Below are 57,406 nucleotides of genomic sequence, written 5' to 3'. Positions count from 1 at the left end.
CCTTCTTCTTGGCCGCTGCCTGGGTTGCGGCGTCGGCGTCGCGCGACATCGTGATCAGGATGTGGCTCGCGCTGCGCTGCTCGGGCGTGGTGTAGTTCTTGAGGTTCTTGTTGTAGTAGTCGGTGACTTCGGCATCGGTCACCTGCACTAGGCTCTCGACGGTCGACGCATCGAACACGACGTACTCGGCCTTCACCTGCTCGGGGATCTGGAACAGCTGGGCGTTCTTGTCGTAATAAGCCTTGACCATCTCGTCGGTGACTTTCACCTGCGGCAAATAGGTCGCGATCGGGAACACGATCTCTTGCACTTCGCGTTCCTGGTCGTTGATGTCCGACAGGCGGCCCGCCACGGTGCGCGGGGCGAAGGCGGTCGCCTGGATCGCGCCGGAGAGCTGCTGCACGGCGAGATCGCGGCGCAGGCGCTGGTCGAACATCTCGGGCGTCATGCCCTGTGCCGCCAGCGCGGCCTTGTAGCCTTCCATGTCGAAGCCACCGTCCGGCAGGCGGAACTGCTGGATGTCCATGATGGTCTTCTGCAGGGTCGCGTCGCTCACGGTCATGTGGGCGCGGCTGATCTCGGCGTTGATGGCGCGTTCAGCCACCAGGTTGTTCAGGACCGCCTGCTTGGCTTCCGAGGTTTCGAACAGCTTCTGGTCGAACTGCGCGCCCATCATCTGGCGCGCCTGGTCGATCTGGCGGCGCTGCGCGTCTTCCCATTCCTGCTGGGTGATCTTCTGGCCGTCGACGGTAGCGACACCGGCGCCGCCGTCATTGCCCTGGTAACTCTCCATCCCCACGAACACGAACGAGGGAACGATCAAGAGCAGCAGGATCCCGTACATCCAGCGCTTGTGGGTCCGAATAAATTCAAACATGGTCAGCCATTCAAGGTTGAGAATGCATTAACAGCACAAGTTAAAAAAAAAGGCGAACTTGCGTTCGCCCCTTCTGGCGGAGCTACCCGAAAAGGGCACTCCATACTACTCGAATTCTGGCGGAGCGGACGGGGCTCGAACCCGCGACCCCCGGCGTGACAGGCCGGTATTCTAACCAACTGAACTACCGCTCCAGACTTTCGTCATCGCGTTTATTTGGTGGCGGAGCGGACGGGGCTCGAACCCGCGACCCCCGGCGTGACAGGCCGGTATTCTAACCAACTGAACTACCGCTCCAACAAATAAACCGTACAACAAGCATCAGGATTCAACTACCTTTCCTGCTGCTTTCTCTGTTTGTCGTCTCAGAGAAGGCATTAGTTTACTGCATCTTTCAGCGCTTTACCAGCCTTAAATTTCGGAACCTTCGCAGCCTTGATTTTGATTGGCTCCTTGGTGCGTGGATCGCGGCCGGTACGTGCTGCACGCTCGCCCACGGTGAAGGTGCCGAAGCCCACCAGCGTCACGCTGTCGTTCTTCTTGAGGCTCTCGGTCACCGCGTCGATCATGGCATCGAGTGCACGCGTCGCCGAGGCCTTCGTAATGTCCGCGGACTTCGCGATTTCTTCGATCAGTTCTGTCTTGTTCACTCGTTTCCTCGTTTTCCGTTCGTGACGCACAGCGCGCCATTGCTGCAAAAGTGCAAGCGTATATTAAACAAGGGCAACATAGGGATGTCAAGCGAGCATGGTCGAGGAACACCTCGGTCGATATTCAACAACGCCCGTCAATACAGGCAACACGGACAAAAAAACAGGCGCCGCTCGGGCGCCTGCTTCATGGACTACGGGTGCGACTCAATGCGAACGTCTAGTGCTTGACCACTTCGCTCTGCCCCTCGCTCGGGGTTGGCGCCACGGCCACCGCAGGCACATCGGACAGCGCCTCAGGCTGGCGTTCCAGCGCGACTTCAAGCACCTTCTCGATCCAGCGCACCGGCACGATCTCGAGCTTGTTCTTGACGTTGTCCGGGATCTCGGCCAGGTCCTTCACGTTCTGCTCGGGGATCAGGACCGTCTTGATGCCGCCGCGATGCGCCGCCAACAGCTTCTCTTTCAGGCCGCCGATCGGCAGCACTTCGCCACGCAGCGTGATCTCGCCCGTCATCGCCACGTCGGCGCGCACCGGGATGCCGGTGAAGGCCGAGACCAGCGCCGTCGTCATGCCGATGCCGGCGGACGGACCGTCCTTCGGCGTCGCGCCTTCTGGCACGTGGATGTGGATGTCGGTCTTCTCGAACACTTCGCTCTTGATGCCGAAGCGCTGCGCACGGCTACGCACCACGGTGCGGGCAGCCTCGATCGATTCCTTCATCACATCGCCCAGGGTACCGGTGCGGATGATGCCGCCCTTGCCAGGCACATTCACGGCCTCGATCGTCAGCAGGTCGCCGCCGACTTCGGTCCAGGCGAGGCCGACCACCTGGCCGATCTGGTTGTCCTTCTCGGCCACGCCGAAATCGTAGCGCCGCACGCCCAGGAATTTATCCAGGTTCTTGGCATTGACGATGACGCGCTTCTCGGTCGCACTCGCGCCCTTTTTGAGCAGCAGCATCTTGACCACCTTGCGGCAGATCTTCGACACTTCGCGCTCAAGCGAACGCACGCCGGCTTCGCGGGTGTAGTAGCGGATGATGTCGCGCACCGCCGACTCTTCGACCTTGATCTCTTCTTCGCGCAGGCCGTTGTTCTTCAGCTGCTTCGGCAGCAGGTAGCGCTGCGCGATGCTGGTCTTTTCGTCTTCGGTATAACCCGACAGGCGGATGACTTCCATCCGGTCCAGCAGCGCCGGCGGGATGTTGAAGGAGTTCGAGGTCGCCACGAACATCACGTCCGACAGGTCGAAGTCGACCTCCAGGTAGTGGTCCGAGAAGGTGTGGTTCTGCTCGGGATCGAGCACCTCGAGCAGGGCCGACGACGGATCGCCCCGGAAGTCGGCGCCCATCTTGTCGATTTCGTCGAGCAGGAACAGCGGATTGCGCACGCCGACCTTGGCCAGCGACTGCAGCACCTTGCCCGGCATCGAGCCGATATAGGTACGGCGGTGGCCGCGGATCTCGGCTTCGTCACGCACGCCACCGAGCGCCATGCGCACGAACTTGCGGTTCGTGGCGCGTGCGATCGACTGGCCGAGCGAGGTCTTACCCACGCCAGGAGGACCGACGAAGCACAGGATCGGGGCTTTCAGCTTGTCGACGCGCTGCTGCACCGCGAGGTATTCCAGGATGCGTTCCTTGATCTTGTCGAGGCCGTAGTGATCCTGCTCGAGCACGGCTTCGGCGTTCTGCAGGTCGATGGTGACCTTCGACTTCTTCTTCCATGGCAGCGACACCAGGGTGTCGATGTAGTTGCGCACCACGGTCGCCTCGGCCGACATCGGCGACATCAGCTTGAGCTTGCGGATCTCGGCCTGGGCTTTATCCATGGCCTCTTTCGGCATCTTGGCCGCAATGACTTTCTTTTCGAGCTCTTCGATGTCGGCGCCCTCTTCGCCTTCGCCGAGTTCCTTCTGGATCGCCTTGACTTGCTCGTTGAGGTAGTACTCGCGCTGCGATTTCTCCATCTGGCGCTTCACGCGGCCGCGGATGCGCTTCTCGACCTGCAGGATGTCGAGTTCGCCTTCCAGCTGGCCGAGCAGGTGCTCGAGGCGCTTGGCGACGTTGAAGATCTCGAGGATCACCTGCTTTTGCTCGAGCTTGAGCGGCAGGTGGGCGGCGACGGTATCTGCCAGGCGGCCGGCGTCGTCGATGCCGGCCAGCGAAGCCAGGATCTCGGGTGGAATCTTCTTATTGAGTTTGACGTACTGGTCGAACTGCTGGACGATCGCACGGCGCATCGCTTCGACTTCGGAATCGTCGCCGATTTCCGAATTGAGCGGCGTCAGGTCGGCCACGAAGTGGGTAGCGCCATCGGTAATCGTATCGATGCGCGCACGCTGCGAACCTTCGACCAGCACCTTCACGGTACCGTCCGGCAGTTTCAGCATTTGCAGAATATTGGCCACGCAGCCGATCTCATAGATGTCTGCGGCAGAAGGTTCGTCCTTGGCGGCGGCCTTCTGGGCAGCCAGCATGATGCTCTTGCCCTGCTCCATCGCCGCTTCGAGCGCCTTGATGGATTTTGGACGGCCAACGAACAGAGGTATAACCATATGCGGGAACACAACCACATCGCGCAGCGGCAAAAGCGGCAGCGTTGTTTGCTCGGTCAATTTCGGAGTTGTCATGGCATACCTTATAAAAAGCGTGTAGCTGAAGTTGGGCGCTGGACAGTCGAAACTCAAGACCGCTCGCTAAAATATTTTCTGCAAGTAAAAGAACTTCAACTTGTCGAAGAATATAGCCCTTCCAATAAAAGCCGCATTCAAAACGAAAAAAGCCACCGCGCGGCGCACCGCGAGTGGCTTTTCGAATGAAGCCTGCGTCTTTTATTGAGATTGATTGTACCGAGTTAAGTCCGCACGGCAAGCCTTTTTGTGGCGTACGTGCGGCGTTTTTCAGTTCTCTCCGGACGCCTTCGCGGTTTCGCTATAAATCAGCAAAGGTTTCGCGCCATTCGTGATCGTATTTTCATCGATCACGACTTTCACGACGTTTTGCTGGCTTGGCAATTCATACATCACGTCCAGCAGCGCGTGTTCGAGAATCGAACGCAGGCCGCGGGCGCCGGTCTTGCGCGCCAGCGCCTTCTTGGCGATCGCATGCAGGGCCGCAGGACGAATTTCCAGTTCGGCGCCTTCCATCTCGAGCAGCTTCGAATACTGCTTGATCAGCGCGTTCTTCGGCTCGATCAGGATCTGGATCAGCGCTTCCTCGGTCAGCTCGGAGAGGGCAGCCACGACCGGCAGGCGACCGACCAGCTCGGGGATCAGGCCGAACTTGATCAGGTCTTCTGGCTCGGCTTCGAGCAGGATCTCGGCATTATAGCCGTCGTCCAGGCTCTTGACCGTGGCGCCGAAACCGATGCCGCTCTTGACCGAACGGCTCTGGATCACCTTGGCCAGGCCGTCGAAGGCGCCGCCGCAGATGAACATGATGTTGGTCGTGTCGATCTGCACGAAGTCCTGGTTCGGATGCTTGCGGCCACCTTGTGGCGGCACCGAGGCCATCGTGCCTTCGATCAGTTTCAGCAGCGCCTGCTGCACGCCCTCGCCCGATACATCGCGGGTGATCGACGGATTGTCGGACTTGCGCGAAATCTTGTCGATCTCGTCGATGTAAACGATGCCGCGCTGGGCTTTTTCGACCTCATAGTTGCAACTTTGCAGCAGCTTCTGGATGATGTTCTCGACGTCTTCGCCGACATAACCGGCTTCGGTCAGCGTGGTCGCATCGGCGATCACGAACGGCACGTTGAGCATGCGCGCCAGGGTCTGGGCCAGCAGGGTCTTGCCCGAACCGGTTGGGCCGACCAGCAAGATATTGCTCTTGGCCAGTTCGACTTCGTCTTTCTTGCCCAGGTGCTTGAGGCGTTTGTAATGGTTGTACACCGCCACCGACAGGATGCGCTTGGCCGTTTGCTGGCCAATCACGTACTGGTCGAGCAGTTCGGTGATTTCGTGGGGCGTCGGCAGGTCGGACTTGGCGCCCGCCACCGTTTCGACGTTCGACGTTTCATCGCGGATGATGTCGTTGCACAGGTCGATGCATTCATCGCAGATGAACACCGACGGTCCCGCGATCAGCTTCTTGACTTCGTGCTGGCTCTTTCCGCAGAACGAGCAGTACAGAAGTTTTTCGCCGCTGGAGGATTTTTTGTCTGACATGGGGGCAGGACTCTATTGAATTGCTGTGAATATAACGCTTATACGGGCATGTAACAAGTCCGTGCAACAAGTATGAATATGACACGCCGCCTTGGCAACGCAACTCGTGCACGTACGACCATGCTACCCGAAATAAAAAACAAACGCCCGAACGTGATCGCGTCCGGGCGTTTTTTTCCAACACCTATTGCGGGGTCAGGCTTGGCCGCGGCTGGTCAGGACCTTGTCGATCATGCCATATTCGACGGATTCTTCAGCGGACATGAAGCGATCGCGGTCGGTGTCCTTGTGGATCTGCTCGATGCTCTGGCCGGTGTTATCGGCCATGATGCGCGCCAGGCGCTCGCGCAGGTACAGGATTTCCTTGGCCTGGATTTCGATATCCGAAGCCATACCCTGCGATCCACCCGATGGCTGGTGAATCATCACGCGCGAGTTCGGCAGCGAGAAACGCTTGCCCTTGGCGCCTGCTGCCAGCAGGAAGGCGCCCATCGAGGCGGCCAGGCCGGTGCACAGGGTCGATACGTCGGGCTTGATGAAGTTCATCGTGTCGAAGATCGCCAGGCCCGCCGAGACCGAACCGCCCGGGGAGTTAATGTAGAGCGAAATATCCTTGTCAGGATTTTCACTTTCCAGGAACAGCATCTGGGCGACGATCAGGTTCGCCATCTGGTCGTTGACAGGACCGACCAGGAAAATCACGCGCTCTTTCAAGAGGCGCGAATAGATGTCATAGGCGCGCTCGCCGCGGCCACTCTGTTCGATCACCATCGGCACCATGCCGAGTGCTTGTGTATCCAATGCCGGATTACGAATCATACCTGTCTCGTTCCTTATAAAAAGGCCATGGAAAAAAATGCCGGCCCTGGAGGCCGGCAAGTTCGATTCCTCAGGCCTGCGGGACGCTGCCCATCAGTTCATCGAAAGCGATGGTCTTGGTCGACACTTTCGCCTTGCCGAGTACATAGTTGACGACGTTTTCTTCCAATACAAGAGCTTCGACTTCACCCAGGCGGCGACGGTCGCTGAAGTAGTACTTGAGCACTTCTTTCGGGTCTTCGTAGCTTTGCGAGAAGTCTTCGATCTGCGCTTTCACCTGGTCTTGGGTCGCTTGCAGGTTGTTGTCGGCGACCAGTTGCGACAGGATCAGGCCCAGGCGAACGCGGCGCTCTGCCTTGTCCTTGAACATCTCGGCCGGGAATGGCAGCTTGGACACGTCCATGCCGCGCTGGGCCATGTCCTGGCGGGTCATGTCGGCCAGGCGCTCGGAATCCTGCTCGATCATGACTTGCGGCACGTCCAGTTCGGTCGACTTGACCAGGGCGTCCATCACGGCTTCCTTGTTACGTGCTTTGACACGGGCGCGCACTTCGCGTTCCAGGTTGACCTTGATGTCTTCGCGCATTTTTTCGATCGAGCCGTCTTCGATGCCCAGCGATTGGGCGAATTCAGCATCGACTTCTGGCATGTGCGCCCATTCCAGACCCTTCAGGGTGATGGTGAACTCGGCGGTTTTACCGGCCACGTCCTTGCCATGGTAGTCCTCTGGGAAGGCCAGCGGGAAGGTCTTGCTTTCGCCGACTTTCAGGCCCACGGTCGCTGCTTCGAATTCTGGCAGCATGCGGCCTTCGCCCAGCACGAAGGCGTAGTCTTCAGCCTTGCCGCCGGCGAATTCGACGCCGTCCAGGGTGCCGACGAAGTCGACGGTCACGCGGTCGCCATTGGCAGCCACGGCGTCGCCGCCGGTGCCGTGTTCGCCCGCTTCACCCTTGGTGTGGTAGTGCACGCGCTGCTTGCGCAGGATGTCGATGGTCTTGTCGATCTCGACGTCGCTGACGTCGGTGCCGACGGTCTCGACTTCGACGGCGGCCAGGTCGCCGATCACGACTTCAGGGTAGACTTCGAAGGTGGCGTCGAACGACAGCGTGCCTTCTTCAGCGTCTTGCTTCGGTTCGATTTTCGGGAAACCGGCAACGCGCAGTTCGTTCTCGACGGCGGCTTCGTTGAAAGCGCGGCCGACCTTGTCGTTCAGCACATCGGTTTCGATCTGGTAGCCGTACTGGGCAGCGACCATCTTGAGGGGCACTTTGCCTGGACGGAAACCCGGCGCGCGGGCCGTCTTGGCCTGCTGTTTCAGGCGCTTTTCGACTTCGGTACGGACGTCAGCGACCGGAAAAGAGATCGTCAAGCGACGCTCGAGTTTACCCAGGGTTTCGACTGCAGTTGCCATTGTAAAAATCGTCCAAAAAAATAATTATTCGTGGTGCGAGGAGGGGGACTCGAACCCCCACACCATTGCTGGCGTCAGGACCTAAACCTGGTGCGTCTACCAATTTCGCCATCCTCGCTCAGGATTGCATAATTGCCACAAAAACAAAGGACGACCGACAGTGAAACCGGCCGCCCTGCACTCCAATGTTTAGGGGCTACAACTTCAAACGATTATTTTACTGGAATTTCTGACACTATTGGGCATCATTTTTAGTGTGCGAGGTATGGCGCAATGAATATGTCAGCTCATCCATAAAGAAGGCGGCGCGGCCGCCTTCCTTACGCCTCCGGTTTCTTGACGCGGAACCACAAGGCATACAGCGCCGGCAAGAACAGCAAGGTCAACGCCGTCGCCACGATCAAGCCACCCATGATCGCCACCGCCATCGGCCCCCAGAATGTCGAGCGCGATAACGGAATCATGGCCAGCGCCGCCGCGGCCGCCGTCAGCAGGATCGGCCGGCAACGCCGCACGGCCGATTCCACGATCGCATCCCACGGATGGCTGCCGCTGGCGATGTCATGCTCGATCTGGTCCACCAGGATCACCGAGTTACGGATGATCATGCCGAACAAGGCGATCACGCCCAGGTTGGCAACGAAGCCGAACGGCCGGTCCAGGATCAGCAGCGCCATCGCCGCCCCGGCCACGCCCAGTGGCCCCGTGAGGAATACCAGCAGCGAACGCGAGAAGCTGTGCAGCTGGAGCATCAGCAAGGTGAATGTGATGAACAGCACCAGCGGCACATTGGCCATGATCGAGGCTTCGGCGTCGGCGCTGTCGGCCGCGGCGCCCTCCACCATTACACGGTAGCCGGCCGGCAGCCTTGCGCGGATCCCGGCCAGCTTCGCATCGACCTGGTCGGTCACGGTCGGCCCCTGGATACCCTCCATCACATCGGATTGCACCATGATCGCCCACTCGCGGCCCTCGCGCCAGACGACGCCCGGTTCCCATACGAACTGCACCCGCGCGACCTGGCCGATGGTGACGGCCCGTCCGCCGGCGGTCGGCACGAGGGCCTCCGACAGGCGCGTGATGGTCGAACGTTCTTCGATCGGCTGGCGCACCACCATGTCGATCAGGCGGTTCGATTCGCGGAACTGGCCGATCGGGGTGCCGGTCAGCGTGGTCTGGACGACCTGCCGCACCGATTGCGAAGTCACGCCCAGCGCGCGCAGCTTGTCCTGGTCGAGGTCCAGGCGCAGCACCTTGACCGATTCATTCCAGTTGTCGTTCAACCCGACCGTATTCGGGTTGGCGGCCATGATTTCCTTGACCTGGTCGGCGATGGTGCGCACCACGCCGATGTCCGGGCCCAGCACCTGGAACTGCACCGGATACGGCACCGGCGGCCCGTTCGGGAGAAGTTTTACGCGGCCGCGCACCTCGGGGAAGTCGGTCTTGAAGACCTCGATGATCTTCATGCGCAGGCGCTCGCGCGCGGCCGTATCGACCGGCAGCACCACCAGCTGCGAGACGTTCGACTGCGGGAAGATCTGGTCCAGCGGCAGGTAGAAGCGCGGGCTGCCGGTGCCGACGTAACTCGTCACGCTCTGCACGCCCTCCTGCCGGGCGAGAAACGCTTCGAAGCGCTTCACGACCGCCTCGTTGGCGACGAAACTCGTGCCCTCGGGCGACCACATCTCGACCATCAATTCGGGGCGGCTCGAATCCGGGAAGAACTGCTTCTCGATGAAATTGAAGCCGAACACACCCAGCGCGAACACGCCCAGGCTCAGGGCAATCGTGGTCTTGCGCCACTCGACGCAGCGGCTCACCAGGCGCCGGAAACGCTGGTAGCCGGGCGAATCGAAGACGTCGTGGTGACCGCCCTCTTGTTCACCCTTCGCCGCATGCGGCTTGACTTTCAGGAGCAGGAAGCCGATATAAGGTGTAAACGTGACAGCCACCACCCACGAGATCAGGAGCGCCAACCCGTTCACCGAGAACATCGTGAACGTGTATTCGCCGGCCGCCGATTCGGCCAGGCCGATCGGCAGGAAGCCGGCCGCCGTGATCAGGGTCCCGGTCAGCATCGGCATCGCGGTCGAGGTGTAGGCGAAGGTGGCCGCCTCGAAGCGCGACAGGCCTTCTTCCATCTTACGTACCATCATTTCGACCGCGATGATGGCATCGTCCACCAACAGGCCCAGGGCGATGATCAGGGCGCCGAGCGAGATCTTGTGCAGCGAGATGTCGAGCATGCGCATGAACAGGAAGGTGATCGCCAGCACCAGCGGGATCGACAGCGCCACCACCAGGCCAGGATAGACGTCGACCCGCCATTTCGGCTTGGTGTGCAGGCCCAGGGCCAGGAAGGACACCGCCAGCACGATCACCACCGCCTCGATCAGCACCTTGACGAACTCGCCGACCGAGGCCGTCACGGCCTGCGGCTGGTCCGCCACCCGTTCGAGCTCGATGCCGACCGGGAGCTGGGCGCGGATGCGGTCGACCGTGGCCGTCAGGCCCTCGCCCATGGTGATGATATTACCGCCCTTCTCCATCGACACGCCCAGGCCGATCACTTCCTTGCCATTGAAGCGCATCTTCTCTGCCGGCGGATCCTGGTAGCCGCGTTTCACGGTGGCGAAATCGCCCAGGCGGAAGGTGGTGCCGCCGGCGCGCAGCTGCAGGTCTTCGATCTGGCCCAGGGTGCGCAGCGCGCCCGTGACGCGCACCTGGAGATTATCGGTCGGCGTCACCAGCACGCCGCTGGCCTCGACCCCGTTCTGGGTCGCGATCTGGTTGACGATCTGCTCGAACGGCACGCCCAGCTGGGCGAATTTCTTGCTCGAGAACTCGATATAGACTTTCTCGTTCTGCACCCCGAACTGCTCGACCTTGGCCACCAGCGGCACCCGCAGCAGTTGCTGGCGCACGAAGTCGGCGTAGTCGCGCATCTCGGCATAGGTGAAGCCGTCGCCGGACAGCGCGAAGATCGACCCGTAGGTGTCGCCGAATTCGTCGTTGAAGAAGGGCCCGATCACGCCCTGCGGCAGGGTGCCGGCGATGTCGCCGATCTTCTTGCGCACCTGGTACCAGGCCGCCGGCGTCTCGGAGGGCGGCGTCGATTCGCGCAGCTCGAGGATGATGGTGGTCTCGCCCGGCTTGGAAAAACTGCGGATGGTGTGGATATACGGCGTCTCTTGCAGTTTGCGCTCGAGCGGGTCGGTCACCTGCTCGGCCATCTGCAGGGCGGTGGCGCCCGGCCACACGGCGCGCACCACCATCGCGCGGAAGGTGAACGGCGGATCCTCGTCCTGGCCCAGCTCGAAGTAACTCAGGATCCCGAACAGCATGCAGGCGGCGATCAGGAAGCGCGTGAGCGGGATGTGCTCCAGCGCCCAGCGCGACAGGTTGAAGCCTTTCATCGCTTGTCCTCGCCCGACACGAGGGCCTCGGTGTCGGCGCGGCGCGAGATGTCGGCGGTCAGGATGCGCACCTTCTGGCCGTTCCTCAGCAGGTTGACGCCGGCGGTGACGACATTCTGGCCGGCGCTAATTTGCCCACTGAGCTGCCCCGTGACCAGCACGTCATTACGTACCTGGCCCACCACCTGCACCGGCACCAGCTTGACCGCGCCGTTCTGGACGATCCAGACGCTGCTGCCGCCCTTGTGCTGCACCAGGGCAGTCAGGGGCAGGCGCAGGCCCGCCGCCCCATCGCCGCCGGTTGCCAGTTCGACGGTCGCGGTCATGCCCAGGCGCGCCTCGGCATTCTCGGGCAGCGCCACCTTGACGGTATAGGTGCGGGTGGCCGGATCGGCCATCGGCGAGACTTCGCGGATCTTGCCGGGGATGGCCTGGGCCTCGTTGGCCCACAGGCGCACGCTCACCTCGTCCCCCGCGCGCAATCGACCGACCTTGTCTTCCGGGATGCCGATCACCACTTCCTTCTCGACGGTGCGCGCCACCCGCACCACTGGAGTGCCGGGTTGCACCACCTGCCCGACTTCGGCCTCGATGGCGGTGACCACCCCATCGGCGTCGGCCGCCAGGCTCGTGTAATTGGACTGGTTCGACTGGCCGCGCAGGCCCGCGCGGGCCGCGTCGACATTGGCTTGCGCCGCCTTCAGGGCGCTCTGCTTCGTATCGAGCACCGCCTGGCTCACGAAATTCTGCTTGCGCAGGTCGACATGGCGCTTGTAGTCGGCCTGGGCCAGGTCGCGTTCGGTCTCGGCGGCGCGCAGGGTGGCGCGGGCCTGGCTTTCGGCCAGCCGCAAGTCTTGCGGATCGAGCCGCATCAGCACGTCGCCGCGCTTGACGGTGGCGCCGACGTCGACCTTGCGCTCGACGATCTTGCCGCCGACCCGGAACCCCAGCTGCGACTCGTAGCGCGGGCGCACGTCGCCCGAGAACTCAAGGCGCTCGCCGGCCGTGTCCGCGGCCAGGGTCAGCACGCGCACCGGACGGACATCCTCGGTGGGCGGAGCGGGTTTGGAACAGGCGACGAGCGCCGCGGCTGCGAGCGGCGCCAGCACGGCCAGTTTCAGGGTGCTGGAAGAAATTCGGGCAAACACGATGGCAGTCCTTTGACTAATCTGGCGGCGTCTCGAGCCGGAGCTGGCCGATGGATAGCGCCAGTTTGTAATCCAGCAATTATAATCATGCAAACACACAAATCAGACGACTTTAGAGTCATCCGTCCAAAATGGCCGTAGACCACTACGAAAACTTCCCTGTCGCCTCGATCCTGCTGCCGCGCCGCCTGGTGCCGGCGGTCGAAGCGATCTATGCCTTCGCGCGCAGCGCCGACGACCTGGCCGACGAGGGCAATGCCACACCCGAGGAAAGGCTGGCGGCGCTGGCCGCCTACGAACGCGAATTGGACCAGATCGCTGTCGGCGCCACGTCGTTAGACCCGATATTCGCCCGCCTGGCGGGCGTGGTTGCCCAGTACAAGCTGCGCTTGGACCCGATGCGCGACTTGCTGTCGGCCTTCAAGCAGGACGTCGTCACCCAGCGCTACGCCGATTATGCGAGCCTGCTCGATTATTGCCGTCGCTCGGCCGATCCGGTCGGGCGCCTGATGCTGGCGCTATACCGGGCCGACGACGAGACCAATTTGCGCGAGTCCGACGCCATCTGCAGCGCACTCCAGCTGACGAATTTTTTGCAGGACGTGGCGATCGACCTCGAAAAGGGGCGTATTTACATCCCTTTGGAAGACCTGGCCCGCTTCAATGTGAGCGAAGCGGCCCTGCGCGCCGGCACGGTCGACGCCCCGTTCCAGGCCCTGATGCGTTTCGAGGTCGAGCGCACCCGCGCGCTGATGCTGTCCGGCGCGCCGCTGGCCAAGCGCCTGCCGGGCCGCATCGGCTGGGAGCTGCGCATGATCGTCCAGGGCGGCCTGCGCATCCTGGATCGCATCGAGCATGCCGGTTACGACGTGTTCCGCCGACGCCCGGTGCTGTCAGCGCCGGACTGGCTCATGGTGGGCTGGGGTGCATTGCGGATGTGAGCAGCATCACCCCGGATTACGCCATCAATTCACACGCATCGGCTAAGATAGCGGATTGACCGCACGGCCCATCCCGGTTCAGCCGCGCCCCGACCAGCATTTCACGACGATTTCATGTCTCCAGACGAATACTGCCAGCAAAAGACCGTCCAAAGCGGCTCCAGTTTCTACTACAGCTTCCTGTTCCTCCCGCCCGAACGCCGGCGCGCGATCACGGCGCTGTACGCCTTCTGCCGCGAGGTCGACGACACCGTCGACGAAGCCACCGACGGTTCGGTGGCGCGCATCAAGCTGGCCTGGTGGCGCACCGAGGTGTCCAAGATGTACGGCGGCACCCCGACCCACCCGGTGATGCTGGCCCTGCAGCCGCACATCGCCACCTACAAGCTCGGAGAAAAACACCTGCTGGCGATCGTCGACGGCATGGAGATGGACCTCGACCAGAGCCGCTACCTCGACTACCCCGGCCTGCAGCGCTATTGCTGGCACGTGGCAGGCGTGGTCGGCATCCTGTCGGCCAGCATCTTCGGTTACACCGATCCGCAGACGCTGGCCTATGCCGAGAAGCTCGGCCTGGCGTTCCAGCTGACGAACATCATCCGCGACGTCGGGGACGATGCGCGCAAGGGCCGCATCTACCTGCCGGTGAACGAGCTGCAGCAGTTCGGCGTCACCGCCAACGACCTGCTCAAGCTCCAGCACAGCGAGAAATTCGAGGCGCTGATGCGCTTCCAGGCCGAGCGCGCGCAGGCGGTCTACGACGAAGCCCTGGCGCTGCTGCCGAAACAGGACCGGCGCGCCCAGCGCCCGGGCCTGATGATGGCCGCCATCTATCGCACCTTGCTGGACGAGATCCAGCGCGACGGCTTCCATGTGCTCAACCAGCGCATCTCGCTCACGCCGCTGCGCAAGCTGTGGCTGGCGTGGAAGACCTATGTCCGTACCTGACGGCTTGCGGGTCGCGGTCGCCGGCGGCGGCTGGGCCGGCTGCGCGGCGGCGGTCGAACTGGCGCGCCAGGGCTGCCGCGTCACCCTGTTCGAGGCTGCCCGCACCCTGGGCGGCCGCGCGCGCGGGGTCGAGGTGCGCGGCCTGGCGCTGGATAACGGCCAGCACATCCTGCTAGGCGCCTACCGCGAATCGCTGCGCCTCATGAAGCGGGTCGGCGTCGACGAGAAGGCCGCCTTCCTGCGCCTGCCGGTGCAGATGCGTTATCCGAACGTCGCCGCCGGCGGCGCCGGCATGGATTTCGCCGCGCCCCGCCTGCCCGCCCCGCTGCACCTGGCGCTGGCCCTGTTTCGCGCCAAGGGCCTGGCGCGCGCCGACAAGCTGGCCCTGGCCCGTTTCAACAGCGCCGGGCGCTGGATGGGCTGGCAGCTGGACCACGATTGCACCGTGACCGAGCTGTTGGAGCGCTTCGACCAGACCGACCGCCTGGTGCGCCTGCTATGGCGCCCGCTATGCATCGCGGCACTGAACACGGTGCCCGAGCGCGCGTCCGCCAATGTTTTCCTGGCGGTGCTGCGCGACAGCCTGGGCGCCAGCCGGCGCGCAGCCTCGGACATGCTGCTCCCGCGCCTGCCGATGGGAGCACTGTTCCCGGAGCCTGCCGGCGCCTGGCTCGAAGGCCAGGGCCATGCTGTGCACCTCGGTGTGAAGGTCGCGGCGATCGCGCGCGATGGCGATAACTGGCTGGTGCAAACCGGCGGCGATGCGTTGCCCGAGCGATTCGATGCGGTGGTCCTGGCCACGCCGGCGCCGGTAAGCGCTGCGCTGCTGGCGCCGTTGCCGGATGCCGCCGAACTGGCGGGCCAGCTGGATGCCTTGACCCACGAGCCGATCGCTACCTGCTACCTGCAGTACGCGCCCGGCACCCGCCTCGACCTGCCGTTCTACGCCCTGCTGGACGATCCCGAAGCGAATCGCTGGGGCCAGTTCGTGTTCGACCGCGCGCAGCTCGACCCGGCCCAGGACGGCCTGCTGGCGGTGGTAGTCAGCGCCGCCGGAGAAGCGGCCAACTTGCCACGCGAGCAACTGGCGGCCGCCATCGCAACGCAGTTGGCCCAGGATTTCGGACGGCCCGAACTGGGCGCCCCAGCCTGGACCCAGCTGATCAACGAGAAGCGCGCGACCTTCAGCTGCACGCCCCAATTAATGCGCCCAGGCAACATTACGCCACTTCCGGGACTGGTGCTGGCTGGCGACTATACGGCCGGCGACTACCCGGCAACGCTCGAAACGGCGGTGCGCAGCGGCCAGGCGGCGGCGACGGCCATCCGCGCCTATGGCGCCCTGCCCCGCGAAAAGCGCAGCCTGTCGCACGCCCATGGCGATGCATCCAGCGATTCCGTAAGGTAGCAGCATCAAAACACGTCTTATGGAAATGCATATGAAACCCCGTCTCGGCCTGCGCGCCGCCGCCATCCTGGTCCTGGTGCTTGCGAGCACCCTGGTGCTGGTCCAGCCGGAAGTGATCGGCGGCTCGGCGCATGCGACCGCGCTGGCGATCGGCTCCATCCCGGCCATCGGCCGTTACTAGGGCGAGGCACGGCAACCCATGGGCAAGCTGGAATACCTCGACGCGCTCAAGCGGGCCCTGATGGGCCTGCCGCCAGAGACCCAGGCCAGGACCCTGGCCTGGTACGAGCAGCGCTTCGTCGACGGCTCCGCCTCCGGACGCCTGGAGCAGGACGTGGCCGCGGAACTGGGCGACCCGCGCCAGGTCGCTGTGACCCTGCGCACCAGCGCCCACCTGGCCGATATCAAGAACAAGAAGCCGCCCGCCAATATCGCCCGCGTGATCGTGTCGGGCATCGGCCTGTTGATTTTCAATCTGTTCATGCTGATTCCGGCGGCGGTGTTCGCGTCGCTCCTGATGTCGCTCTACCTGTCGGCCTTCGGCGTCTATGTCTCGGGCATCGCGGTGACCGCGAGCGGGCTGGCCGGCTCCAATGAATTGATCCTGAGCGCGCCGCTGACCCGCATGGTGGTCGGCAATGACGGCGAGGCGGTCGAGTCGCAAACCCGTGTCTCGATCGGCTCGAATGGCATCCAGGTGTTCGACGAGCCTGCGCCCGGCGCCGACGAAGCCGATCCCGACGCCCGCGCCGACCAGCGCTCGCGCGTCCTGCGTGGCGCCGAGGCGGTGGCCGAACGCAAGATCCAGATCACGACCGAATTGGACCCCGGTTCGCGTACGACGCAGGTGGCCTTCGGCGCCGCGCTGATCCTGGGCGGCATCGCGCTCTTTTTGCTGTCCATCGTCCTGACCAGGTACACGCTGCTGGGCATCCGCCGCTACGTGAACATGAACCTGTCGCTGCTGAAGGGTTAAGGACACCATGCGCGCCTTGATGAGAATCGGATTCGCCTTGCTGGTGCTGGCCGCCGTGCTGGTCGCGCTCAGCTACAGCATGCTGCGCGCCACCGGCACCACCAGCGCCGCCGAGCGGCGCGCGGTAGCGCAGGACAGCCGCAGCGTGCCGTCCGGCGTCGAGATCGTCGAAGTCGACGGCCCGATCGACCTGAACCTGCGCTACGGCGCTACGCCCTCGCTGCAAGTGAGCGGCGAGCAGCGCATGCTGGGCAATGTCGAGGTGACCGGCGACGGCAATGTGCTGCGCATCGGCATCCGCGGCATGGTGCTGCGCCATCGCGAACCGCTGGTGGTCGACCTGACCTTGCCGGCGTTGACGGCAATCCGCATCGACGGCAGCGGCGACAGCAGCATCAATGGCTTCTCGGGCGACGAGATCGCCGTGCAACTCAACGGTTCGGGCAGCGTGCGCTTCAATGGACGCTTCCGCAATGCCAGGGTGGGCCTCGCCGGCAGCGGCGACCTGGACGTGAACGGCGGCGCCGCCATCGACCGCGTCGAGACGATCCTGATGGGATCGGGCCGCATCACCGTGGTCGGCACCGCGCGCGAGCTCGATGCCAGCACCACCGGCTCGGGCCACCTCGACGCCGAACACCTGCGCGCCGACGAGGTAACCGTGAGCCAGAGCGGCTCGGGCGACAGCGCGGTGCAGGCACGCAGCAAGGTCAAGGTATCGCTCAGCGGCAGCGGTGATGTCGAGGTGTATGGAAATCCGGCGGAGCGTAGTACCAGCCGGGCGGGTAGCGGCAGCGTGAGCTATCACGAGTAGCTGGCTGGGCGAAGGCATAAGAATCCCGATATGAAATTCAATATCTACGGTCGTTTTCAAATCGAGGTTCAGCGCGAGAACGGGGCCTGGGTCGCGTATCGCCTTGATCCGGGCAAGCGCGGCCAGCTGGATGAACTGGTCATTCCGTCCGAGCTGGAGACCCACGATATCGCCACTTATCTCGACGATATTTATCACGAGTACGCGGGCTTCGGCCAGAATGTCGAACGCATAGGAAACTGACCAGGCAACCCCGCGTCCCGCATATTCAGCGCACTAGCAGGCGGTCGGCTTCAGGCGCTCCACCTCCAGCCCGAACATAGGGCGCAGGCGGGTACCCACCACATTGCCGATAAACGCCACTACCAGCCACAGCCAACCGTGCAGGCTGCCCGAAACGATGCCACTGAAATAGGCGCCGATATTGCAGCCATAAGCCAAACGCGCGCCATAACCAAGCAGCAGGCCGCCGACCACCGCCGCGACCAGCGAACGCAGTGGCAGCTTCCACACCGGCGCATAGCGGCCGGCCAGCGCCGCCGCCAGCATCGCGCCGAGCACGATGCCGATGTCCATCACCGACGTCACGTCTTGCGAGACCGGGGCCGCCAGCGCCGCGGCGTTGGCCTTGGTCGACCAATAGGCCCAGCCCGCGGTATCGATGCCGATCACGGAAGCCGCCTTGGCGCCCCACAGCGCGAATGCCGACGTCACGCCCCACGGCCGGCCGGACAAGGCCAGCGTGGCGAAGTTGAGCACGACCAGCGCCAGCGCACCGGCTACCAGCGGCCATGGACCATGCAGCCAGCGCGAACCGCCCTTCGGCTGCACGTGCGCCGCGACCAGCCGGCCATGGCGGCGCTTCTCGACGACGATGGTGACCGCTGCGATAAGCGCGAACACGATCCAGTTCAGCGCCAGCGCCGGGGCCAGCCCCAGTTCCTTGACCGCCGATAACGGCGCCAGTTGCGGCATCGACGTCCAGAACGGCATGTGCGCGGTGCCGATCAGCGAACCGAGGATAAAGAAGACCAGGGTGACGATCATGCGCGTGCTGCCGCCGCCAACCGTGTACAGGGTGCCGGAAGCGCAACCGCCGCCCAGCTGCATGCCGATGCCGAAGATGAAGGCGCCGACGATCACCGAAGTGCCGGCCGGCTGCACCAGCCCGGTCACCGGATTGCCGAACAGCGTGCCGCTGGCGAGCGGCGGGAAGAACAGCGCCACGCCGACGGCCAGCATCAGCATTTGCGCGCGCAGGCCGGCGCCGCGGCCGTCGGCAATAAAGACGCGCCAGGCCGAGGTGAAGCCGAATGCAGCGTGGTACAGCGCGACGCCGAGCAGCGCGCCGACCACGTAGAGCGCGGCCTGGCGCGGGCCGACGACCTGCGCCAGGTACCAGGCGCCAAGGACGATGAGTACGCTGGCGACACCGAAGGGCCGCAGGTTGATATCGGCGCGTCGTGCGCCAGATAATGTTGCTGAAGTGGTCATGTCAAATCCATGAAAATGAGGCGGAACCCGCTATTTTCTAATATCTTAGCGTTTCGTGCTGGATGCAGGCCGGTTTACAATGGTGGCATGGCAGTCATCAATCCTATCGAAGTCGAGTTCAGCGCCATCCGGGCCCAGGGTCCGGGTGGACAGAACGTCAATAAAGTCTCGTGCGCCGTGCATGCGCGTTTCGATATCGCGGCTTCTTCGCTCCCGCAGCCCGTGAAGGAACGCCTGCTCGCATCGCGCGACGCGCGCATCAGCCAGGGAGGCGTGCTGGTACTGAAGGCGCAGCAGTCGCGCAGCCTGGAACAGAACAAGGAAGACGCCCTGCGCCGCCTGCAGGAACTGGTCGACAAGGCCTCGATCGTGCCAGTCACGCGCCGCGCGACCCGGCCGACGCGCGGCTCGCAGTTGCGGCGCCTCGACGCCAAGACGCGCAGCGGCCAGATCAAGGCCCTGCGGGGCAAGGTCAGCGACTAGTCTTCATTGCGACAGCGACGCGAACCAGTCGGCGTAAGGCGTATCGGCCACCATCCTCCGATTGACATCCGGCGCGCCATCGGTCCACCACACCGGACCGCGTTCGCCCAGCGCGTGCTTGGCGTCGTCGACCGCCTTGCGCGCGGCGCGCTCGGCCTTGCCGTCGCGCGCCCTCAACGCTGCGGCAACTTCCCGGCGCGCCTTCATGAGCGCATCGACCAGCCGCTGGCGCTCCTCAGGCGCCAGGCCGGGATTGCTGGTGCGCCAGAGGCGGCCCTTGACCACGAAATAGCGTCCGTCAGGGGTGGCAGGATAGTTGTCAGGGGAAGGCATCGCCGCACTATACCGAAGGCCGGCAAGCGCAGCCGTTCGCTTCGACTCGCGGCCTCAGGGCTGCAGGCCGTAGCGATCGATGAATCCTTTCACGCCGCCTGGATTGGCCGCCAGCCACGCCTCGAACGCCGGGCGGTACGGCTGGCGGAACATGAGCAGCAGGATTGCCGGTTCCAGCTGTCCATCCCTGGCCAGCGCCTGCATCTGCAGCAAGGCGGGGTCGCTCACGGATTGGCCACCGGACGCGGCAATGTCATCCATGACCTTCAATGCAGTACGCCATGCTTCCAGCTCGATGTCATATGGCGACCTGGTATTGCCCGTATCGGCTTGGCGGGCATTGAGCTCGCTCATCGCCAGCATCAGCCGGATGGCATGGTTCGGGGTATCTTTCGCCTCCGCGGTCGCCTGGTCGATATTGATCGTGAATTTGCCGTCCGCGCCCTGCGCCACGCGCGCGCCACGCTTGAACGCCAGCGGCTTCAGTGGCAGGCCGGCGGCAGCGCGCAAGCGGGCGAGCTTGCCCCAGCTCGGACGCTGCGAAGGATCGGCCGCGATCGATGAATACAGCGCCGCTTCGGCCGCGGCGCGCTGGCCTTGCGCCAGCAGCGCATCGGACAGGAAGCGCCACGCTTGCGCATTCTTCGGCTCGATCTCGGTCGCGCGCCGGAACAGCCGCTCTGCACGCGCCCAGTCGCCGACCATGAAATAGGAATCGCCGACGCCCACCCAGGCGCTTGATGCCTTCGGGTCGGCTTCCATCGCCGCTTCGTACCTGGCGCGCGATTCCTGCGGCTTGCGTTGCGCGAACAGCGCCGCGCCTTCCGCCAGCAGCTTGGCGGCCCTGGCATTGGGCGTGTGCAGCGGAGACAGTCCGTCATCGTCCAGCATGCGCAAGACTTCGTGCGCAATCGGGTCGTCCGATGCCAGCGTGGTCGCACGCTCGGCCAATGCGCGCGCCATCTCGCGCACCTGCCCGGCCTTGTCCTTCGGGGCCGCGCTCGAGAGCTTGAACAGCAGGCCTGCCTGAAGCGACAGCGGCAGCGAAGCCAGTGGATCGGCCTGTTCCGCGGCCTTGTATTTATCCAGCGCCTCCTGGTATCTGTCCTGCCCTTCGAGCACGTGCGCTTCGCGCACCAGCGTGTGGCATGGCTCGCCGCACTGCATGGCGGCCGATGCCGCCGGATTGACGAGCGCGAGCAGTGCGGCAACTGTGAATACACGAATCGTTTTCATGGGACGGCCAGGCGACAAAAGCCCATGTTACCGCGTCGCCTGGCCTCCATTGCTCTCGGAATGTCACGCAGGCGCGCTAGCCGGCGCGAGCCAGTGCAGCGCGTCGCGGGCCGCCGCACGGCCACTGGCAAAACAGGCGGTCAGCAGATAACCGCCGGTCGGCGCTTCCCAGTCGACCATCTCGCCCGCCACGAAGGTGCCCGGCAGCGCGGCCAGCATGCTGGTCTGGTTCGCCAGCGCATCGAAGCGCACGCCGCCGGCGCTGCTGATCGCCTCGTCGATCGGCCGCGCGCGCAGCAAGGTGAGCGGCAGGCGCTTGATGCCCGCGGCCAGGCGCCCGGGGTCGGCATAGTCGTCGCGCGACAGGCATTCGTGCAGCAACCCCGCCTTGACACCCTTGATCCCGAGCCGGCTTTGCAAGTGGCTCGACATCGAGCGCGAGCCACGCGGCCGCGTCACTTCATCGAACACCCGCTCGGCGTCATGGTCGGGCGCCAGGTCGAGCCAGAGAGTGGCGCTGCCAGCCTGTGCGATCGCATCGCGCAGCGGCGCCGACAGCGCATACACCAGGCTGCCCTCGATGCCGCCCTGCGTGATGACGAACTGGCCCTTGCGCCAGGCGATCTTGCCGTCCTGGTCCTGGCAGCCGGCTGCGACCGTGATCAGCGGCGCACCCGCATGGCGGCTGCTGAAATGCGCGCTCCAGCCGACGTCGAAGCCGCAGTTGGCGGGCGCCAGCGGGGCCAGCGCGACGCCGCGCTCGGCCAGCAAGGGCACCCAGGCGCCGTCCGAACCGAGGCGCGCCCAGCTGGCCCCGCCCAGCGCCAGGATCGTGGCGTCGGCCTCGACCAGCCGATCGCCGTCCGGCGTGGCCATGCGCAGCTGGCCGTCCTGCCAGCCGAGCCAGCGATGGCGCATATGCAAGCGCACGCCGGCCTCGCGCAGGCGGTGCAGCCAGGCGCGCAGCAGCGGCGCCGCCTTCATCTCGCGCGGGAACACGCGGCCCGAGGTGCCGACGAAGGTCTCGATGCCGAGTTCGTGGATCCAGGCGCGCACCGCGTCGGCGTCGAACGCCGCCAGCCAGCGCGCCACCTGGTCTTGCCGGGCGCCGTAGCGCTGCACGAAGCCGGGATAGGGTTCGGAATGGGTGATATTCATGCCGCCCTTCCCCGCCAGCAGGAATTTGCGGCCCACGCTCGCCATCGCATCGTAGACGTCGACCTGCACGCCACCTGCCGCCAGCACCTCGGCGGCCATCAGCCCGGCGGGGCCGCCGCCGATCACGGCGACGCGCTTTGGAGTTTGGATCGGCTGGGTCATGGCAGGACGAAGTGCGCGGATTGAAGGACCAGCATTGTAGTCGAGTTTGGCCCTTGGACTACCATGTAAAGGATGCTTGACATCGCGCCGGGAGTAGCCTACGATGTAAAGCATCCTTTACTACATGAAGAGGCGGGACATGAAAGCAACCATGCACGAAAAACGGGTCGGCAAGGCTTATCTGCGCGAACTGGGCATCTCGTTCGCCGTGTACGCCATCTTGCTGGTGGCGACCATCCGCTACGGCCGTGCGATGGATGACGGCGTGCTGCGCACCGTGGTCCTGCTGTCGCCGATGCTCGGCTTTTGCCTGATGTTGTGGGCCATCGCCCGCCACCTGAACCGGGTCGACGAATACCTGCGGCGCTACCTGCTCGAATCGTTCGCGCTGGCCGCGGCGCTCACTGCCGGCCTGACCTTCAGCTACGGCTTCCTCGAAACCGCCGGCTATCCGCGCCTGTCGATGTTCGCGGTGTGGATGGTGCTGGGCGCGTGCACCGCCCTGGTGTGCGTGGTGCGGGCGCTGCGTCAGCGATGAAGAACCACATCCGCGAACTGCGCACCAGGCAGGGCTGGAGCCAGGCCGACCTGGCCGAGCGCCTCGACGTCTCGCGCCAGACCGTCAACGCCATCGAGACCGGCCGCTACGACCCCAGCCTGCCGCTCGCCTTCGCCATCTCACGGCTGTTCGGCCTGCCGGTCGAAGCCATCTTCTCACCCGACCAGGAAACCGCATGAAAAAATCCGCCCTGTTGTTCGCAATGGCCGCACTGGCCGCCAGCGCCGCCTCCATCGCACACGCCCATGCACAAGCGCCGGCGCAAGCCGCGCCGGCCGCCAATCGCTTCGCCGCCACCATCGAGCCGGCCGAACGCTTCGAATCCGGCGCGCTGCTGGTCGAGCGTCACGGCAGCCGCGGCCGGCCCGTGATCCTGGTGCCCGGCCTGGCCAGCGGCCCCTGGGTGTGGCAAGAGGTGATCCGCCAGTTCAAGGACGAGTTCACGCTGTACGTGGTCACGCTGCCCGGCTTCGACGGCCACCCGGCCCCGGCCGCATCCCCCGACTGGGCGCCGTTCGAAGACGCGCGCGCCGCATTGCGCGGCCTGATCGCCGGGCGCAAGCTCGACAAGCCGGTCATCGTCGGCCACAGCCTGGGCGGCACGCTGGCCTATGCGGTGGCCCAGGACCTCGGCAACGGCATCGGCGGCGTGGTGGCGCTGGACGGCCTGCCGGTCTTCCCCGGCACCGAGAACATGCCGCCGCAACAGCGCCCGCAGGCCGCGCTCAATGTGCGCACCCGCATGGCGACCAGCCGGCCGGACGCCTACGCCGCCGAGCAGCGCCAGTACATGCGCGGCCAGGGCGTGCTCGATATCGGCAAGGCCGACGACATCACACCGTTGCTGCTGCGCAGCGACCGCGAGGCGGTCGGGGCCTACGTGGCCGACCTGCTGGCGCTCGACCTGCGCCCCGGCCTGACGACAATCAGCGCCCCGGTGCTGGTCGTGGCGCCGTTTTACCAGTACGATGCAGCTCAGGATGCGCTGACGGTGAACGACAAGGTCGAGCACTACCGGATGCTGGTCGAGGCAATCCCCTCGGTCGAGGTGGTGCCGATCGCGCCGTCGCGCCACTTCATGATGATCGACCAGCCGCTGGCGCTGGCCGGCATCCTGCGCCGTTATCTTGACCGTCGTTGAAAGGAGTCGTCCCCATGCGTCCTGCGTCACCGTCCTACCTGCACTGGATCGGCCAATACCTGCTGGCCGCCGGCACCATGTTCCTGCTGCTGTGCGCAATCGACCTGATGCGCGGCGACAGCCTGGCCGAGACCTGGGGCCCGACCCTGGCCTGGTCGCTGGCCGCGGCCGCCATTTTCGTGGCCGCGCGCTGGCGCTCTGCCAGCCAGGCCATTACCGACAAGGCGCGCTGAGCCGACCATTCTCCAATACGGATCAAGATGTGCGTTGCCGGTCCGCGTAATACTGCCGGGCTGGCATGGGCATACTCCCGCGACTATGCCTTTGTCATAGCTGCAATATTCCGCTTGACATGCGGTGTAGCAGGAATATTCTTGTACACGCCAATGTGAACGATGGCGCCCGCCAGTGTCCCGAATCAGAAGTTCAGGACACTGGACGAGGTCAGCCACGATTCATACGGTAGTCCGTTACAACATCTTGGAGGATGTATATGTCGGTAATCAACAGGTCGTTCACGACCCGCAGGGCAATGCTGGGCGCGATCGCAACCAGCCCGCTATGGATGCAGTCCGCCTGGGCTCAACCGAAGAACCTGAATATCTCGCACCAGTTCCCCGGCGGTAGTATCGCCCAGGGCGACTTCCGCGACCGCCTGTGCCGCATGTTCGCGGCCGAGGTCGAGAAGCGCACGCGCGGCGGCATGAAGTTTTCCATCCATCCCGGATCGTCCCTGATGCAGCCGAACGCCCAGTTCGGCGCACTCAAGAGCGGCTCGCTCGACATGGCCCTGGTGCCGCTGTCGTATGCGGGCAGCGAGGCGCCCGAGGCGAATATCGGCCTGATGCCGGCGCTGGTCACATCCTATGAACAAGGCTATGGCTGGAAGAACGCCCCGGTCGGGCGCGAGCTGACGCGCATCCTGGGCGAACAGGGCCTGGTGATCGTCAGCTGGATCTGGCAGGCTGGCGGCGTCGCCTCGCGCGGCGCTCCGATCGTCACGCCCGAGGACGTGCGCGGCCTGAAGGTGCGCGGCGGCTCGCGCGAGATGGACATGCTGCTGCAGGATGCCGGTGCGACCGTCGTCAGCCTGCCGTCGAACGAGATCCACAACGCGATGCGCAGCGGCGCCCTCGATGCGGCGCTGACCTCGTCGACCTCGCTGATCTCGTTCCGCCTGCAAGAGACGGCGCGCTCGCTGACCACGGCGCGCGGCGGCTCCTACTGGTTCATGTTCGAGCCGCTGCTGATGTCGCGCACCGTGTTCGAGCGCCTGAGCAAACCGCAGCAGGAAGCCATCCTCAAGGTCGGTTCAGACCTGGAGCAGTTCGCGATGAAGATGGCGCGCATCGACGATGCGGCCGTGGTGTCGGTCTACCGCGGCGTCGGCGCGCGGGTGGTCGACCTCGATCCCGAGGCGCTGCGCGGCTGGCAATCGGTCGCGCGCAATACGGCGTGGAAGGATTTCGCGGCGCGTAACGATAATTGCGCGAAGTTGATGGCCCTGGCCGAGCAGTCGATCGCGGCCTTGTGATGGGTCGTGGCGACGCAGGCGTTGGTTGAACGCGTCGGCGGCATAGCCGCCGACCCTACGTAGGGTCGGCGGGTTCTCCCACCGACGCGTCCAACCGGCTCAACCGCCGGTCACCGGCGGGAAGAACGCCACTTCGGCGCCTTCTTCCACCTGTGTGTCGCCATCGCACATCACGTGCTTGTGGGCCATGCGCACCGCACGTTCCGGCGCGAGCGCCTCGGCCCACGCGCCGCCGCGCTCGCGCAGCAGTTCGCGCACGCCGCCCACCGTCGTCACGTCTGGCGGCAAGTTCACCTGCTCCTGCCCCGTCCCCACCGCCTCGCGCAGCGCGGCGAAGTATTTCAAGCTGATCTTCATGACTTTCCTAATGCTGTAGTTCGGCGAACGGGATGAAGCGCACCAGGTCGCCCGCCGCGATACGGTTGCCCGCCGGATTGTCGACCAGGCCATCGCCCCACACCGTCGAGGTGAGCACACCCGAGCCCTGGTTGGGGAACAGGTCCAGCCCCCCGGCCGCATTCAGGCGCACGCGCAGGAACTCGTTGCGGCGGTCGCCCTTGGGCAGCTCGAAATCGGCGCGCACCGTGTAGCCCTGCGGCTCGACCTGGCCCGTCACGCCCTGCAGGCGCAGCAGGAAGGGCCGCACGAACAGCAAGAAGGTGACGAAGCTCGACACCGGGTTACCCGGCAATCCAAGGAAGAACGCACTGCCGCCCTCGCGCCGCACCTCGCCGAAGGCCAGTGGTTTACCGGGCTTGACCGCGATCTGCCACATCGACAGCCGCCCTTCGGCTTCCACCGCCGGCTTGATATGGTCTTCTTCGCCGACCGAGACGCCACCCGAGGTGATGATCAGGTCGTTCTGTTTCGCCGCTTCCACCAGGGTGGCGCGGGTCGCCTCGAGCGAATCCGGCACGATGCCGTAGTCGCAGATCTCGCAGCCGAAGTTCTCCAGCAGGCCGCGCAGGGTAAACCGGTTCGAGTTGTAGATCGCGCCCGGCTTTAACCCGTCGGCCGGCACGTCGCCCGGCATGGTCAGCTCGTCGCCGGTGAAGAATACCGCCACCTTCAGGCGCCGCCGCACCGGCAGGCGGGCCAGGCCGACGGATGCCGCCAACCCCAGCTCCTGGCTGCGCAGGCGGCTGCCGGCCGGCAGGATCACGGCGCCGGCGCCGATGTCCTCGCCCTTGCGGCGGATCCACTCGCCGGCGCGCGGCGCATGGTGGATGGTGACGCTGTCGCCGACCGCCTCGGCCTGCTCCTGCATCACGACGGCGTCGGCGCCTGGCGGGATCAGGGCGCCGGTGAAGATGCGCGCCGCCGTGCCGGGCTCCAGTTCGTGGCCGACGCTGCCGGCCGGGATGCGCTGGCTGACCTTCAAGGTCGCGCTGCCGCTCGCGCAATCTTCCGCACGCACGGCATAGCCGTCCATTTGCGTATTGTCGGCCGAGGGCACGTCGATCGTCGCCAGCTGGTCTGCGGCCAGCACGCGGCCGTTGGCCTCGAGGGTCGGCACGGTCTCGACCTGCTCAACCGGACGCGCCGCCTCGAGCAGGAAGTCGAGCGCTTCGCGGACCGACAGCAGCGGCGCCTTGTGTACCGGTGCGCTCATCACAGCCCCGTGTGCTCGGCAATGTAGGCCTTCATCAGGCTCACATCGGGCGGCATGACCACGAAGCGCTGCGGCAGCGCCTCGATGTCCTCGAAGCCGGCGGGACGCTCGGCGTCCTGGCCCAGCGCTTCCAGGATCGTCTCGTTGAACTTGGCGGCCAGCGCGGTTTCGAGCACGATCATCGGCACGCCAGGCGCCATGTGCTCGCGTGCGACCTTGATGCCGTCGGCGGTGTGGGTGTCGATCGTGATGCCGTAGTTGTCGGCGATGTCGCGGATCGTGGCCAGGCGGTCGGCATGGGTCGAGCGGCCGGACTGGAAGCCGTATTTGGCCACGTGCTTGAATTCGTCGCCGTCGCTGTCCGGCGCGCCGGACAGGTCGAAGCCGCCATGCGTGTCGACCTTGCGGAACAGCGCGTGCGTGCGCTCGGCGTCGCGGCCCACCAGCTCGTAGACGAAGCGCTCGAAGTTCGAGGCCTTCGAGATGTCCATCGACGGGCTGCTGGTGTGGAAGGTCTCGGACGACTTGCGCACGCGGTAGACGCCGGTGCGAAAGAATTCGTCCAGCACGTCGTTCTCGTTGGTGGCGGCCACCAGCTTGTCGATCGGCAGGCCCATCATGCGGGCGATGTGGCCGGCGCAGATATTGCCGAAATTGCCCGATGGGACCGTGAACGAGACCTTCTGCTCGTTACTGGCGGTAGCCAGCAGGTAGCCGCGGAAGTAATACACCACCTGGGCCACGACGCGGGCCCAGTTGATCGAGTTGACGGTGCCGATCTTCTGGCGCGCCTTGAATTCGAGGTCGTTCGAGACCGCCTTGACCAGGTCCTGGCAATCGTCGAACACGCCTTCGACCGCGATATTGAAGATGTTCGGGTCTTGCAGGCTGAACATCTGGGCGGTCTGGAAGGCGCTCATCTTCTTGTGCGGCGACAGCATGAACACGCGCACGCCGCGCTTGCCGCGCATCGCGTACTCGGCCGCGCTGCCGGTGTCGCCCGAGGTGGCGCCGAAGATGTTCAGCTCATCGTTGTTGTTGGCCAGCGCGTATTCGAACAAGTTGCCGAGCAACTGCATCGCCATGTCCTTGAAGGCCAGGGTCGGGCCGTTCGACAGCGCCTGCAGCACCAGCTTGCCTTGCGGGCCGTCTTCGAGCACGCGCAGCGGGGTGATGTCGCCCGCCGGTTCGTCGGCGCGGGCATTGCGGTAGACCTCGGGCGTGTAGGTGCGCGCGGTCAGGTCTTTCAGGTCGGCGTCCGGGATATCGGTCGCAAACTTGCGCAGGATTTCAAAGGCCAGTTCGGCATAGGACAGCTTGCGCCAGGCATCGAGCTCGGCGCCAGTGACTTGCGGGTACTCGGCCGGCAGGTACAGGCCGCCGTCCGGGGCCAGGCCGCCTAACAGGATGTCGGAGAATTGCTGGGGATTGCGTGCTGCGGACGCGCTGGTCACGCGGGTGGACACATAATGCATACAGTTTGAAGATCCGGTTGGCTCACATTGAAACTTTATTATAGTGGGAGCGAGCGCAAATGTATGCTGTGCTGCAAAAAAGTCTTTTAGGAAAATAAAATTGGGCGGCGCCTAGCGGGGCCGCCCAACTATTGCGAGACCTGAATCTCAGCACGCCGCGTGGTTGACCGTCACCACGTGGATCGCCAGGCCGCCCAGCGAGGTTTCCTTGTACTTGACCTGCATGTCGGCCCCGGTCTGGCGCATCGTTTCGATCGCGCTGTCCAGGCTGACGAAGTGGGTGCCGTCGCCCTTGAGCGCCAGAGAGGCGGCGGTGATCGCCTTGATCGCCCCCATGCCGTTGCGCTCGATGCAGGGAATCTGCACCAGGCCGCCGATCGGGTCGCAGGTCATGCCCAGGTGGTGTTCGATGCCGATTTCGGCCGCGTTCTCGATCTGTTCGTTGCTGCCGCCCAGCGCCGCCACCAGGCCGGCGGCCGCCATCGCGCAGGCCACGCCGACTTCGCCCTGGCAGCCGACTTCGGCGCCCGAGATCGAGGCGTTCTTCTTGCACAGCATGCCGATCGCGGCGGACGTCAGCAGGAAATCACGCACGCCGCGCTGCGGATCGATCGGACGGCAATCCTCGGCGTAGTAGCGCAGCACCGCCGGGATGATGCCCGCCGCGCCATTGGTCGGCGCTGTCACGACCCGGCCGCCGGCCGCGTTTTCTTCGTTGACCGCCATCGCGTACAGGCTCACTTGCTGCACCGCGTCATGCGGCAAGGCGTTCAGTGGCTGCTGCTGGGTCTGCTGAGCCTGCTTCCACAGGCCGGCCGCGCGACGGCGTACGTTGAGGCCGCCCGGCAGGCGGCCCTCGGTGACCAGGCCATGGCAGATGCAGTCGCGCATCACGCGCCAGATGTTGTCCAGGCCGGCATCGAGTGCTTCGCTGCTCATGCGCGTGCATTCGTTGGCGCGCAGCATGTGCGGAATGCTCAGGCCGTTGCGACTGCCGTGCTCGAGCAGCTGGGCCATCGTGTCGAAGGGGTAAGGGACCGGCGCCGCACTCGCCTCGGTGGCGCGTGCCTGGCTTTCGCCGGCCGCGGTGATGAAACCTCCGCCGACCGAATAATAGATGCGCTCGATGATGCTGCCGTCTTGCAGGTTGAGCACGAAGCGCATGCCGTTCGGGTGTTCCGGCAGGGTCGAAGCCTTGTGCCAGACCAGGTGGGTCCTGGCGCTGAACGGCACCGCTTGCGTGCCCAGCAGCTGCAACACGCCATCGAGTTCGGCCTCGGACAGCCTGTCCTCGACCGCGACCGGGTCGACGTCTTGCGGGGTTTCGCCCATCAGGCCGAGGATTACGGCCTTGTCGGTCGCGTGGCCGACGCCGGTCAGCGCCAGCGAGCCGTACAGGTGGGCTTCGACGCCGATCGCCTGCTCCAGCATGCCGCTCTCGAGCAGGAAGCGGCGCGCGGCCACCATCGGACCCACGGTATGGGAGCTCGAGGGGCCGATACCGATCTTGAACAGGTCGAAAACGCTCATGTCCATTGTTGTCTCCTTTGCCGCTATATTATTTTTATCAGCAGCTCAAGCCGCGACGCCCAGGCCGACGTCGATATTCTTGAGCATCGAATCGACCATCTCGTCGACGCCGATGCGCGATTTCCAGCCCCAGTCCGCGGTAGCGCGGCTGTCATCGAGGCTCTTCGGCCAGGAATCGGCGATCTGCTGGCGGCTGTCCGGCTGGTAGTCGATGCGGAAAGCGGGCAGTGCCTTCGCGATCGCGGCGGCCAGTTCGCGCGGGTTGAACGACACGCCGGCCACGTTATACGACGAGCGGATCGCGACCTGTTCGGCTGGCGCTTCCATCAGCTCGATGGTGGCACGGATCGCGTCGGGCATGTAGATCATCGGCAGGGTCGTTTCCGGGCCCAGGAAGCATTCATAGGTCTCGCCGCGCAGCGCCGCGTGGAAGATCGCGATCGCGTAGTCGGTGGTGCCGCCGCCCGGAGGCGATTTGTAGCTGATGATGCCCGGGTAGCGGATGCTGCGCACGTCGACGCCATACTTGCTGTGATAGTACTCGCACAGGCGCTCGCCGGCCAGCTTGCTGATGCCGTAGATCGTGGTCGGATCCATGATCGTGAACTGCGGCGTGTTCTCGCTCGGGGTGTTGGGGCCGAAGGCGGCGATCGACGATGGCCAGAACACTTTCAGCGGCTTGCCGGCTTCGCCGCGTTCGCGCGCGATCTCGAGGATGTTGAGCAGGCCGTCCATGTTCAGGCTCCAGGCCTTCAGCGGCGCTTTTTCGCCGGTAGCCGACAGCATGGCGGCCAGCTGGTAGACCTGGGTGATGCCTTCGTCGGCCACCAGGCGCGCCAGATTGCCCTTGTCCAGCACGTCGAGCCGGGTGTAGCGCGCGGCGCCGTACAGGTTGTTGTCGCCGATGTCCGAGGCGATCACGTTCTGCGCGCCATGCTTGTCGGCCAGGGCGCTGACCAGTTCACTGCCGATCTGGCCGTTGGCGCCGATGATGAGGATGCGTTCCATGCTGTCGATTCCTTGCGATGCTAGGTTATTCTTGCTTAGTTCTTGATGATGCCCAGTTCCTTGCCGGCCTGCTCGAAGGCCTTCAGCACGGTGTCGAGCTGCTCGCGGGTATGCGCCGCCGACAGCTGCACGCGCACGCGCGCCTGGCCCATCGGCACCACCGGGTAGAAGAAGCCCGACAGCAGCACGCCCAGGTCGAACATGCGGGCCGCGAATTTCTGCGCGACCGGGGCCTCGAATAGCATCACCGGCACCACCGGGTGCGTGCCCGGCTTGATGGTGAAGCCGATGCGCGCGATCTCCTGGCGGAAGTAGGCGGTGTTTTCGTGCAGGCGGTCGCGCAGCTCGGTCGACCTGGAGATGCGATCCAGCACCGCCAGCGAGGCGCCGGCAATCATCGGCGCCAGGGTATTCGAGAACAGGTAAGGACGCGACTTCTGGCGCAGGGTCTCGATCACTTCTTTCTTGCCGGACGTGAAACCGCCCATGGCGCCGCCCAGGGCCTTGCCCAGGGTACCAGTGATGATGTCGATCTTGCCGATCACGCCGCAGTGTTCGTGGGTGCCGCGGCCGGTCGCGCCCATGAAACCGGAGGCATGCGATTCGTCGATCATGGTCAGCGCGCCGTATTTTTCGGCCAGCTCGACGATCTTGTCCAGCTGGGCGATGGTGCCGTCCATCGAGAACACGCCGTCGGTGACGATGATCTTGTGGCGCTTGCCTGCGTCGACGGCGGCGATCAGCTGCTTCTCGAGGTCGGCCATATCGTTGTTGGCATAGCGGTAGCGCGCGGCCTTGCACAGGCGCACGCCATCGATGATCGAGGCGTGGTTCAGGGCGTCCGAGATGATGGCGTCGTTCTCGTCGAACAGCGGCTCGAACACGCCGCCATTGGCGTCGAAGGCGGCTGCGTACAGGATCGTGTCTTCGGTGCCGAGGAAGCTCGACAGCGCCTGTTCTAGTTCCTTGTGCACGGTCTGGGTGCCGCAGATGAAACGCACCGACGACAGGCCATAGCCGTATTTGTCCAGGGCGGCGGCGGCGGCTTCCTGGGTCTCGACGTCGCCCGACAGGCCCAGGTAGTTATTGGCGCACATATTGATCAGGGTACGGCCATCCTGCGCGACCACTTCGGCGCCCTGGCGCGAGGCCAGCACGCGCTCGGGCTTGAACAGGCCCTCGTCCTTCAAGGTGGCGAGTTTTTGCTGCAGGCTGCTGTAGAAGGCTTGATCGCTCATGATGTTCCCCTGTTCCCTGTGGTGTGGCAAAACCGCGGCTTGACCGGCGGTCGGCGGATGTTGTACCGTTGGCTCGTTCGATGTAGAGAACTAGTTCGCTATCTCGAACAAAAATTCGATATATTGAATATTACGCGGAGCCAATGAACTTGGCAAGCCGGTTGAAATATACTTATAAATAAATTGCATTAAGCAATACCACATCAGGCCAGCGGACCGACCATGAGTACCACTCTAACAAACAATGCCCCACCAGAAGTTGGCGCGACGCTACAACGCCTGCGGCTGGCGCGCGGCCTGACACTGGAAGACCTGTCGCGTATCGCCGGGGTCTCGAAATCGATGCTGTCCCAGATCGAGCGCGAAAAGGCCAACCCGACCATCGCCATCACCTGGCGGCTGGCCAATGCACTTGGTGTGCAGATCGGCGAGCTGCTGTCGTCCGAGGTGCGCAGCGCCAACCTCATCCGGCTGGTCGATGCACACGAGATCCCCACCCTGCCCGGCGCCCATGCCGGTTACTCCCTGCGCATCCTGGGGCCGATGGACCTGGCGGGCAAGTACGAATGGTATGAGTTGACGCTCGCGCCCGGGGGAGAGCTGGCGTCGCAGGCCCACGACCCGGGCACGGGGGAACACCTGACGGTGATTACCGGCACGGTCGAGCTCGAAGTTGGGAACGAAAAGAAGAAGGTGCGCCATGGCGCGACGGCGCGCTATCCGGCCGATCAAAACCATGTGATTCGCAATACCGGCAAGACCGAGGCGAAGGCGATGCTGGTGGTCGTGCATCGATAGACGTCGTTCGGACGCTGTCGTCCGGGCGGGGCATTCGATGCATGAACCACTTGATGCAGTGGCCTGTCCAGGCCTTGCCGGCGAGACCCATCTTTTACGGCAAGGCGCGACTACACCTTATCTGCCTTGCCGGGAGCGATGTTCTTAGAGCAGGGCAAATTCCACGCCATTGAAGCCAATTGGAATAATCGGCGATTCGACACCGGTCAGGTAATTACCATAACCCTGGAGATTATCGATACTGTGTTCGGTAGCGGTAATCGATACTTCGCCACCTTCAAGCGCAACCGGCTGCAGAATCGTAATTTCCCAATTACCATCTGCGCCAGACAACAAGATCGTGCCATAGGCGCCGGACGTATCCAAATCCTCGACGCCGACGATATTGTAGGGACCGCTGCTGAGATCGGTGATCGAGGCGGTACCGGCTTCGAGTCCGATCGCGCCTGTTTTTTCGACGATGATGCTATTGAAGTTCTTGGATTCGAGCCTGGTCAGCAGATTCTGGAGCAGGACGGCATCGGGAGCATTGCTGCCCTGGACGTTCTCGACGCCTTCGAGGGCGATGCCCACCCGGTCGATGACCAGACCCTGGCCTTCGACGAGGGTGAGCTTGGTGCCGAAGAGCGAACCGGCGGCGACGAGTTCGAAGCTGCCGCCCGCCGCAATGACCGGGTTGCTCGTTGGCGAGATTGGACGCACCAGCGCCAGATCGTCCCAATTGACGGGCGCCGAGATTGGACGCACCAGGGCCATATCGTCCCAATTAGTCGTTGCTTGATACTCTGGATTAGACATTACTACTCCTATGGAAGTTTATATAGTTGTACATTGGTATGTACAAAATAAATGTATCACCCTTCCATATTCCAAAAACCTCGGCAATTACATAGTCGACACTCAAGTACAAATTCCATACATTCGTAGTAAACAGTATTGCAAACTACTATCCCATAAGGGAGAAGATTTATTCGAATGAAAATAAAGGCCGCTGGATTACTCCAGCGGCCTTTATTACTACACTAGCCCAAGCCTATCGTATTTGAACGAAATTAAATGTTCAATACATGGATCGAGTTTGAATAAGGCTCAGTGCGCGCCCCCGACCGTCTTGCCGGCATCGCCCATGTGCAGCTCACGCGACAGGAAGCCCCAGCGATCGGCGACTTCCTCGATCTGCTTGCCGGTCGGCTTGCCGGCGCCATGGCCCGCCTTGGTGTCGATGCGGATCAGGATCGGCGCGGCGCCGGCCTGGGCCGCCTGGGCAGCGGCGGCGTACTTGAAGCTGTGCGCCGGCACCACGCGGTCGTCGTGGTCGGCCGTGGTGACCATCGTCGCCGGATAGCAGGTGCCCGATTTCAGGTTGTGCAGCGGCGAGTACTTGACCAGGGCCTTGAATTCGTCAGGGTTTTCCGACGAGCCGTAATCCGAAGTCCAGGCCCAGCCGATCGTGAACTTGTGGAAGCGCAGCATGTCCATCACGCCCACGGCAGGGATCGCCGCGGCGAACAGGTCCGGCCGCTGGGTGGTGGCCGCGCCGACCAGCAGGCCGCCGTTGCTGCCGCCGCCGATCGCCAGCTTCCTGGGCGACGTGACCTTGTTCTCGACCAGCCATTCGGCCGCGCCGATGAAGTCGTCGAACACGTTCTGCTTTTGCAGCTTGGTGCCGGCCTGGTGCCAGGCTTCGCCGTATTCGCCGCCGCCGCGCAGGTTGGCCACCACATACACGCCGCCCATTTCCATCCAGGCCAGGTTGGCCGGCGAGAAGCTCGGGGTCAGCGAGATATTGAAGCCGCCATAACCGTACAGGTAGGTCGGATTCGTGCCGTCCAGCTTGATGCCCTTTTTCGACACGATGAACATCGGCACCTTGGTGCCGTCGCGGCTCGTGTAGAACTGCTGGCGGGTTTCATAGTCGGCCGGGTTGAAGGCGACCTTCGGCTGGCGGAACACCGTGCTCTCGCCGGTCTTGAGGTTCAGGCGGTAGATCGTAGTCGGGTTGGTGAAACCGGTGAACGAATAGAAGGTCTCGGTGTCGTTGCGCTTGCCCGACAGGCCGCCGACGGTGCCGATGCCCGGCAGCGCGATCTCGCGCACCGGCTTGCCTTCGAGCGATACCACGCGCACGACGCTCTTGGCATCCTTCAGGTATTCGAGCACCAACTGGTTGTTGACGATGTCGGCGCCGGCCAGGGTGTCGGCGCTCTCGGCAACGATCTCTTTCCAGTTGTTCTCGGCAGGTTTGCTGACGTCGATGGCGACGACGCGCTTCTTGGGTGCGTTGCGGTCGGTGCTGAAGTAGAACACGGAGCCGACATTGTCGATGAAGTCGTAGCCGGCATCGAAGTTGTCGATCAGGTCGACCACTTTCGAACTCGGCTTGGACAGGTCCTTGTACGAGACGCGGTATTTTGGCGCGGTACCCTTGGTCGTGGTGATGATCAGGTAGCGGCCGTCGTCGGTGGTCTGGCCGCCGAAGCCCCATTCCTTCTGGTCGGCGCGGTCATACACCAGGGTGTCGGCGCTTTGCGGGGTGCCGATGCGGTGGAAATAGAGCTTCTGGAAGTAGTTGACGTCGGCCAGCTTGGTCGCTTCTTTCGGTTCGTCGTAGCGGCTGTAGAAGAAGCCCTTGCCGTCCCTGGTCCAGGCGGTGCTCGAGAACTTGACCCATTTGATGTGGTCGGCCAGGTCCTTGCCGGTGGCGATGTCGCGCACCTTGATCTCGTTCCAGTCAGAACCCGAGGCGGCGATGCTGTAGGCCAGCAGCTTGCCGTCCGGGCTGACCTCGGCGCCGGCCAGGGCGACCGTGCCGTCGGCGGCCAGGGTATTCGGGTCGAGCAGCATGCGCGGCTGGTCGCTCAGGTTCTTCAGGGTGTACAGCACGGCCTGGTTCTGCAAGCCGTCGTTGCGGGTGTAGAAGTAGCGGCCGCCTTCCTTGCCGGGCACGCTGTAGCGCTCGTAGTTCCAGAGCTGGGTCAAGCGCTGGCGGATCGCCTCGCGCTGCGGGATCTGCGCCAGGTAGGCCTGGGTCACCTTGTTCTGGGCATCGACCCAGGTCTTGGTCTCGGCGCTGTTCGCGTCCTCGAGCCAGCGGTAGGGGTCGGCGACCACGGTGCCGTGGTAGTTGTCGGTCTGGTCGACCTTCTTGGACACTGGGTAGGTCAGCGAAGGGCCGGCTGGCGAGCAGCTCTGGGCCATGGCCGGCACTGCGAAAGCGGCGGCCAGGACGGCGGCGAGCGTGGCGAGTCTCATGTGCATATTGTTCTCGGGCTGTTTAATGATGGGGTGGGCTTGTGGCCGCAGGGCATCATAGCGCGAAATGACATGCTTGGATATGGCCGGGCTGCCCGCGCGGCAAGAGCGTCCGGAGGCGTGTTTGCGGCGTGTTTGCGGCGTGTTTACGGCGCACGTGACACGCATACCCGCTTGCCGGCACAACCCTGCGGCGCGGGCGCCAGGCCATCATGCGCCGGTGCGGCCCAGTAGCCGGCGCGGACTGGTCCTGGATGCGAGCCAGCGCTCCACCAGGGCGCGGGCCCGGCTGCGCTCGGCCGGGCTGAGGGAGGCGGTGTAGTCGTTCGCCGCCGTGCTTGCCGCCAGCGCCACGTCGGCCGGCGCCGCCTTCTCGAGGCCCTTGCCCTGGCGCGCCAGCCAGGCCCACATGCAGGCGCGCACCGGGTCTTTCACGACCCCACGCCCGGCCGCATACAGCCCGCCCAGGTTGTGCTGGGCCGGCGCGTGGTCTTGCCGGGCCGCGAGGCGGTACCAGTGGGCGGCCAGCACGTCGTCGCGCGGCACGCCCACGCCGCAGGCATACATGGCGCCGAGATTGTTCTGGGCGCTGGCGTCGCCCTGCTGGGCGGCGCGCCGGTACCAGGCCGCGGCCTGGACCAGGTCGCGCGCCACGCCCTGCCCCTTGGCATACAGGAGGCCCAGCGCGAACTGGGCATTGGCGGCGCCGGCCTCGGCCGCCTGAACGTAGAACGCCAGCGCGCGCGCGGGATCGCGCGACACGCCGCAGCCGCCGGCCAGCATGCGCGCCACCCGGTACTGGGCCTGCACATGGCCCTGGGCCGCTGCCTGCAGGTAGCAGCGCAAGGCGCGCCTGCTGTCGCGCGGCAGAGCGCCGCCGGACAGCAGGCCGCCCAGCGCGTACAGCGCCTCGCGTTCGCCGCCGGCCGCCGCGCGCTCGAGCCACTGGACGGCCAGCGCCGGGTCGGGGCCGGCGCCGCGCCCTTCGGCATAGGCCAGGCCCAGCTGGCGCTGGGCAGTCGGGTCGCCGGCCCCGGCCGCATGGCGGAACCAGTACAGGGCCTGGGCCGGACTCGGCGCCACGCCCTGGCCGCGCGCATACATCTGCGCCAGCTGCACCTGGGCCGCGACATGCCCCTGCATGGCCGCCTTGCGGAACCAGGCCATCGCAAGCGGATGGCTGACATTGACCCCGAGACCGAGCAGATAGCCCTCGGCGAGCTGGGCCTGGGCGCGCGCCATGCCTTGCTCGGCGGCGCGGCAGAACCAGCCGATCGCGGCCTTGTGCGACCTGGGCACGCCGCGCCCCTTGCGGTACAACAGGCCGAGGTTGTGCTGGGCCGAGCGGTCGCCCTGCAGCGCGGCGCGGCGGAACCAGTGGGCGGCCCGCGCATGGTCGCAGCATACGCCGCGCCCGTTGTAGTACATGGCGCCCAGGTGGTTCTGGGCATAGGCCAGGCCGCTCGCTGCGGCGCGCGCCATCCAGGCGGCGGCCTGGACATCGTCGCGCGCCACGCCGGCGCCGCGCAGGTAGAGCTGGGCCAGGTTGAACTGGGCGTAGGGATTGCCGGTCGCCGCGGCGCGCTGGAACCACTGGTAGGTATCAAGGCCCTGGCGGGCGGCATCTTCGCTCATCGAAATCCTCTCGCCGGTCGCTGTTCATCCCGTTATTAAAATTTTAAGGAGAGCGAAGGATTCAGGATTTGCGACCGCACAATCGGACGGGCGGCGGCGCGCGGTTCGCGCCCCCGCCGGAAGCTGGAGTAGCTCAGCAGGCGGCAGCGGCCGCGCTGCGGCGTTCGCGCACGGTGGACGCGTACTTGTCGAGGAAGGCGGGGATCTTGGCGGCCGCGACCTTGTTGATCGAGACCAGCAGCGCCGGTTCGACCTGCTCGATGCCGCAGGTGCGGCCGAGATGGCGCGCGGCGTGCAGCAGCACGTCGGCGGCGACCTGGGCATCGGCCTCGGCCCGGTGGGCGGTGCCGCGGAACTCGATGCCCAGCTGTTGCGAGAGCTGGCCCAGCTTGTAGCTGTACAAGCCCGGGAACAGGCGGCGCGACAGCTTCAGCGAACACACCAGGCCGGTGTGCGCGGTGGCGCGGCCATAGCGCGCACCCTCGGCCTTGAGGAATTTCTCGTCGAAGCTGGCATTGTGCGCCGACAGCACGTCGCCACCGATGAAATCGAGCAGCTCGGGCACCACCTGGTGGGCCGGCGGCGCGCTGTCGACCATCTGCTGGGTGATGCCGGTCAGCTGGGTGATGAAGGACGGGACCCGCACGCCGCAATTGACCAGCGAGACGTAGCGCTCGGCCACCTCGCCGCCCACGATGCGCAGCGCCGCCACTTCGGTAATGCGGTCGCCCATATCGGGCGACAGGCCGGTGGTCTCGAAGTCGAGCATCACCAGCGGTCGATCATAAACACTCATCGTTGTTTCCCATATTGTGTTCGTATTACAGGCTTGACCCAAACTTGCGCAGCGCGTCCAGCGCCAGGCCGGTGCCGATGCTGCCGAACAGGTCGCCCTCGACCCGGCGCGCGTCCGGCACCAGGGCCCCGATACGCTCGCGCAGCAGGCCGACGCCGCTCGAGCCGCCCGTAAAGAATACCGTATCCACGTCGCCCGGCTGCACGCCGGCGTCGGCGAACAGTCTATCGACCGTGGTCGCCACCTGGTCGACCAGGCCGGCGATGGCCGCCTCGAACTGGGCGCGGGCGATATCCAGCGTCTCGGGCGGCGACAGGCGATCGAGCTGCAGGCGCACCAGGTCGGCATCGGACAGCGCGATCTTGGCGCCCTCGACCTGGATCGCCAGCCAGTGGCCGGCGCGCTCGTCGATCAGGTTCTGCAGGCGTGCGATTCTCGCCGGCTCGCTGGCGTCGCGCGCCAGGTCGGCCAGCTGGGTCACGCTCTTGCGCGTATAGGCCTGGTTGATCGTGTGCCAGGTCGCCAGGTTGAAGTAATAACTGGACGGGATCGCGGCGCCCGAGCGCAGGCTGCTGCCGTAGCCGAGCAGCGGCATGACGCTGGCCAGGCTCAGGTACTTGTCGAAATCGGTGCCGCCGATGTGCACGCCGCCATTGGCCAGGATGTCGTCGCGCCGGTCCAGGCGCGCCGCGCGCTGCGGCCCCAGGCGCACCAGCGAAAAGTCGGACGTGCCGCCGCCGATGTCGGCGATCAGCACCAGTTCTTCGCGGTCGATGCGCGCCTCGTAGTCGAAGGCGGCGGCGATCGGTTCGTACTGGAAGCCGATCTCCTTGAAACCCACCGAGCGCGCGATCTCGTGCAGGGTATCCTCGGCCAGCTTGTCGGCCTGCGGGTCGTCGTCGATGAAGAATACCGGACGGCCGAAAACCGCGCTGTCGAAGGCGGCGCCGGCCTGGTTCTCGGCGCGGCGCTTTACTTCGCCGATGAATTGGGCCAGCAGTGAACGAAATGGCAGGGAGCGGCCGGCGACCTCGGTCTGGCCGTCGATCAGGCTGGTACCCAGCAAACTCTTGAGCGAGCGCATGAGGCGCCCTTCGTAGCCCTCGAGGTATTCGGCCAGCGCCGCGCGGCCATAGCTGACCCGCTCGTCGTCGGCATTGAAGAACACCACCGACGGCAAGGTCGGCTTGCCGTCTTCGAGCGTGAGCAGCGCCGTCGGGGCGGAATGCGTCGTGCCGGCGCGGAGCCAGCCGACTGTGGAGTTGGACGTGCCGAAGTCAACGCCGCAAGCGTGCGCCATAGGAACCCTTTATCTTGAAGGGGCGGTATGGTAACAGATTCCCTGGCATTTGTACCCCTCCAGCTGCCCTGGCTGCCCCCCTGTAAGCGGCCTCTTACATACACACGGCGGCGCTACCGATATGCCTCAGACAATAGCTTTTGCATAATGTCTAATGGCTGCACACAGCGATGCGCGGCCAATCGGCATAACGATAAAGCACAAGGATTGGACGAGATGAGTAAGCCCCAACAAGCTGGCGCCGTGGTGGTGCATGGCGGCGCCGGCGCGTCGCGCGAGAATGAAGATGGCTGTGTACTCGCCGCGCGCCGCGCCCTGGCGCAGCTGGAAGTCAATGGCGACGCGCTCGATGCCGCGATCGCCGCAGTCACCGCGCTGGAAGACGATGGCCGCTTCAACGCCGGAAGCGGCTCGGTGCTGTGCCTCGATGGCGCCACCGTCGAAATGGATGCCTCGATCATGGATACGCGCGGGCGCCTCGGCGCGATCGCCTGCGTGCAGTCGGTGAAGAATCCGGTGCAGCTGGCGCGCGCCGTGGCCGACACGCCGCATTGGCTGCTGGCCGGCGACGGCGCCACGCGCTTCGCGCGCGCGATCGGCATGCCGGAAAGCGAGCCGGTGTCGGAGCGCCAGCGCGCCAACCACCGCAAGATCATGGCGCAACTGGCCGGCTCGGTGCCAGTCATGCCGGGCGTGAATAACCAGCTCTTCGAACGCTTCTGGAACTACAACACCCCGCTGCGGCTGCCCGAAGGCGTGGCCTGCGATACGGTCGGCTCCGTGGTGCGCGGCGCCGACGGCCACTTCGCGGTGGCTTGCTCGACCGGCGGCTCGGCGCCATCGCTGCTGGGACGCGTGGGCGACACGCCGATCATCGGCAGCGGCTTCTACGCGGGGCCCGAAGGCGCGGTCGCGGCCACCGGTATCGGCGAGCACATCGTGCGCCACCTGCTGGCGCGCACCGTGTACGGCTGGATCGAGGACGGCATGCCGCTCGAACAAGCCCTGCAACGCGGGATCGACCTGTTTGCGCCCGAGATCGAGGTCGGGCTGATCGCGGTCAGCCGTAGTGAAGCCGGCGCCTGCAGCAATAGCGACATGCCTTATTCGAAGATGGTGCAACGATGAGCGAAGCCACCCAACACCAGAACGGCCACCTGGTCATCATCGGCGGCGGCGAAGACCGCAAGCACGATATGGAAATCCTCTCGCGCTTCGTCGAACTGGCGGGCGGCGCGAACGCGCGCATCGTGGTGATCACGGCGGCCAGCCAGATCGCCGACGAGATGTGGAAGATCTACGACGGCGTGTTCGGCACGCTGGGCGTGAAGGAACGCGCCCACCTCGAGATCACCAGCCGCGAAGACGCAAACAGCGAAGACTTCGTGCGCAAGGTGGCCGAGGCCACCGGCATCTTCATGACCGGCGGCGACCAGAAGCGCCTGCTGGCCCTGATCGGCGGCACGGCCATGGACGCCGAGATGCACACCGCCCTCAAGGCGCGCGGCGCCACGATCGGCGGCACCAGCGCCGGGGCCTCGGCCATGTCGGGCCATATGCTGGCCCAGGGCCGGGTCGACCTGCTGCCAGAGAAGGGCTCGGTGAGCCTGGGGGCTGGCCTGGGCTTCCTGCACCGGGTGGTGGTCGACCAGCATTTCTCGGAGCGCCAGCGCCTGTCGCGGCTGCTGTCGGTCGTGGCCCAGAACCCGTATCTGCAGGGGATCGGCATCGACGAAGACACCGCGCTGGTCATCGAGCGCGGCGTCGGCATCGAGGTGCTGGGCGAAGGCGCGGTGACCGTGGTCGACGGCCGCTCGATGAGCACCAATGTTGCCGAGATCAAGGACCGCACCACGCCCGAGCTGATCGACGTGCGCCTGCACCTGCTGCCGGCCGGGACCAAGTATGCGCTGCCCCGTGGCGAGGAACAGACTGGCAAGCGCGTGCCGCCGCAGCTGCTGGACTTCCTGGAAAATGTCACCAAACGGACCACACTGTCATGAGAATCAAGGAAAAACGCCTGCTGCGCGGGCCCAATCTGTACGCCGCCAATCCCTGCCTGATGGCGCTGGTCGACAATGTCGGCGCCAAGGGCCGCGGCTTGGCCGCCCGCCTGCTCGAACTTCTTCCTGCCCTGCCAGCCGCAGCCGCGGTGCGCCTGGCCGACGACGCGCTGCTGGTCGATGCGCTCGAACCGGTCGTGATGGAATTGCAGCGCCTGGCCGGCGCGCCGGGTGGGCACAGCGCCACCCTGCCCGTGCTGGGCCAGCCGGAGCGCCGCCGCGTGGTCTGCAGCTACGCGATCGAACAGGTGGCCGAGGAAGCGCTGCGCACCGCGATCGTCCTGCTCGACGCGCTCGCGCATGACCAGGCCTTCGACCTGGACGCCGCTATCGCCGAACTGCGCGAGACGGCCGAAGATCACGCGATCGGCACCAGCACCGGCGCGGTAGTGAACGCCGCGCTGCGGCGCGGCATCCCGGCCCTGCGCCTGACTGAATCGGCGAACCTGTTCCAGCTGGGCTGGGGCAGTCGTCAAAAACGCCTGCAGGCGACGATTACTGGCGCCACCAACTCGATCGCGGTCGGCATCGCCAGCGACAAGCAGCTGACCAAGGCCTTGCTCGACCAAGCCGGCGTGCCGGTGCCCGAAGGCGATGTGGTCACCACGGTGGAAGCGGCCCAGCGCATGGCGCGCCGCCTCGGGCGGCCGGTGGCGATCAAGCCGCTGGACGCCAACCAGGGCAAGGGCGTGACGGTCGACTGCGTGGGGCCGGACGCCGTGGCGCGCGCCTTCGAGCTCGCACGCAAGCATGGACGACGCGTGATCGTCGAAGAGTATCTGCGCGGACGCGACTACCGCGTGCTCGTCACCGGCAACAAGATCGCAGCCGCCTCGTGGCGCCGTCCGCCGAACGTGACCGGCGACGGCAAGTCGACCATCCGCGAGCTGGTCGAGATCGAGAACCGCAATCCGGCGCGCGGCGACGGGCACACGAATATCCTCACCAGGATCACGCTGGATGCCCTGGCCGACGAGGCGCTGGCCAAGCAGGGTCATGACCTCGACACCGTGCTGGAAGACGGCGTGAGCGCCGACCTGCGCGGCAACGCGAACCTGTCGACCGGCGGCACCGCCGAGGACGTGACCGACCTGCTGCCGGAAGAGACGCGCGATATCTGCATCCGCGCCGCGCGCACCATCGGCCTGGACGTGGCGGGCATCGACATCATCTGCGAAGACATCGCACGGCCGCTGCGCGCGCAGCGCGGCGGCATCATCGAAGTCAATGCGGCGCCGGGCATCCGCATGCACCAGTACCCGAGCCGCGGCACGCCGCGCGACGCGGGCGACGCCATCGTCGAGGCGCTGTTCGGCGGCTGCAACGGGCGCATCCCGGTGGTCGCCGTGACCGGCACCAACGGCAAGACCACCACCAGCCTGTTGATCGAGCACACGGTGCGCATGGCAGGCCTGCGCACCGGCGTGACCACGACCAGTGGCGTCTACCTGAACGGCCAGCTGGCCTATGAGGGCGACTGCACCGGCTATCATTCGGCGCGCAGCGTGCTGGGTGCACCCGACGTCGACTTCGCGGTGCTGGAAACGGCGCGCGGCGGCATCCTCAAGCGCGGCCTGGCCTACGACCGCTGCGACGTGTCGGTGGTGCTGAACGTCTCGGCCGACCATCTGGGACTGGACGGGATCGACACCATCGACGACCTGGCGAAGGTCAAGGCGGTGGTGGCCAAGCGCGCCTCGCGCGCGGTGGTGCTGAACGCTGAAGATAGCTACTGCGTGCAGATGGCGGGCGAGCTGGCGGAAGGCGTCGAGATCATTTATTTTGCGCTGGACGCCGAAGACCCGGTGCTGTTGCGCCACGTGGAGCACGGCGGGCGCGGCGTCTACCTGCAGGACTCGACGATCGTGATCGCGAGCGGCCTGCGCCACGAAGCCCTGGTGGATGTGCGCGAGATGCCCGCGTCGCTGGGCGGCCGCGCGCGCTACAACATCGCCAACGCAATGGCGGCGGCGGCGGCGCTGACTGCCTGCGGCTTCGACAACAAGGAAATCGCGGACGGCCTGCGCGGCTTCGTCTCGGACAGCAAGCACAATCCGCTGCGCTCGAACCTGTTCGACGTGGACGGCGTGACGGTGGTGGTCGACTATGCGCATAACTGCGCGGCCTACGCCGCCCTGGCCGAGATGGCCCGCGCGATGAGCCCGGGCCGCCTGGTCGGGGTAGTGGCCGCCCCGGGCGACCGGCGCGACGCCGACCTGATCGACATCGGCCGCACCTGCGCCGCCGGCTTCGACGAGCTGGTGATCTACGAATCCGAGAACCGCGGCCGCCCCGCCGGCGACACCGCGACCCTGTTGGCGCGCGGCGCCAAGCTGGGCAAGATCGACAGCGAACAACTGCAGGTGGAATTAGACGTCCACCGCGCAATCCGCCTCGGCCTGTCGATGTGCCGCCCTGGCGACGTGCTGGTGTTCGGCTGCGGCTCCTCGATCTCCGAGCTGACGGAAGCCCTGCGCCCCACCCGCCCCGACCTTGCCCGCCGCATCGAAGCGGCCACCATCTAACCCCACGGCCCTCGCGGGCCGTCCCCTCCTCCAGCGAGGGTCAGAGTCGAATTGTTTGACAACTTTTACTGATGAGCCGTTAAATCGACTCCGATCCTGGCTTGCTGTCTAGCAATTGGCGAATAAATCGACTCCGACCCTAGTTTATTCCAGGATGATTTTGGGAAATTGCTCAATAAGTCGACTCCGACCCTCGTCATTTAAGGGATCAAATTTTTCGCGAGTTATCACGAACTAGGAGTCATCCTAAGAACGGCTGAGATCCGTCCGAGACCCTGCCAGCTTTTACGTAGAGACTTGCTTTGAAGAAGCGAAAAGGACGAGGGTCAGCGTCGAATTGTTTGACAACTTTTATGGATGTGTCTGCAATTCGACGCCGACCATGGGTGTAAGCGAAGAAATTGGCCAATAAATCGACTCCGACCCTCTTTAATTGACGAGCGAATTTGGGAAATTGCCCAATAATTTTACTCTGACCCTCATTGTGCGGTTAGGTAGTTTGGGCGGCGATCAGGTCGGCGCTTTCGGGGTCGGTGCCGCGGATGGCGTCGACGAAGACTTGCAGCGAAGAGCCGCAGGCAAAGACCAGGACGTCACCCGGCTCGCACAGGCTCAGGCCCAGGCGGATCGCGTTGCCGACTTCGAGCTCGCGGTGCAGCGTGTCGGAGAGGCCGACGGCTTCTTCGGCGCCACCCAAGATCAGGTCGACTGCCTCGCCGGCGGCGCGGCCGCGGCTTTGGGATTCGTAGACGACCAATTCGTCGAAGCGGGCGCCGCACACTTTTCCTACCTCGCGCAAGTCGGCGTCGCGGCGGTCTCCCGGCGCCGTGACGATGCCCACCAGCTGGCCGGGGAGCATGCCGCGGGCCATGTCGGCCATGGCGGCGTAGGCAGCGGGATTGTGGGCGTAGTCGACGATCACCGTCACGCCACGTATGTCGAACATATTCGTGCGCAGCGGGTTGGTGCGCCCGTTAGAGACGAAAGTCGACAGGCCGGCGGCGATCTGCAGGTGGCTGAAGTCGGACGCCATCAGCGCCGCAGCCGCGGCCAACGCGTTGGCGATATTGAAGCGGGCCAGGCCGCCGAAGGCGACCGGCATGCTTTCGACCTTGATCACGGCCTGTTGTATCTGGCCGTCGGCAATCACCACCGCATTGTCTTGCAGGTAGGCGCCGCGGCCGCCGTCTTCCAGGTGCTTGAGCAGCACCGGGTTTTCGGCGTCCATCGAGAAGAACAGTACTTCGGCGCCCGGCTTCACGCGGCGCGCCATCTGCACGCACAGCGCGTCCTCGGCGTTGAGCACCACCGCCTTCGCGGCCGACTGCGCCACCACCGCCTTCACCTGCGCCAGGTCCTCGACCGTGTCGACGCCGTCCAGGCCCAGGTGGTCGGCCGCGATGTTCAGCACCACCGCCACATCGCAGCGGTCGAAGGCCAGGCCACGCTTCAATATGCCTCCGCGCGCCGTCTCCAGCACTGCGATCTCGACTTCCGGCGCGTGCAGCACGGTGCGCGCCGACCAGTAGCCGGTACAGTCGCCCTTCACCACTTGCTTGCCGTCGATGAAGACGCCCTCGGTCGTCGTCACGCCGGTCACCCTACCCGCCATGCGCGCCGCGTGCGCGACCAGCAAGGTGGTGGTGGTCTTGCCGTTGGTGCCGGTGAGCGCGATCACAGGGATGCGGCCGTCGGATGCGCCCATCAGGCCGTCGACGATCGCCTCGCCGGCGTCGCGCGCTTCTCCCTGGCTCGGGTACTGGTGCATGCGGATGCCGGGGGCGGCATTGACTTCGATGACGGCGCCGCGCTGCGCCGCCAGCGGTTGCGCGATGTCCTCGCACACGATGTCGATGCCGGCCACGTCCAGGCCGATCTTGGCGGCGGCGCGAATGCACAGCAGGCGGGTCGAATCGGGCAGCAGGTCGGTCACGTCCTCGGCGGTGCCGCCGGTCGACAGGTTGGCGTTGCCGCGCAATTCGGCCACGGCGCCGCTCGGGGGCACGCTGTCGAATTCATAGCCCTGGCGCGACAGCATGTCGGCGGCGTGGTCGTCGAGCGCGATCCGGGTCAGGATGGTCGCGTGGCCGGCGCCGCGCGCCGGGTTGGCGTTCTCGATCTCGACCAGCTCGCGGATGGTCTTGACGCCATCGCCGACCACGTGGGCTGGACGGCGGCGCGAGGCGGCGGCCACGCGCCCGCCAGCCACCAGCACACGATAATCAAAACCCTTCACGTGACGTTCGACGATGATCCGACGGCCATACTGGCGCGCGAAATCGAAGGCGCGCGCCACGTCGTCGGGTGTATTGCAATCGACCGTCACGCCCTTGCCCTGGTTGCCGTCCAGCGGCTTGAGGGTCACGGGCCCATTCAGCCGGCGCGCCACGCGCTGGGCCGATTCAACGGTGGTGACCACATCGCCTTCCGGCACCGGCACGCCGGCTTCTTTCAGCAGGGCCTTGGTCAGCTGCTTGTCGCTGGCGATCTTGACCGCGATGAAGCTGGTGTCGCCGGTGGTCGTGGCCTGCAGCCGCTTTTGCTTGACGCCCCAGCCGAGCAGGAACAGGTTGGCTTCGTCGGTGATGCGCTGCACCGGGACGCCGCGCTCCAGCGCCGCGTCGATGACCGAGGCGGTGCTGGTGCCGATCGCATAGCGCGAAACGATGCCGCGCAATTCTTCCAGGCGCGGCGCGAGTCCGAAGCCCTCGCCGCGCGCCAGCGCGCCGACCAGGTCGAGCGCCAGGTCGAAGGCCGGCTCGGCCAGTTTCTCGCACTGGTAGGCGCAGACGATCCTGAACTGGCCAGGATGGCCGTTCACCGGCCGCGTGCGCCCGAAGGCAGCGGGCGCGCCGGCCAGGGTTTGCAGTTCGAGCATCACGTGTTCGATCACGCGGCCGAGATACGTGCCTTCATGCAGGCGCTGGGCGAAGCCGCCGGGCTGGCCGGCCGGCAGGCGCTCGCCATGCAGCGACGGCAGCAGTTCGAGCAGCGCGTGGTTGAAGCCCGGCAGGTCCCTGGTGGACTTGCCGTATAAATCCTGCAGGTCGACCACCGACAGCAGGCATGGCGAATCGGCGTGGACGTTCGGTCCGCGCAGGAAGCGTTGTTCGAGGATTTGCACGTGTGATTCCCTTGTAATAGTCGTTATCTTGTAGCCACGGCCGGCATGCGCTCTCTATCGCGTACCGGCCGTCATCGCACTGTGCAGGCGGTTCAGGCGTCGAACAGTTGCGTGTACATGCGGGTGGCCATCAGGCCCACCGCCGTATGGTGGTTCTCGGGCGACAGCAGGCGGCCCAGCATCTGCATCGCTTCCTGCTTGCCGCTGGTGGCGGCCACCTGCTGCTCGAGCAGGCGCAGTTCATTGCCGGCGTCCGCATCGTCCAGGTTCGGGTGACGGCGGATCAGGCCGCGCACCGGGAAGGCATTGCCCCGTTCCGTCCCCTGGCCCAGCTGGTCGAGGGTGCGCTGGCGCGCGCGCGCCGTCAGCACGCGCTGGGCGCTGGCCGGCTTGCCGTCGGCGGTCGAGGTGATCCAGTCGCGCAGCACCTGCAATTCGTAGGCGTTGAACACGCCGAACATCTCGGCCCGTTCGCCTTCGACCAGGCGCCAGAAGCGGCTATGCTCGACATCCTCGCCGCGCTTGATCCAGCCGGCCCCTTCGAGCGCGGCCAGGAAGGCCGGGATCTGCGCCGGATCGGCCAGCCAGTCGTTGACCGAGCGGCCCGCGACGCGGCAGTAGTCCGAGTGCATGTTCTTGCCCACGCCGCTCTTGGCGGCCAGGATGCCGACCAGTTCGCACTGCAGGTCGAATTCGCCGATCACCGAGGTGGTGCTGGCGCCCAGCTCATTGAGGCGGTAGCCGTCGACCACGCGCTGCCAGAAGGCCTCGCGGTCGCCGACCTTGGGCATCAGGTCGTGCACCGCCTGCACCGCCTTGCGCGCATGGCCGCTGGCGGCGTTATCGACCGTGACGTGCAAGGTGAAATAATACGGGTCGATGCCCAGCTCATTGAGCTCATAGGACGTGATCAACAGGTGCAGCGGCAGCTGCTCGTAGCCGAGGTTGTAGCCGATGACTTCGGGCAGGAAGTGTTCGGCGTGATGGCCCAGCGCCAGTTGCAGCGCGCCTTGCAGGAAGTGGTCGTCGCCCAGGTCTTCCCAGCTCTCGCAACCGTGGGTGGCCAGCAGCTTGCGGTACAAGGTCACGTGGTTCTTGTCGGGCAAGCCGTCGCCCAGTTCTTCGAGATAGGTCTTGATCAGGGGATGGAAGGCGACGTCGTCCCACTGGCGGGTCAGGCCGTACAGCCAGGCGCCGTCGACCAGCTTGGTCGGGGCCACGCCCTTGATGAAATACAGCGCGTGCGCGCGGCAGCTGAAATAGCGGCGCGGCGCGCCGTTCTTGCGCGCGGCGAGGTAGTCGCGGTACTGCTGGCCGACGATGTCGGTGCGCTGTTCGATCCAGGCCTGGAGCTGGTCCAGGCTTGAAGGCAGGTCGGACGGCAGCTCGCGCGCGACCGCCATCTGCGCGCTCACGAAGTCACGGGCCTGGCCAGGCATCGCTGACGGATCGGCGTACAGCGAAAAGTACACGTTCTTCGCGCCCTCTGCGGTGGCAAGGGGGGCGGCCTCGACGCGCGGCGCGTCGGCTTCCAACATTGGTGTCATGTCTCGCATCGTGAAGTGTCCTATGGACGATTACCGACATTATCCAAGCTGGGCACTGTTGCGAGAATCGGTAGGCGCGCTGCGAGTATGTAAGATACGGATTACAAAATAGACATCCCGCAGCGCGGCATTCGATGATCAATTCGCCATCATCGCGCAGAAGCCTCGTCGCCTTGCTGGCGCATGCCCCGCTCGACGTCCGCCGCCTCCGGATCGCCCTTCCGGTTCGCCTCCCTGATTTTCCCGGCCTGGGCGTCGACGATATGCGGCGGGAACGGCGGAATGTTCGGATCGGCCAGCACTTCGAGCACGAACGGCCGGCCGGCGGCCAGCGCCCGATCCCAGGCCGGCCCAAGCTGCTCCGGATCTTCGACCCGCAGCCCGTCCAGGCCGAGCATGCGCGCATACTCGGCATACGAGAAATCGGGCAGCTCCTGCGACGGCGCGTACTTCGGCTCGCCCTGCATGCCGCGCTGTTCCCAGGTCACGAAGTTCAGGTCGCGGTTGTTCAGCACCAGCACCACCAGGGTCGGATTGGCCCAGTCGCGCCAGTGGCGCGCGATCGTGATCAGGCCGTTCATGCCGTTCATCTGCATGGCGCCGTCGCCGGCCAGGGCGATCACCGGCCGCCCCGGATGCGCCATCTTGGCCGCCATCGCGTACGGCACCGCGGACCCCATGGTCGCCAGGCCGCCGGACAGCGAGGCCATCATCCCGCGCCGCAGGCGCAGGTGCAGCGCATACCAGGCCGATACGGAACCCGAGTCGCCAGTGATGATCACGTCCCCTGGCAGGCGTGGCGACAGCTCGCTGAAGGCGCGCTGCGGATTGATGGGCTTGCCCGGCAGGCGCGCCCGCTCGTCCAGCACGCGCCAGCTCTCGGCCACGTTCTCCACGATGCGCGCGCGCCAGCTGCGGTCTTCCTTGCGCTTCAAGAGCGGGATCAGGGCGCCCAGGGTGGCGCGCGCGTCCCCGGCCAGGTTGACGTCCATCGGATAGCGCAGGCCGAGCATGGTGGCGTCGACGTCGATCTGCACCGCGCGCGCAGCGCCCTCCTGCGGCAGGAATTCGGCATACGGGAAGCTCGAGCCGACCATCAGCAAGGTGTCGCACTCTTTCATCATCGCGTCGCTGGCCTGGGTGCCGATCATGCCGATGGTGCCGGTGCAGAACGGCAGGTCGTCCGGCACCACGGCCTTGCCCAGCAAGGCCTTGGCGATGCCGGCGCCGAGCAGCTCGGCCACCTCGACCAGCTCGTCGAGTGCGCCACTGGCTCCGGCGCCGGCCAGGATTGCGACCTTGCCCCCGGCATTGAGCAGGTCGGCCGCCGCGTGCAGGGCCTCGGGCGGCGGCACGGCCGCCTCGAGCGCCGCGCCGACACCGGAAAACGTGCTGCCGTGTTCGCGCGGCGGCGTGGGCACCGCGTCTTCTTCCTGCAGGTCGTTCGGGATGATGATGCAGGTCACGCAGCGCCGCGCCAGGGCGATGCGCACGGCGCGGTCGACCAGGTGGCGCAGCTGGGCCGGATCGGTCGCCATCTGCACGAACTCTCCCGCCACGTCCTTGAACAAGGTGACCAGGTCGACCTCTTGCTGGTAGTGGGCGCCGAGGGCGGAGCGCTGCTGCTGGCCGACGATGGCGACCACCGGCTGGTGATCGAGCTTGGCGTCGTACAGGCCATTGAGCAGGTGGATGGCGCCGGGGCCGGACGTCGCCAGGCAGACCCCGACTTCGTTCGTGAACTTGGCGTGGCCGCAGGCCATGAAGGCCGACATTTCCTCGTGCCGGCCCTGGACGAATTCGATCGCGTCCTGGCGGCCGAATGCTGCCAGGATGCCGTTGATGCCATCGCCCGGATAGCCGTAAACGCGGTGCACGCCCCATTGCCCGAGCCGCTCGAGCAGGAAATCCCCTACGGTGCTGGTCATGCCGGTGTCCTTTCGCAAAGATGGAAAGGCGACTCTAGGACGATGCCCGCGGGCCGACCGTGCGCCAGCGTCCATAGGGACGCAATCGCCGGCCGCGCGCTACAAGCGGGCGCCGAGCCCCACGTCGGCCACCAGGCCGCGCTCCGACAGCCGCACGGGGACGGCCCCGGCGCCCAGCATACGGGTCATGGCATGGTCGCCGTCGCCCGCCCTGACATCCACCGCGCGCATGGCGTCGGCCACGATCAGGATCTCGAAGTCGGCCAGGCCATCGAGCACGGTATTGAGCACGCAGTAGTCGGTGGCCAGGCCGCACACGGCAAGGCGGCGGATGCCGCGCTCGCGCATGGCCTGCGCCAGCCCGGTGCCGCTGAAGGCGGAATAGGCGTCGACGTCGACGGTATCGGCCTTGGAGACCACGATGACGTCGTCCGGCAAATCCAGCTCGGAGGAAAAGCCGGCGCCCGCGGTCCCGGCCACGCAATGCGGCGGCCATGGCCCGCCCTGGGCGACGAAGGAGCAATGGGTGTCGGGATGCCAGTCGCGCGAAGCATAGACCGGCAAGGACTGCGCCTGGTACAGCGCGGTCAGGCGATTGATCGGGGCGATCACCTGGTCGCCGTGCGGCACGCCGAGGCTGCCGCCGGGAAGAAAGTCGACCTGCAGGTCGACGATCAGGAGGGCATCGCCCTGGCCGAGCACGATGGCGCTCATGAGACATCTCCGCTTCAAGGACGCACACGCTGCGTCGAAGATGGCAGATTAACATGAAGCGCCCGCGCTGGCCGGGCGCCGGCGCGGCAGGCCGCAATGGTCTGCCGCGCCGAAGTCTTGCTGAGAGAGCTTACTGCGGCTTGTTCAGCAGCGAACGCTGGCGGGCATAGCCGAAGTAGACGACGGCGCCGATCGCCAGCCAGATCGCGAACGCCAGCCAGGTATGCCAGCTCAGGAACGACATCAGGACCAGGCAGAACACGATCGCCAGGCCAGGGATGAACGGCACGCCAGGGCAGCGGAAGGCGCGTGGCAGGTCCGGGCGCTTCTTGCGCAGCACGATGACGGCGATCGACACCAGGGTGAAGGCGGCCAGGGTGCCGATGTTGACCAGTTCGGCCAGCACGTTCAGCGGCACCACGGCGGCGATCAGGCCGAAGATGATGCCCACCAGCCAGGTAGCGAAGAACGGGGTACCGTATTTCGGGTGCACGGTCGACAGCTTGGCCGGCAGCAGGCCGTCGCGCGACATGGCGAACAGGATGCGGGTCTGGCCGTAGGCCATCACCAGGATCACGGTGCTCATGCCGAGGATGGCGGCCAGGTCGACGAAGCCGGCGACCCAGTTCTCGCCCGCCACTTGCAGGGCCAGCGAGACCGGGTGGTCGACGCCCCTGAAGTCCAGGTGCGGCACGATGCCGGTCATGATCGCGGCGACCACGACGTACAGGATGGTGCAGACCACCAGCGACCCGATGATGCCGATCGGCAGGTCGCGCTTCGGATTCTTGACTTCCTCGGCGGCCGAGGTCACGGCGTCGAAGCCGATGAAGGCGAAGAACACCAGTGCGGCGGCGCTCATCACGCCGCCCATGCCGTATGGCATGAACGGTTCCCAGTTTTCAGGACGGACGTGGCCGACACCGACGGCGATGAACAACAGCACGACGCCGGTCTTGATGATGACCATGACGTTGTTGACGCGCGCCGATTCGCGCATGCCGAGCGACAGCATGCCAGTCAGGGCGATCATGATCAGGAAGGCCGGCAGGTTGAACAGGGTGTCGACGCCGGGACGGGCGCCCGGGGCGGCCGACAGGGCGTCCGGCAGCACCAGGCCGAAGCCGGACATCAGCGACTGGAAATAGCCGGACCAGCCGACCGCGACGGTCGAGGTGGCCAGGCCGTACTCGAGCAGCAGGTCCCAGCCGATCATCCAGGCGACGAATTCGCCCAGGGTGGCGTAGCTATAGGTATAGATCGAGCCGGCGACGGGCACGGTCGAGGCGAACTCGGCGTAACAGAGAGCGGCGAAGCAGCAGGCCATGGCGGCCACGATGAAGGAGAGGGTCAGTGCGGGACCGGCGGTGACGGCGCCCGTGCCGGTCAGCACGAAAATGCCGGTGCCGACGATCGCGCCAATACCGAGCAGGATCAGGTCGGTCGGGCCGAGCACCTTCTTGAGTCCGCCCGGCTTGGCGCTGGCGGCCAGCATGGCATCCAGATTCTTGGTTCTAAAAATACTCACTACGTGTTCTCCAATCAAATAATAGTGTGGTCCCGCGTCTTGTCATTGCGCCGCGCCCGCAGGTCGTGCGGGCACGCACTCGAGATCCTGCCTGTTGGGCCGGCATGCCTGACTTGAAACCGCTGTTGCTGCACCTGCAAACCGTCAAATTTTGCAGACGTGCAAATATAACCAGAATGCTGTTGCGAATCAAAGCAAACTGACGAATCTTCTGCAATTTACGTGCCGGGAGGCAATTCCTCCCCCGGACGATACCGGCGTTGCGTAAACATCGCAGTCCGGCTTGCTTCGCTTGATTTCCACAAATCAACATTCGATAATGGTCTGCACTACTCACGGGCGCTCATTCCCGGCTCGTCCTGCCCACCGATACCGCTATTCCCACCATGACAACGATGCACGGACGCCCGACCGGATCCAGGCCGCCATTGGCGATCGGCCTGCTGCTGGTCGCCCTCGCCGGCCCGGCTGTCGCGGCCCAGCAGTTGGAGGCGCGCCTCGGCGAGATCGCCGCCATGGCGGAGCGGAACAATGCACAGGCGCGCACCATCCTGGTGCATGAAGGGCCCACGCTGATCGCCGGGGCGCCGTATGCGGTGCGCATCCATTACCTGCGCCTGCTGCGCCGGGTGCAGGCCGATGCGGGGAACTTCCGCGATGCCTATGATACGAACGAGCTTATCATCGGCTTGGCCGAGGCCGAGGGCGATCCGCTCAATATCGCGCTGGCCAGTCTCGCGCGCGTGCTGCGCTTGATCGACAATAACGACCCGGCCGGGGCGCTCGGGCAACTCGCGACGCTCGGCGCCCGCTATCGCGACCTCGACAGCCGCGAATTCGATGCCGGCATCGAAGCGCTGCACGGCATGGCCTATAGCGCGGTCGGCCAGTACGACCGCTCATTGCACCATTTCCTGCGCGCGCTCGACATCGTCGACCGCCATCCCACGCTGTGGAGTCCGCGCGAAGCGGATATCCGGCTGGCGCTGGCGCGCATGTACGTCAATTCGCGCGATCCGGCGCGGGCGCTCGATACCCTGCGCGAGGTGCGCGCCGGCCACCGACACCTGCCGCCGCGCCTTGAAGCCGCCGCGTATTTCTACGAGGGCCGGGCGCTGGTGGCCCAGGACGAGATCGAACCCGCCCTGCTCGCCTTCAGCCGGGCGCTCGAGCTGGCCCATGCCCACGAACTGATTTCGATCGAAGCCAATGTGCTGGGCAATATTGCCAACGCCCACCTGAAGGCGCGCCGCTACCCGCAGGCCGAGCAGGCGGCGCGGGCCGCGCTGGCGCCGGCGCAGCGCAGCGAAGACCGGATCAGCCTGCAGATGGCAAAGGCCAATCTCGGCTTTGCCATGTTCGGCCAGGGCCGCCAGCGCGAGGGAATGGCGCATGTCGATGCCGTGATCGCCGAGATGCGCAGGGCCGGCGCGATGTCGACCGTGGGCCGCCTGCTGGCCGAGAAGAGCCAGGCGCTCGAAGACGCCGGGCGCTTTCGCGAGGCGCTGGCCACGACGCGCGAGCGCGAGAATGTGATGCGCGACCTCGCGCTGAACGACCGCAACAAGGCAATCTCGGCGCTGCAAGAGCAGTTCAAGGCACGCGAGCGCGCGGCCCAGATCGATACGCTGCGCCAGGAAAACACGGTCAAGGACGCCGAGCTGCGCCACCGCGGCCTGGTACAGACGGCCGCCTCGCTGGGAGCGGCGCTGGCGCTCTTCCTGTGCGCCGGGGTCTTGTGGCTGTACCGCAAATCGGTGCGTACCGGGCGCCGCCTGGCCGAACTGAACGACGAGCTGGCCTACCGCTCGGCCCACGATCCGCTGACCGGCCTGTTCAACCGGCGCTCGTTCCAGGACCGCATGCGTAGCCGCACCGGAGAGGCGGCGCCGCGCCTGGGGTCGGCCGATTGCTTCACCCTGCTCGACATCGACCACTTCAAGCGCATCAACGACGAATACGGCCATGCGGCGGGCGACGCCGTGCTGGTCGAGGTCGGCCGGCGGCTGCGCACCGCGATGCGCGAATCGGACATGGTGCTGCGCTGGGGGGGTGAGGAATTCCTGGTGTACTCGCAGGGCGTCAGCCAGGAGCAGCGGCCGCTGCTGGTGCAGCGCATCCTGGATGCGATCGCCGCCACGCCGGTGGTACTGGAAGACGGGGCCGAACTCGCGATCAGTGCCACGGCCGGCGCGGTGTCGCTGCCGTTTGCACAGGAGGCAGGCGACGGGCAGGAGCCGGCGCCGCAGCCGGACTGGGAACAGGCGATCGCGCTGGCCGACCGGGCGCTGTACAAGGGCAAGGAAGCCGGACGCAATCGTGGGTATATCGTGGCGGGCCTGCGGCGGCAGGAAGGTGGCCTCGAGCTGGATCTGGTGCTTCCCGGCGCCGCCACCTGAACCGGCGCCAGCATGGGCGCCGTCAGAGCGAACGCAACAGATTGCGACGGGTGACGATCGCCGCGACCGTCTGCAGCAAGGTCGCCGGCGCCACCGGCTTGGCCAGGAATTCGTCGAAACCGGCCTCGAGTGCGCGCTGCTGGTCTTCGCGCCGCGAGAACGCGGTGAGCGCGATCGCCGGCACGCCGGCTGCTTCGCGGTCGGGCATGTCCCGCACCCGGCGGATCAGCTCGAAACCATCGACCAGCGGCATGCCGATATCGCTGATGATGAGGTCGGGCCGGCGCAGCTCGACCAGGCGCAGCGCCTCGCGCGCCCCGGTAGCGGTGAGGATGGTGGCGTCGCTGGCGGCCAGCACCTGCTGCACCAGTTCCAGTGAATCGAGCTCGTCGTCGATCACCAGCACCGTCATGCCGGACAGTTCGGGGGGCGCAAGCAGCAGCCCGGCGACGGGTTCGGGCCGCGTCGCCGTCAGGGCCCCGTGCGCGGCCAGCGGCAGGTGCAAGGTGAAGGTAGCGCCACGACCCGCGCCGCGGCTGGCGACGCTGATCGTGCCGCCCTGCAGCTCGACCAATTGACGGGCGATCGCCAAGCCCAGCCCGAGCCCGCCATGGCGGCGCGCCGACGAGGAATCGGCCTGCCGGAAGCGGTCGAACACATAGGGCAGGAATTCGGGCGCGATGCCGGCGCCAGTGTCGGCCACGTCGATCGCCACCGCCCGGTCGCCGGGCTCGCCGTCCTCGCCCGCCTTGCCTTCCATGCGCAGGGTGACCGTGACCACGCCGCCCGGCTCGGTAAACTTGACAGCGTTCGACAGCAGGTTGGACAGCACCTGCTGCATGCGCGCCATGTCGCCGCGCACTGGGCCGGCGCCATGGTCGATGCTGGCATTCAGGCCGACGCTGCGCGCCATCGCGGCCGGGCGCGCCGTCTCGAGCGCGGCGTTGACGAAATCCTGCGGCTGGATCGGACCGGCTTCGATCCGCACCTTGCCCGCCAGCAGGCGGCTCATGTCGAGCATATCTTCGATCAGTTGCGATTGGGCGCGCGCATTGCGCTCGATGGTCTCCAGGCCGCGGCGCAGCATGGCGCCGTCGCGTTGGCCCTGCAACAGCAGTTGCGACCAGCCGAGCATGGCATTGAGCGGCGTGCGCAACTCGTGCGACAGCGTGGCCAGGAATTCGTCTTTCATCTGGCTGACGTTCTCGGCCTCGACCCGCGCGCGCTGCTCGTCCAGGAACAGTTGCTG

Annotated in this window: 48 protein-coding genes and 3 tRNA genes (1 of these 51 cut by a window edge); 19 read left to right on the top strand and 32 right to left on the bottom strand. The window is 65.5% G+C overall.

Going from position 1 to position 57,406, the window contains the following annotated elements; all coding sequences use genetic code 11:
* From E8M83_RS25540 to lon, 5 genes are all read right to left on the bottom strand, one after another.
* On the bottom strand, window positions 1-877 hold the start of the coding sequence (locus tag E8M83_RS25540) for a SurA N-terminal domain-containing protein (protein WP_137176163.1). It extends 1,043 nt beyond the left edge of the window; the window shows 877 of its 1,920 coding nt (coding positions 1-877); it begins with the start codon at window positions 875-877; its stop codon lies beyond the left edge, outside the window.
* 117 nt (window positions 878-994) lie between these two features.
* A tRNA-Asp gene (locus tag E8M83_RS25535) sits at window positions 995-1,071 on the bottom strand.
* Between the two features lie 26 nt (window positions 1,072-1,097).
* A tRNA-Asp gene (locus tag E8M83_RS25530) sits at window positions 1,098-1,174 on the bottom strand.
* 80 nt (window positions 1,175-1,254) lie between these two features.
* Window positions 1,255-1,527 (bottom strand): HU family DNA-binding protein, encoded by a 273-nt coding sequence (locus E8M83_RS25525; RefSeq protein WP_137176162.1) that lies wholly within the window; start codon window positions 1,525-1,527, stop codon window positions 1,255-1,257.
* A gap of 220 nt (window positions 1,528-1,747) precedes the next feature.
* A complete protein-coding gene (lon, locus tag E8M83_RS25520) occupies window positions 1,748-4,162 on the bottom strand; it encodes an endopeptidase La (RefSeq protein WP_137176161.1) in 2,415 nt (804 codons plus the stop codon).
* On the opposite strand from lon, the gene E8M83_RS26025 reads away from it, so the two are divergent.
* Complete coding sequence (locus E8M83_RS26025) at window positions 4,088-4,351, top strand: hypothetical protein (RefSeq protein WP_170976921.1); 264 nt, start codon at window positions 4,088-4,090, stop codon at window positions 4,349-4,351. The two genes, lon and E8M83_RS26025, sit on opposite strands and share 75 nt — an antisense overlap.
* An 81-nt stretch (window positions 4,352-4,432) precedes the next feature.
* On the opposite strand, the gene clpX is transcribed toward E8M83_RS26025, so the two are convergent.
* From clpX to E8M83_RS25490, 6 genes are all read right to left on the bottom strand, one after another.
* Window positions 4,433-5,701: an ATP-dependent Clp protease ATP-binding subunit ClpX gene (gene clpX, locus E8M83_RS25515; RefSeq protein WP_137176160.1), complete on the bottom strand. Its 1,269-nt coding sequence runs from the start codon at window positions 5,699-5,701 to the stop codon at window positions 4,433-4,435.
* 195 nt (window positions 5,702-5,896) lie between these two features.
* On the bottom strand, window positions 5,897-6,520 hold the full coding sequence (gene clpP / locus E8M83_RS25510) for an ATP-dependent Clp endopeptidase proteolytic subunit ClpP (RefSeq protein ID WP_005671146.1): 624 nt from the start codon (window positions 6,518-6,520) through the stop codon (window positions 5,897-5,899).
* Window positions 6,521-6,590: 70 nt separating this feature from the next.
* Window positions 6,591-7,931 (bottom strand): trigger factor, encoded by a 1,341-nt coding sequence (tig, locus tag E8M83_RS25505; RefSeq protein WP_137176159.1) that lies wholly within the window; start codon window positions 7,929-7,931, stop codon window positions 6,591-6,593.
* A gap of 31 nt (window positions 7,932-7,962) precedes the next feature.
* Window positions 7,963-8,049 (bottom strand) — tRNA-Leu (locus tag E8M83_RS25500).
* Between the two features lie 202 nt (window positions 8,050-8,251).
* Window positions 8,252-11,350, bottom strand: coding sequence for an efflux RND transporter permease subunit (locus E8M83_RS25495; protein ID WP_137176158.1), 3,099 nt, complete (start codon window positions 11,348-11,350; stop codon window positions 8,252-8,254).
* Complete coding sequence (locus E8M83_RS25490; protein WP_137176157.1) at window positions 11,347-12,498, bottom strand: efflux RND transporter periplasmic adaptor subunit; 1,152 nt, start codon at window positions 12,496-12,498, stop codon at window positions 11,347-11,349. The genes E8M83_RS25495 and E8M83_RS25490 overlap by 4 nt, the downstream gene beginning before the upstream one ends.
* A 131-nt stretch (window positions 12,499-12,629) precedes the next feature.
* Here E8M83_RS25490 and hpnC point away from each other — a divergent pair, with 131 nt between their 5' ends.
* The 7 genes from hpnC (at window position 12,630) to E8M83_RS25460 (ending at window position 17,828) form a co-directional block, all read left to right on the top strand.
* A complete protein-coding gene (hpnC, locus tag E8M83_RS25485) occupies window positions 12,630-13,439 on the top strand; it encodes a squalene synthase HpnC (protein WP_137176156.1) in 810 nt (269 codons plus the stop codon).
* Window positions 13,440-13,553: 114 nt separating this feature from the next.
* Complete coding sequence (gene hpnD, locus E8M83_RS25480; protein ID WP_137176155.1) at window positions 13,554-14,387, top strand: presqualene diphosphate synthase HpnD; 834 nt, start codon at window positions 13,554-13,556, stop codon at window positions 14,385-14,387.
* Window positions 14,374-15,795 carry a hydroxysqualene dehydroxylase HpnE gene (gene hpnE, locus E8M83_RS25475; protein ID WP_137176154.1) on the top strand — a complete coding sequence of 474 codons (1,422 nt, stop codon included), beginning with the start codon at window positions 14,374-14,376 and terminating at the stop codon, window positions 15,793-15,795. Before hpnD ends, hpnE begins: the two co-directional genes overlap by 14 nt.
* A 31-nt stretch (window positions 15,796-15,826) precedes the next feature.
* On the top strand, window positions 15,827-15,976 hold the full coding sequence (locus E8M83_RS26020; protein ID WP_170976924.1) for a hypothetical protein: 150 nt from the start codon (window positions 15,827-15,829) through the stop codon (window positions 15,974-15,976).
* Between the two features lie 18 nt (window positions 15,977-15,994).
* Window positions 15,995-16,771 carry a DUF1700 domain-containing protein gene (locus E8M83_RS25470; RefSeq protein ID WP_137176153.1) on the top strand — a complete coding sequence of 259 codons (777 nt, stop codon included), beginning with the start codon at window positions 15,995-15,997 and terminating at the stop codon, window positions 16,769-16,771.
* Window positions 16,772-16,790: 19 nt separating this feature from the next.
* Window positions 16,791-17,585: a head GIN domain-containing protein gene (locus tag E8M83_RS25465; RefSeq protein ID WP_229491924.1), complete on the top strand. Its 795-nt coding sequence runs from the start codon at window positions 16,791-16,793 to the stop codon at window positions 17,583-17,585.
* 30 nt (window positions 17,586-17,615) lie between these two features.
* Entirely contained in the window at window positions 17,616-17,828 is a 213-nt protein-coding gene (locus E8M83_RS25460) for a hypothetical protein (RefSeq protein ID WP_137176151.1), read from the top strand.
* 33 nt (window positions 17,829-17,861) lie between these two features.
* Here the strand turns inward: E8M83_RS25460 and E8M83_RS25455 are convergent, their stop codons facing one another.
* Complete coding sequence (locus E8M83_RS25455; protein ID WP_137176150.1) at window positions 17,862-19,079, bottom strand: YeeE/YedE family protein; 1,218 nt, start codon at window positions 19,077-19,079, stop codon at window positions 17,862-17,864.
* Window positions 19,080-19,166: 87 nt separating this feature from the next.
* Here E8M83_RS25455 and arfB point away from each other — a divergent pair, with 87 nt between their 5' ends.
* A complete protein-coding gene (gene arfB, locus E8M83_RS25450) occupies window positions 19,167-19,562 on the top strand; it encodes an alternative ribosome rescue aminoacyl-tRNA hydrolase ArfB (RefSeq protein WP_137176149.1) in 396 nt (131 codons plus the stop codon).
* Window positions 19,563-19,565: 3 nt separating this feature from the next.
* Here the strand turns inward: arfB and E8M83_RS25445 are convergent, their stop codons facing one another.
* The 3 genes from E8M83_RS25445 to E8M83_RS25435 all read right to left on the bottom strand — a co-directional run bounded on the left by E8M83_RS25445 (window position 19,566) and on the right by E8M83_RS25435 (window position 22,451).
* Complete coding sequence (locus E8M83_RS25445; protein ID WP_137176148.1) at window positions 19,566-19,895, bottom strand: hypothetical protein; 330 nt, start codon at window positions 19,893-19,895, stop codon at window positions 19,566-19,568.
* Window positions 19,896-19,949: 54 nt separating this feature from the next.
* Window positions 19,950-21,131, bottom strand: coding sequence for a tetratricopeptide repeat protein (locus E8M83_RS25440; RefSeq protein ID WP_137176147.1), 1,182 nt, complete (start codon window positions 21,129-21,131; stop codon window positions 19,950-19,952).
* Between the two features lie 63 nt (window positions 21,132-21,194).
* A complete protein-coding gene (locus E8M83_RS25435) occupies window positions 21,195-22,451 on the bottom strand; it encodes a TIGR03862 family flavoprotein (RefSeq protein ID WP_137176146.1) in 1,257 nt (418 codons plus the stop codon).
* A 139-nt stretch (window positions 22,452-22,590) separates the two neighbouring features.
* Between E8M83_RS25435 and E8M83_RS25430 the strand changes: the two genes are divergently transcribed.
* The 5 genes from E8M83_RS25430 to dctP all read left to right on the top strand — a co-directional run bounded on the left by E8M83_RS25430 (window position 22,591) and on the right by dctP (window position 25,685).
* Entirely contained in the window at window positions 22,591-22,989 is a 399-nt protein-coding gene (locus tag E8M83_RS25430) for a hypothetical protein (protein WP_137176145.1), read from the top strand.
* Window positions 22,986-23,189 (top strand): helix-turn-helix transcriptional regulator, encoded by a 204-nt coding sequence (locus E8M83_RS25425; protein WP_137176144.1) that lies wholly within the window; start codon window positions 22,986-22,988, stop codon window positions 23,187-23,189. Before E8M83_RS25430 ends, E8M83_RS25425 begins: the two co-directional genes overlap by 4 nt.
* Entirely contained in the window at window positions 23,186-24,151 is a 966-nt protein-coding gene (locus E8M83_RS25420; RefSeq protein WP_137176143.1) for an alpha/beta fold hydrolase, read from the top strand. The genes E8M83_RS25425 and E8M83_RS25420 overlap by 4 nt, the downstream gene beginning before the upstream one ends.
* Window positions 24,152-24,165: 14 nt before the next feature.
* Window positions 24,166-24,384, top strand: a complete 219-nt coding sequence (locus E8M83_RS25415; RefSeq protein ID WP_137176142.1) for a hypothetical protein — start codon at window positions 24,166-24,168, stop codon at window positions 24,382-24,384.
* A 260-nt stretch (window positions 24,385-24,644) separates the two neighbouring features.
* Window positions 24,645-25,685, top strand: coding sequence for a TRAP transporter substrate-binding protein DctP (gene dctP, locus E8M83_RS25410; protein ID WP_137176141.1), 1,041 nt, complete (start codon window positions 24,645-24,647; stop codon window positions 25,683-25,685).
* Window positions 25,686-25,784: 99 nt separating this feature from the next.
* Here the strand turns inward: dctP and moaD are convergent, their stop codons facing one another.
* From moaD to E8M83_RS25380, 6 genes are all read right to left on the bottom strand, one after another.
* Window positions 25,785-26,042, bottom strand: coding sequence for a molybdopterin converting factor subunit 1 (gene moaD / locus E8M83_RS25405; protein ID WP_137176140.1), 258 nt, complete (start codon window positions 26,040-26,042; stop codon window positions 25,785-25,787).
* A 7-nt stretch (window positions 26,043-26,049) separates the two neighbouring features.
* Complete coding sequence (gene glp / locus E8M83_RS25400; protein ID WP_137176139.1) at window positions 26,050-27,297, bottom strand: gephyrin-like molybdotransferase Glp; 1,248 nt, start codon at window positions 27,295-27,297, stop codon at window positions 26,050-26,052.
* Window positions 27,297-28,772: a threonine synthase gene (gene thrC / locus E8M83_RS25395; protein WP_137176138.1), complete on the bottom strand. Its 1,476-nt coding sequence runs from the start codon at window positions 28,770-28,772 to the stop codon at window positions 27,297-27,299. Before thrC ends, glp begins: the two co-directional genes overlap by 1 nt.
* 147 nt (window positions 28,773-28,919) lie before the next feature.
* Entirely contained in the window at window positions 28,920-30,308 is a 1,389-nt protein-coding gene (locus E8M83_RS25390) for an L-serine ammonia-lyase (RefSeq protein WP_137176137.1), read from the bottom strand.
* Window positions 30,309-30,347: 39 nt separating this feature from the next.
* Window positions 30,348-31,310, bottom strand: coding sequence for an NAD-dependent epimerase/dehydratase family protein (locus tag E8M83_RS25385; protein WP_170976923.1), 963 nt, complete (start codon window positions 31,308-31,310; stop codon window positions 30,348-30,350).
* Between the two features lie 35 nt (window positions 31,311-31,345).
* Complete coding sequence (locus E8M83_RS25380) at window positions 31,346-32,548, bottom strand: glycine C-acetyltransferase (RefSeq protein WP_137176136.1); 1,203 nt, start codon at window positions 32,546-32,548, stop codon at window positions 31,346-31,348.
* A 222-nt stretch (window positions 32,549-32,770) separates the two neighbouring features.
* Here E8M83_RS25380 and E8M83_RS25375 point away from each other — a divergent pair, with 222 nt between their 5' ends.
* Window positions 32,771-33,346, top strand: a complete 576-nt coding sequence (locus E8M83_RS25375; RefSeq protein WP_137176135.1) for a helix-turn-helix domain-containing protein — start codon at window positions 32,771-32,773, stop codon at window positions 33,344-33,346.
* 144 nt (window positions 33,347-33,490) lie between these two features.
* Here the strand turns inward: E8M83_RS25375 and E8M83_RS25370 are convergent, their stop codons facing one another.
* The 5 genes from E8M83_RS25370 to E8M83_RS25350 all read right to left on the bottom strand — a co-directional run bounded on the left by E8M83_RS25370 (window position 33,491) and on the right by E8M83_RS25350 (window position 40,329).
* Window positions 33,491-34,144: a hypothetical protein gene (locus E8M83_RS25370; RefSeq protein WP_137176134.1), complete on the bottom strand. Its 654-nt coding sequence runs from the start codon at window positions 34,142-34,144 to the stop codon at window positions 33,491-33,493.
* A 291-nt stretch (window positions 34,145-34,435) separates the two neighbouring features.
* Entirely contained in the window at window positions 34,436-36,604 is a 2,169-nt protein-coding gene (locus tag E8M83_RS25365) for a prolyl oligopeptidase family protein (protein ID WP_170976922.1), read from the bottom strand.
* A gap of 204 nt (window positions 36,605-36,808) precedes the next feature.
* Window positions 36,809-38,233: a tetratricopeptide repeat protein gene (locus tag E8M83_RS25360; RefSeq protein WP_137176133.1), complete on the bottom strand. Its 1,425-nt coding sequence runs from the start codon at window positions 38,231-38,233 to the stop codon at window positions 36,809-36,811.
* A gap of 133 nt (window positions 38,234-38,366) precedes the next feature.
* Entirely contained in the window at window positions 38,367-39,029 is a 663-nt protein-coding gene (locus tag E8M83_RS25355; protein ID WP_137176132.1) for a PolC-type DNA polymerase III, read from the bottom strand.
* A gap of 25 nt (window positions 39,030-39,054) precedes the next feature.
* Window positions 39,055-40,329 carry an Hsp70 family protein gene (locus E8M83_RS25350; RefSeq protein ID WP_137176131.1) on the bottom strand — a complete coding sequence of 425 codons (1,275 nt, stop codon included), beginning with the start codon at window positions 40,327-40,329 and terminating at the stop codon, window positions 39,055-39,057.
* A 216-nt stretch (window positions 40,330-40,545) separates the two neighbouring features.
* On the opposite strand from E8M83_RS25350, the gene E8M83_RS25345 reads away from it, so the two are divergent.
* From E8M83_RS25345 to cphA (E8M83_RS25335), 3 genes are read left to right on the top strand one after another with little or no spacing between them, the layout of a single operon-like run.
* A complete protein-coding gene (locus E8M83_RS25345) occupies window positions 40,546-41,457 on the top strand; it encodes an isoaspartyl peptidase/L-asparaginase (RefSeq protein ID WP_137176130.1) in 912 nt (303 codons plus the stop codon).
* Window positions 41,454-42,332, top strand: coding sequence for a cyanophycinase (locus E8M83_RS25340; protein ID WP_137176129.1), 879 nt, complete (start codon window positions 41,454-41,456; stop codon window positions 42,330-42,332). The genes E8M83_RS25345 and E8M83_RS25340 overlap by 4 nt, the downstream gene beginning before the upstream one ends.
* Window positions 42,329-44,917, top strand: a complete 2,589-nt coding sequence (gene cphA / locus E8M83_RS25335) for a cyanophycin synthetase (protein ID WP_137176128.1) — start codon at window positions 42,329-42,331, stop codon at window positions 44,915-44,917. The genes E8M83_RS25340 and cphA (E8M83_RS25335) overlap by 4 nt, the downstream gene beginning before the upstream one ends.
* A 490-nt stretch (window positions 44,918-45,407) precedes the next feature.
* On the opposite strand, the gene cphA (E8M83_RS25330) is transcribed toward cphA (E8M83_RS25335), so the two are convergent.
* From cphA (E8M83_RS25330) to E8M83_RS25310, 5 genes are all read right to left on the bottom strand, one after another.
* The gene (gene cphA / locus E8M83_RS25330) at window positions 45,408-48,041 is read right to left on the bottom strand and encodes a cyanophycin synthetase (protein ID WP_137176127.1); all 2,634 of its coding nucleotides are present in this window, start codon (window positions 48,039-48,041) and stop codon (window positions 45,408-45,410) included.
* Window positions 48,042-48,133: 92 nt separating this feature from the next.
* A complete protein-coding gene (locus tag E8M83_RS25325; RefSeq protein WP_137176126.1) occupies window positions 48,134-49,597 on the bottom strand; it encodes an iron-containing redox enzyme family protein in 1,464 nt (487 codons plus the stop codon).
* Window positions 49,598-49,737: 140 nt separating this feature from the next.
* The gene (locus tag E8M83_RS25320; RefSeq protein WP_137176125.1) at window positions 49,738-51,516 is read right to left on the bottom strand and encodes a thiamine pyrophosphate-requiring protein; all 1,779 of its coding nucleotides are present in this window, start codon (window positions 51,514-51,516) and stop codon (window positions 49,738-49,740) included.
* Window positions 51,517-51,615: 99 nt separating this feature from the next.
* On the bottom strand, window positions 51,616-52,230 hold the full coding sequence (locus E8M83_RS25315; RefSeq protein WP_137176124.1) for an isochorismatase family protein: 615 nt from the start codon (window positions 52,228-52,230) through the stop codon (window positions 51,616-51,618).
* A 130-nt stretch (window positions 52,231-52,360) separates the two neighbouring features.
* A complete protein-coding gene (locus E8M83_RS25310; RefSeq protein ID WP_137176123.1) occupies window positions 52,361-53,758 on the bottom strand; it encodes an amino acid permease in 1,398 nt (465 codons plus the stop codon).
* 386 nt (window positions 53,759-54,144) lie between these two features.
* Between E8M83_RS25310 and E8M83_RS25305 the strand changes: the two genes are divergently transcribed.
* On the top strand, window positions 54,145-56,157 hold the full coding sequence (locus E8M83_RS25305) for a GGDEF domain-containing protein (RefSeq protein ID WP_229491919.1): 2,013 nt from the start codon (window positions 54,145-54,147) through the stop codon (window positions 56,155-56,157).
* 22 nt (window positions 56,158-56,179) lie between these two features.
* Here the strand turns inward: E8M83_RS25305 and E8M83_RS25300 are convergent.
* Window positions 56,180-57,406 (bottom strand): ATP-binding protein (locus E8M83_RS25300; protein ID WP_137176122.1); only part of this gene is annotated, 1,227 nt, incomplete at its 5' end.

It is taken from the genome of Massilia sp. HP4 (assembly GCF_005222695.1).
In the GTDB taxonomy this organism is placed as follows: Bacteria; Pseudomonadota; Gammaproteobacteria; order Burkholderiales; family Burkholderiaceae_D; genus Telluria.
This window is presented reverse-complemented; position numbering and strand designations above follow the sequence as displayed.

Excerpts from the sequence above, each read along its gene's own strand:
- E8M83_RS25420 (WP_137176143.1), top strand. The coding sequence starts at position 23,186 with ATGAAAAAATCCGCCCTGTTGTTCGCAATGGCCGCACTGGCCGCCAGC.
- E8M83_RS25460 (WP_137176151.1), top strand. The coding sequence starts at position 17,616 with ATGAAATTCAATATCTACGGTCGTTTTCAAATCGAGGTTCAGCGCGAG.
- hpnC (WP_137176156.1), top strand. The coding sequence starts at position 12,630 with ATGGCCGTAGACCACTACGAAAACTTCCCTGTCGCCTCGATCCTGCTG.
- E8M83_RS25340 (WP_137176129.1), top strand. The coding sequence starts at position 41,454 with ATGAGCGAAGCCACCCAACACCAGAACGGCCACCTGGTCATCATCGGC.
- E8M83_RS25415 (WP_137176142.1), top strand. The coding sequence starts at position 24,166 with ATGCGTCCTGCGTCACCGTCCTACCTGCACTGGATCGGCCAATACCTG.
- clpX (WP_137176160.1), bottom strand. The coding sequence starts at position 5,701 with ATGTCAGACAAAAAATCCTCCAGCGGCGAAAAACTTCTGTACTGCTCG.
- E8M83_RS25465 (WP_229491924.1), top strand. The coding sequence starts at position 16,791 with ATGAGAATCGGATTCGCCTTGCTGGTGCTGGCCGCCGTGCTGGTCGCG.
- lon (WP_137176161.1), bottom strand. The coding sequence starts at position 4,162 with ATGACAACTCCGAAATTGACCGAGCAAACAACGCTGCCGCTTTTGCCG.
- E8M83_RS25470 (WP_137176153.1), top strand. The coding sequence starts at position 15,995 with ATGGGCAAGCTGGAATACCTCGACGCGCTCAAGCGGGCCCTGATGGGC.
- E8M83_RS25315 (WP_137176124.1), bottom strand. The coding sequence starts at position 52,230 with ATGAGCGCCATCGTGCTCGGCCAGGGCGATGCCCTCCTGATCGTCGAC.
- E8M83_RS26020 (WP_170976924.1), top strand. The coding sequence starts at position 15,827 with ATGAAACCCCGTCTCGGCCTGCGCGCCGCCGCCATCCTGGTCCTGGTG.
- E8M83_RS25440 (WP_137176147.1), bottom strand. The coding sequence starts at position 21,131 with ATGAAAACGATTCGTGTATTCACAGTTGCCGCACTGCTCGCGCTCGTC.
- E8M83_RS25445 (WP_137176148.1), bottom strand. The coding sequence starts at position 19,895 with ATGCCTTCCCCTGACAACTATCCTGCCACCCCTGACGGACGCTATTTC.
- E8M83_RS25365 (WP_170976922.1), bottom strand. The coding sequence starts at position 36,604 with ATGCACATGAGACTCGCCACGCTCGCCGCCGTCCTGGCCGCCGCTTTC.
- E8M83_RS25430 (WP_137176145.1), top strand. The coding sequence starts at position 22,591 with ATGAAAGCAACCATGCACGAAAAACGGGTCGGCAAGGCTTATCTGCGC.
- hpnD (WP_137176155.1), top strand. The coding sequence starts at position 13,554 with ATGTCTCCAGACGAATACTGCCAGCAAAAGACCGTCCAAAGCGGCTCC.
- moaD (WP_137176140.1), bottom strand. The coding sequence starts at position 26,042 with ATGAAGATCAGCTTGAAATACTTCGCCGCGCTGCGCGAGGCGGTGGGG.
- cphA (WP_137176128.1), top strand. The coding sequence starts at position 42,329 with ATGAGAATCAAGGAAAAACGCCTGCTGCGCGGGCCCAATCTGTACGCC.
- E8M83_RS25455 (WP_137176150.1), bottom strand. The coding sequence starts at position 19,079 with ATGACCACTTCAGCAACATTATCTGGCGCACGACGCGCCGATATCAAC.
- E8M83_RS25385 (WP_170976923.1), bottom strand. The coding sequence starts at position 31,310 with ATGGAACGCATCCTCATCATCGGCGCCAACGGCCAGATCGGCAGTGAA.
- E8M83_RS25370 (WP_137176134.1), bottom strand. The coding sequence starts at position 34,144 with ATGTCTAATCCAGAGTATCAAGCAACGACTAATTGGGACGATATGGCC.
- E8M83_RS25325 (WP_137176126.1), bottom strand. The coding sequence starts at position 49,597 with ATGCGAGACATGACACCAATGTTGGAAGCCGACGCGCCGCGCGTCGAG.
- E8M83_RS25390 (WP_137176137.1), bottom strand. The coding sequence starts at position 30,308 with ATGGACATGAGCGTTTTCGACCTGTTCAAGATCGGTATCGGCCCCTCG.
- E8M83_RS25345 (WP_137176130.1), top strand. The coding sequence starts at position 40,546 with ATGAGTAAGCCCCAACAAGCTGGCGCCGTGGTGGTGCATGGCGGCGCC.
- E8M83_RS25375 (WP_137176135.1), top strand. The coding sequence starts at position 32,771 with ATGAGTACCACTCTAACAAACAATGCCCCACCAGAAGTTGGCGCGACG.
- dctP (WP_137176141.1), top strand. The coding sequence starts at position 24,645 with ATGTCGGTAATCAACAGGTCGTTCACGACCCGCAGGGCAATGCTGGGC.
- E8M83_RS25380 (WP_137176136.1), bottom strand. The coding sequence starts at position 32,548 with ATGAGCGATCAAGCCTTCTACAGCAGCCTGCAGCAAAAACTCGCCACC.
- E8M83_RS25320 (WP_137176125.1), bottom strand. The coding sequence starts at position 51,516 with ATGACCAGCACCGTAGGGGATTTCCTGCTCGAGCGGCTCGGGCAATGG.
- E8M83_RS26025 (WP_170976921.1), top strand. The coding sequence starts at position 4,088 with ATGCGGGAACACAACCACATCGCGCAGCGGCAAAAGCGGCAGCGTTGT.
- thrC (WP_137176138.1), bottom strand. The coding sequence starts at position 28,772 with ATGCATTATGTGTCCACCCGCGTGACCAGCGCGTCCGCAGCACGCAAT.
- E8M83_RS25425 (WP_137176144.1), top strand. The coding sequence starts at position 22,986 with ATGAAGAACCACATCCGCGAACTGCGCACCAGGCAGGGCTGGAGCCAG.
- hpnE (WP_137176154.1), top strand. The coding sequence starts at position 14,374 with ATGTCCGTACCTGACGGCTTGCGGGTCGCGGTCGCCGGCGGCGGCTGG.
- E8M83_RS25350 (WP_137176131.1), bottom strand. The coding sequence starts at position 40,329 with ATGGCGCACGCTTGCGGCGTTGACTTCGGCACGTCCAACTCCACAGTC.
- E8M83_RS25355 (WP_137176132.1), bottom strand. The coding sequence starts at position 39,029 with ATGAGTGTTTATGATCGACCGCTGGTGATGCTCGACTTCGAGACCACC.
- E8M83_RS25495 (WP_137176158.1), bottom strand. The coding sequence starts at position 11,350 with ATGAAAGGCTTCAACCTGTCGCGCTGGGCGCTGGAGCACATCCCGCTC.
- E8M83_RS25435 (WP_137176146.1), bottom strand. The coding sequence starts at position 22,451 with ATGACCCAGCCGATCCAAACTCCAAAGCGCGTCGCCGTGATCGGCGGC.
- tig (WP_137176159.1), bottom strand. The coding sequence starts at position 7,931 with ATGGCAACTGCAGTCGAAACCCTGGGTAAACTCGAGCGTCGCTTGACG.
- arfB (WP_137176149.1), top strand. The coding sequence starts at position 19,167 with ATGGCAGTCATCAATCCTATCGAAGTCGAGTTCAGCGCCATCCGGGCC.
- E8M83_RS25360 (WP_137176133.1), bottom strand. The coding sequence starts at position 38,233 with ATGAGCGAAGATGCCGCCCGCCAGGGCCTTGATACCTACCAGTGGTTC.
- glp (WP_137176139.1), bottom strand. The coding sequence starts at position 27,297 with ATGAGCGCACCGGTACACAAGGCGCCGCTGCTGTCGGTCCGCGAAGCG.
- E8M83_RS25305 (WP_229491919.1), top strand. The coding sequence starts at position 54,145 with ATGACAACGATGCACGGACGCCCGACCGGATCCAGGCCGCCATTGGCG.
- clpP (WP_005671146.1), bottom strand. The coding sequence starts at position 6,520 with ATGATTCGTAATCCGGCATTGGATACACAAGCACTCGGCATGGTGCCG.